This is a genomic window from Bradyrhizobium sp. SZCCHNS1050 (genome assembly GCF_032484785.1).
GTDB lineage: Bacteria > Pseudomonadota > Alphaproteobacteria > Rhizobiales > Xanthobacteraceae > Bradyrhizobium.
Window position 1 is genome coordinate 2,758,381 of record NZ_JAUETR010000001.1, and the last position, 57,196, is coordinate 2,815,576.

Genomic DNA, 57,196 nt, shown 5'->3' on the forward strand with positions numbered 1-57,196 from the left:
TGTCGGCCGAGCCTTTGGCCAGGGTCTCGAACAGCAGCGTGGCATCGAGGCCAGCGCGCTTGGCAGTCTCCAGCGCTTCGCCGAGCGCCACCACGGTCTGCATCAGCACCATGTTGTTGAGGATCTTCACGACCTGGCCGGCGCCCACGCCGCCGCAATGGGTGATGTCGGTCGCGAACATCGCGAACAGCGGCCGCAGTCTCTCGAACGTCGCCGCGTCGGCCCCCACCATCACGCTCAGCGTGCCGTCCTCGGCCGCCTGCCGGGTGCGGGCGATCGGCGCATCCGCGTAGGCGGCGCCCTTGGCCGCGAAACGCTCGGCGAGCTCCCGGCTGGCCTGCACCGGCGAGGTGCCGAGGTCCACGATGGTGTGACGCGCCTCCACGTGGCGGAGCAGGCCGTCATCGCCGTCGCACACCGCTTGGACATGCTTGCCGCTCGGCAACGCCATGAAGATCACGTCGGTCTGGCGCGCCAGCTCCGCGAGCGACACGGCACGCTTGACGCCGACGGCGGCGAGGCGCTGCAGCGGCGCGTCCGCACGATCGAAGCCGAGCACCGGGACGCCTGACTTGAGGGCTAGGTTGCGGCACATCGGCTCGCCCATGACGCCTAACCCGATAAATCCGATCGCCCCCATTGCAAGTTCCTCTTCATTCGGACCTGCCTGTTCAATCGACCATGGCGCCGCGCTGCAGGTTGGCCCAGTCCCGTTCCGGATAGTCGTCTGAATAGTCGCAGGTGTCGATCGAGCAGACGATCCTACCGCTCATGCCGGTGACACGGATCTCGTCGCCGAGCCTGGCGATCTGACCGTCAGGGGAGCGCATCTGGTTCGTCCTTGCGCTCGGGACCGGGTGGGTTGCGAAAAGGATACACGGTGATGCCGATAGCCGCGCCGAGCGTTGCGATCCGCAGCAGCAGGTCGGCGGGGATGGTGGTGTCGAGCGCGGGGAAGTCGCGGCCGCCTTCGAAGCCATAGGAGAACGTGCGCGACGTGCAGCTGTCCCACAGCTCCCTCGGGGTCTGGGGCAGCGATTCGATCAGCGTAAGGAATTGCTCGGTGGATGTGGTCGGATGCGGGGATCCTGTATCGTTGATCTCCAGCACCAGCAGAAACTCCTGCTCATGCTCCTCATGATGCAGGACATGCGCGTTCTGATGCAGATGCGCGATCAGCGGCGAGAAGTCGGACTTCGACTTCAGGACGAGATCGAGATTCAGGAAATGCGAGAGTGCGGCCATGCTCGCTCGCGCGGGTTGCTGCGGACGACGGGTGTCGAAGCTCCGCGAGCGCTAGCGGCAAGTCGGGACCGAACGCATCGGGATGCGGCCAAGGTTCGCCGGCCGAAGCCGGCGAACCTTCAGACCGCTATCCCTTATACCCCATCAGCAGCCGCGGCAGCCACAGCGAGAACGCCGGCACGTAGGTCACGAACATCAGGGCTGCGATCAGGGCGGCGTAGAACGGCAGGATGGTGCGCATGACGGCGCCGACCGAGATGCCGCCGATGGCGCAGCCGACGAACTGCGTGGTGCCGACCGGCGGGGTGTTGAGGCCCAGCGCGCAGTTGATCAGCATCAGCATGCCGAACTGCACCGGATCCATGCCCGCCTTCATCGCGATCGGCAGGAAGATCGGGGTGCAGATCAGGATGGTCGCCGCCATGTCCATGAACGTGCCGAGCAGGAACAGGATGACGTTGATCAGCAGGAAGATCATCCAGGGCTGCGTCGACACCTTGCTCATCAGGTCGCCGGCGAAATCGGCGACCTCGTACAATCCCATCAGGTACTGGAACATGGTGGAGACGCCGATCAAGAGCAGCACCACGCCGGTCGTCTTGACCGCCTTGGCGGCGGCCCGCAGGAAGTTCTGCAAGGTCATCGTGCGGTAGATGAAGAACGTCAGCAGGATCGTGTAGGTGACGGCGACGGCCGCGGACTCGGTGGCCGTGAACACGCCGGACAGGATGCCCGCCAGGATGATGCCGACGATCAAGAGGCCGGGCAGCGCCGCGGCGAACGAGCGGAACACCTCCGCCCAGCCGGGAAACTTGCCCGCGGGATAGCCGCGCTTCACGGCGACCGCGTAGGCGGCGACCAGCATGCAGACCATCAGCACGAGTGCAGGAAGAAGACCCGCGGCGATCAGCGCGCCGATCGACACCTTGCCGCCGGCGGCGAGCGCATAGATGATCATGTTGTGGCTGGTCGGCATCAACGCGCCGACCAGCGAGGCGTGGGTGGTGACGTTGACGGCGTAGTCGGTGTCGAACCCTTCCTTCTTCATCATCGGGATCATCACCGCGCCCATCGCCGACACGTCGGCCACGGGAGAGCCGGAGACGCCGCCGAACAAGGTGCAGGCGACGACGTTCGACATGCCGAGCCCGCCGCGGATGTGACCGACGAGATTCTTGGCGAGCTGCACGATCTTGTCCGCGACGCCGCCATGCAGCATCAGCTCGCCGCTGAAGACGAAGAACGGGATGGCGAGGAACGAGAAGATGTTCATCCCCGACATCATCTGCTGGAAGATGACGGCAACCGGCAGGCCTTCATAGAGGATGGTGCAGATCGCCGAGAGGCCGATCGCAAACGCAACGGGAACGCCGAGGACCAGGAAGCCGAAGAAGGTGACGCCGAGAATAATCAGTTCCATGAGGGGACGACCTCTTCGCCGCGCAAGAGAGCAATGATGTGCTCGATGGAAAACATGACGATCAGGATTCCCGAAGCGATCAGCGGCACGTAGCGGACGACTTCGGGCAGGCCGAGATTGGCGATCTTCACGGTGCCCACGGAGGCGCCGAGGATCCAGCCGTTGTAGGCCATCGCGACGCCGAACATCGCGACCAGCACGTGGATGACGAGCTCGATCTTTTCCCGCATATGATCCGGCAGCATCACGAGTAGGCTGTCCATGCCGATATGGCCGGCGTCGCGAACGCCGACGGCGGCGCCGATCAGCGTGACATAGAGGATCAGGACCAGCGCCAGGTTCTCGGTCCAGGTCGGGCTGGAGTTGAGAACGTAGCGTCCGAACACCTGGTAGAACACGATGGTGACGATGACGAGCAGGCCGGCGACGGACAGATACATGCCCAAGCGCGCGATGATGGCGTTGATCCGCGAGAGCAGGCCGGTCGACGGACGTCCCTCCTGCTGCTCGTGGTCTCCGACATGTGGATCTGTCATTCCCGTCCCTCCCCTGGCTTTCCTGCGGCGCCGCCTGATGGCGACGCCGGACCGTATGATTGTTGTTCTTGGTAGATGTCTTTGAAGTCGCGATTTTTGCGTCGCTACTCTTATTTGGTGTCCTGGATGCGCTTGACGAGGCTCGAGAGCTTCTCGTCGCCAGCGAACTTCTGGTACACCGGCTTCATCGCGTCGACGAATTCCTGCTTGTTGGCGATCGTCACGACCTGGACGCCAGCGGCCTCGACGGTCTTGCGGGAGGTCTGCTCGCGCTCGTCCCAGAGCTTGCGCATGACCGGCACGGATTCCTTTGCCGCCTTGCGGATCATCGCCTGATCCTCCTTGCTCAGCGTGTCCCAGACCTTCTTGGACATCACGAGGACTTCAGGCGCCAGCGAGTGCTCGGTGACGTTGTAGAACTTGGCGGCCTCGAAGTGGCGCGAGGATTCGTAGGACGGCCAGTTGTTCTCGGCGGCGTCGACGAGGCCGGTCTTGAGCGCGGTGTAGACCTCGCCATAGGGCATCGGGGTCGGGTTGGCGCCGAGGCTCTGGATCATGCCGACCCAGAGGTCGGACTGCTGGACGCGGATCTTCAGGCCCTTGAGGTCGGCGAGCGACTTCACCGGCGCCTTGACCGTGTAGATCGAGCGCGCGCCGCTGTCATAATAAGCCAGGCCGACCAGGCCGGCGGGCTCCATGGCCGCCAGGATCTCGTCGCCGATCGGCCCGTCCAGGACGTTGCGCATGTGCTGCGTGTCGCGGAACACGAAGGGCAGGCACAGCGCGACGGTCTCCGGCACGAAATTGTTGAGCGGCGAGGAGTTGATCCGCATCATGTCGAGCGCGCCGATCTTGAGCTGCTCGATCGTGTCCTTCTCGGAGCCGAGGGCGCCGTTCGGAAACACCTTGACGCCGAGCTTGCCGCCGCTCGCGGCAGCGAGCTGCTTCCCCATGAACTTGACGGCTTCAACGGTCGGATAATCGGCGGGGTGCACGTCGGCGGAGCGGAAATCGCGCGCGGTCGCCAGCGGCGACGAGACCGCCAGCACAGCGGCCGCAATGATACCTGTAAGTGCCTTCATCTTGGCTTCCTCCTCAATTGATTATGTCGTTGTTGGGCAGATGCTGCAGACCGCCTTGGGTCGCTGCGCTCCAGATGCGAAGTCCTGCGACAATATCACGCGTAGGGCCAGTGGCTATTTCTGTCCAAGCCAAAGGCGGCATCGATCAATGCAAGAGTTGCATCGATCGATCGGGTGCGATCTGGCGCGATGCAACCAGCGGGTCGACCGCCCTCAATGACGACGGCGCCGCCTCGAACGGCCGCGGAGACACTGCCGGCGCCGCCTCAGATGCGATCACTTGAGATGCGATCACTTGGCCCTGTCCGGCCCTTGCGCCCGGGCGGCGGGGCTGGCATTCCCACGGCTGATCTCCGGACCGGCCCGGCGCGTTTGCCGGTTGGTTACCAGCGCCGGGCTACAGCCGGTTCCCGAGCGCTTCCCGCGGCGTTGCTCCGGCTCGTCGCGTCCGATTTCGATTCGACGAGGTTTTGAGAGCCATGACCGTACGCCTGCACCGCGGCGACCTGCCTGATCTTTCCCGCTATACCTCGTCGGTCGCGATCGACACCGAGACGATGGGGCTCAATCCGCACCGCGACCGGCTGTGCGTGGTGCAGTTGTCGCCCGGCGACGGCTCGGCCGACGTGGTGCAGATTCCCAAGGGGCACACCGACGCGCCGAACCTGAAGGCGCTGCTCGGCAACCCGGACATCACCAAAATCTTCCACTTCGCGCGCTTCGATGTCGCGGCGCTGTTTCACGCGTTCGGGGTGATGCCGCAGCCGGTCTATTGCACCAAGATCGCCTCGCGGCTGGCGCGCACCTATACCGACCGCCATGGCCTGAAGGATCTCGTGCGCGAGCTGCTCAACGTCGATCTCTCCAAGCAGCAGCAGTCGAGCGACTGGGGCGCCGAGCAGCTCAGCGAGCCGCAGCTCGCGTATGCCGCCTCCGACGTGCTGCATCTGCATGCGCTGCGCGAAAAGCTCGACGGGATGCTGGCGCGCGAAGGGCGGTTGGCGCTGGCGCAGGCCTGTTTCGCGTTCCTGCCCCACCGCGCGACGCTCGATCTGGGCGGATTCGAGGCCGAGGACATCTTCGCGCATTCCTGAAGCCGGCGAATCGCGGGCGCGTTCACGATCATTAATGTCTCGTAATGATCGCAAGCCGCCCCGCGTCGCGATTTCGCGCCAGTTCCAGGCTGCAATGGTGAAGGCGTCCATGGTAGGATGGGCGCTGTTTCGCGCGCCTCCCCGTGTCCGTCGGAGCCCTGGTGAACTCGGTCCACAACCCCGCCTATGACCCCACCCTGCAGGCGCGCTTCGCTGTCGCGGCGCGCCACAGCCGCTTCGTGCGCGTGCTGCGGGTCGCGGTGCCGGCGGCGGTGGGACTGGCGATGGCGGTCGTGATCGGCATCGCGCTGTTCAATCCGTTCCACATGGAGATCAACACCCCGAATCTCACCGGCAACCTCGTCATCTCCGGCCGCAAGATCACGATGGAGACGCCGCATCTCACCGGCTTCACGCCGGACCAGCGGCCGTATGATCTCGTCGCCCGGAGCGCGGTGCAGGACCTCACCGATCCCGATCACGTCGAGCTCAACATCCTCCGCGCCAAGGTGCTGATGGAGGATCAGTCGACGGTGACCTTGAAGGCGAATACCGGCGTGTTCGACACCAAGCAGCAGCAGCTCGAGCTGACGAAGGATATCCTGCTGACGACGTCGACGGGCTACGAGGCGCGGCTGAGCCGGGCCTCGGTCGACATGGCCAAGGGCACCGTGAGCTCGGACGAGCGCGTCGACGTCAAGCTCACCAACGGTACGCTCTCCGCCGACCGCCTGCGCATCACCGACAATGGCGAGGTCATCCGCTTCGAGGGCAATGTGATGATGAACCTCGACAACATGAATGCCGCTCCGGCCACGACGGCGAGCGCCGATCCCGGCCGTCCGGCCCGCAACGTGAAGTGACCTCATGACCACGTGCCGTTTCATTCCCGTAGCGATTCGCGGCGCCGGCTTCGCCGCGCTGGCGTTGCTCGCGCTTGCCGACTCATCGCAGGCGCAGAGCGCGACCACCGGCGTGCCCAACGCGCTGCAGGGGTTCTCGCAGAATCGCGACCAGCCGATCCAGATCGAGGCCGCCGCGCTCGAGATGCGCGACAAGAAGAAGGAGGCGACCTTCACCGGCAACGTCAAGGTCGTGCAGGGCGACACCACCATGACCTCGAAGTCGCTGGTGGTGTTCTACGACGGCGGCGCCCAGCCGGGCGGCGCCAAGGCGACCAAGGCCACGCCGGCGGCGACGCCTGGGCCGGACGGCAGCTCGGCGATCCGCCGTCTCGAGGCGCGCGGCGACGTCAAGGTGACCCAGAAGGACCAGGTCGTGACCGGCGAGACCGCGGTCTACGACACCAAGACCAACATGATCTCGATGCAGGGCGGCGTGGTGCTGACCCAGTGCAAGAACGTGATGCGCGGCGACCGGCTGACGGTGGACATGACCACCGGCGTGTCGCGCGTCGAATCCGACAGCGGGCGCGGCGTCCAGGTGCTGCTGCCGCAGGCGGGCGCGGGCGCCGGCGCCGGCGGCGGCTGCGGTTCGTCGACGGCCTCGGCTCCGGGCAGCGCCGCGCCGCTGCAGCTCGGTCCAGGCAAATCGAAGTGACTTCAATTATTTAGCAAAACGCCGGCGGCCCAGTTGAACCGCGCCGTTGCTGCCTCTATCTAGCGAGCGGGCGGTTCTGTCGCAGGGCCGATGCAACGGGAGGCCGTGGAACCCGTTGCGTGGCTGCGAAAGAGTGATGCCGGACACGATTGCGATCTTGCGATCGGTCGCCTGCGTGGCGACCGCGACTTCGCCGTCAGACGACAAACTCCGAAGCGCGGCCTGCCGCGCTTTGGCCGGCCTCGCGCTCCCTGTGATCCGCGAGAGGTGAGATGCGTTCGCTCGCGGTGAGCGGGCGAGCCAGCGCTGCGGTCGATGACGGGCAGCCTCGAAGGGCGTAAGCGAAGCGGGGATGGTGGATCTACTCGGCATGTTTCGTGGGCGTCCCGCCAAGCGCGGCCAGCGAGGCTCCTCGCGCCGGCGCGACGACATCACGGCCATGGACGATCCGTTCGGCAATTCCTACAGCGATGATCCGCTCGCCGCGCTCGCCGACTCCGTGCGCGATGAAACGGTGCCGCGCATCAATCCGCGCTCGCCGCAGAACACCGAGCAGATCCAGCGCAAGCGGCCGGCCTCGCAGCCGACGCCAGCCAGGCCGCGCAACAATGGCGCGGGGGGCGGTCCGCAACTGCTGCGCCGGCCGGGCTTCCTCGCCGTGCATTCGATCGAGAAGAGCTTTGGCAGCCGCCAGGTCGTGCGGGGCGTGTCGATCTATGTCCGCCGCGGCGAGGCCGTCGGCCTGCTCGGGCCGAACGGCGCCGGCAAGACCACCGTGTTCTACATGATCACCGGCCTGATCAAGGCCGATCGCGGCGCCATCGAGCTCGATGGCCATGACGTCACGCGGCTGCCGATGTATCAGCGCGCGCGGCTCGGCATCGGCTACCTGCCGCAGGAGGCCTCGATCTTCCGCGGCCTCACCGTCGAGCAGAACATCCGCGCCGTGCTCGAAGTGGTCGAGCCGTCGCGCAAGAAGCGCGAGCGCGAGCTCGACGCGCTGCTGGAAGAATTCACCATCACGCGGCTGCGCAAGTCGCCGTCGATCGCACTGTCCGGCGGCGAGCGTCGCCGCGTCGAGATCGCCCGCGCGCTGGCGACGCGCCCGAACTACATGCTGCTCGACGAGCCGTTCGCCGGCATCGATCCGATCGCGGTCGGCGACATCCAGCAATTGGTGCGCCATCTCACCAACCGCGGCATCGGCGTGCTCATCACCGACCATAACGTCCGCGAGACGCTCGGCCTCACCGACCGCGCCTACATTGTGTACGCGGGGCAGATTCTCACCGAAGGCAGCCCGGAGGAGATCGTCGCCGATCCCGACGTGCGCCGGCTGTATCTCGGTGAGGAATTCCGGCTGTAGGATTGCCGACGCGGTATTCGCAGGCTTTTGTCGCGACCGCGACAAGCGACGCAACCACTACGATCAATGCTGTTTCCAGCGAGTCCTCGCGGGCCGGTAACTGCGTCTTCCGCGCGCGCCATACTCCGTTTTTCTTATTCGTCAAGCCGTGTACATCGCGCGCGGATTAGGATAAGCAAGAATTGGACCAGTAAGGGAATGTTCTTGCTCCCATGGCGTTGACGCAGAGATTAGAATTCCGCCAGTCGCAGTCGCTGGTGATGACGCCGCAGCTGATGCAGGCGATCAAGCTGCTGCAACTGTCCAATCTCGACCTCTCCACGTTCGTCGAAGAGGAGCTGGAGCGCAATCCGCTGCTGGAGCGGGCCAGCGACGGTCCGGAAGCGCCGGTCGCGGGCGAGCAGCAGATGTCCGAGCGCGCCGAGTTCTCGGAAGGTGGCGAGACCGGCGGCGACGATTTCGGCGAGGCCGGCGGCAGCGGCGGCGACAGCTTCGAGGGCGCCCAGGAAGACTGGATGAGCCGCGATCTCGGCACCCGTACGGAGATCGAACAGACGCTCGACACCGGACTCGACAACGTGTTCTCCGAGGAGCCGGCGGAGGCCGCGGCGCGCAATGCGCAGGACGCCGCGCCGACCACCTACACCGAATGGGGCGGTGGCGCCTCGGGCGACGAGGACTACAATCTCGAAGCCTTTGTCGCGGCCGAGACCACGCTGTCGGATCATCTCGCCGAGCAGGCGGCGGTGGCCTTCACCGCGCCGGCCGACCGCATGATCGGCCAGTACCTGATTGATCTCGTCGACGAGGCCGGCTATCTGCCCGCCGATCTCGGCCAGGCCGCCGACCGCCTCGGCGCCGAGCAGGCCGACGTCGATGCGGTGCTCGGCGTGCTGCAGACCTTCGATCCGCCCGGCATCTGCGCCCGCAATTTGAGCGAATGTCTCGCGATCCAGCTGCGCGAGCTCGACCGCTACGATCCGGCGATGCAGGCGCTGGTCGAGCACCTCGATCTCCTGGCCAAGCGCGACTTCGTCGCTCTTCGCAAGCTGTGCGGCGTCGACGACGAGGACCTCGTCGACATGATCGGCGAGATCCGCAGGCTCGACCCGAAGCCGGGGCTGAAGTTCGGCACCACGCGCACACAGACCATGGTGCCCGACGTCTACGTGCGCCCGGGTCCCGACGGCGGCTGGCTGGTCGAGCTCAACAGCGACACGCTGCCGCGCGTCCTGGTGAACCAGCACTATTACTCCGAGCTGTCGAAGACGATCCGCAAGGACGGCGACAAGTCCTACTTCACCGACTGCCTGCAGAATGCGACGTGGCTGGTGCGCGCGCTCGATCAGCGCGCCCGCACGATCCTGAAGGTGGCGACCGAAATCGTGCGCCAGCAGGACGGCTTCTTCACCCACGGCGTCGCGCATCTGCGGCCGCTCAACTTGAAGGCCGTTGCGGATGCGATCCAGATGCATGAATCGACCGTGTCGCGCGTCACCGCCAACAAATACATGGCGACGAATCGCGGCACGTTCGAGCTGAAATATTTCTTCACCGCCTCGATCGCATCGGCTGATGGCGGCGAGGCGCACTCGGCGGAAGCCGTGCGCCATCACATCAAGCAATTGATCGATGCGGAAGATCCCTCCGCAATTCTCTCCGACGACACCATCGTCGAGAAGCTGCGGGCCGCCGGCATCGACATCGCCCGCCGCACGGTCGCGAAATACCGGGAGGCGATGCGGATCCCGTCCTCGGTGCAGCGCCGCCGCGACAAGCAGAGCATGCTGGCGCATGCCCTGTCGGCTCCCGCCAGCGCCGACCGCACCCGGGATGCCGCGTCAGTTTGACCGTGCCCCGCGATTGCGCCTTAACCAAATAGGCTTAGTGTCATACTTGGTTCACATGAATCGAGGCGACACATGACCCTGCGGATTTCCGGAAAGAGCATCAGCGTCAGCGAAGCGCTGCGTGGGCGCGTCAGCGAGCGCACCGACGAAGTCTTGCGAAAATACTTCGACGGCAACTATTCCGGCCATGTCACGCTCTCCAAGGACGGTTTCGGGTTCAAGACCGATTGCGCGCTGCACCTCGATTCGGGCATCACCCTGGAGGCCGAATCGAACGCGCCGGACGCCTATGCCAGCGCCGACCAGGCGCTCCTGATGATCGAGAAGCGCCTGCGCCGCTACAAGAGCCGGCTGAAGGACCGCTCGGGGCGCAAATCCCACGCCGCCAATGCGGCGCTCGCCAATCTCGACGGCGCGGTGCTGGATGCGCCGAGCTACGTGATCGAGGCGCCGGCCGAGGGCGACGAGGAGATCACCGGCTACAGCCCGGTGATCATTGCCGAGAACACCACGGCGTTGAAGCGCCTGTCGGTGTCCGAAGCCGTGATGGAGCTCGATCTTTCGGGCGCGCCCTGCATGGTGTTTCAGCACGGTTCCAGCGGCCGGGTGAACATCATCTACCGCCGCGCCGACGGCAATATCGGCTGGGTCGATCCGCCGGCGGTGAAACCGTAGCCGCGCGGACGCCTTCCAGGGATCTCCCGGCGGCGTGAAAACCGGTTCCCGATCAGGTGGTTGGCGGACCGGTTGCGACGTCACGCCACGGCAATGAAGGGATGCGATCAAGCGGTTGGGGCGCTGGCGCCTTCAGGCCGCCACGCTCCGGCGATCTTTAAGGATAGGCTGCGGGAACGCGCTTGCGGGTGTTGGCACGGCCGTTGCGTTGGGGTAGAAGCCCACCCATCGGACACGGGTTAAGCCCGCCTGCCGCCTCAGCTTCTTGACGCCGGTCTGTCCCGACCTATTTCGCACCCTGACGGTTCAATCACCTCGGAACGCCCTATGCCGATTACCGATCTGGTCGCACCCGAGGCGATCGTGCCGGCTTTGAAGGTCATCAGTAAGAAGCAGGCGCTGCAGGAGCTCGCCGCGCGCGCGGCCGCGCTCACCGGGCAGAACGAGCGCAACGTGTTCGAAGTGCTGCTGCAGCGGGAGAAGCTCGGAACCACGGCCGTCGGGTATGGCGTCGCGATTCCCCACGGCAAGCTGCCGAAGCTGGAGAAGCTGTTCGGCCTGTTCGCCCGGCTGGAGCGGCCGATCGATTTTGAGGCCATGGACGGCCAGCCGGTCGATCTGGTGTTCCTGCTGCTGGCGCCGGAAGGCGCCGGCGCCGACCATCTGAAGGCCCTGGCGCGGATCGCCCGGCTGCTCCGCGACCAGGATGTCGCCAAGAAGCTCCGTGCCTCGCGCGACGCCCAGGCGATCTATTCGGTGCTGGCGCTGCCGCCCGCTTCCGCGGCCTGACGTCGTATCGCGGCGCCCCGCAAGGACCGACAAAGCCTGCTGGCGAGCCTCCGCGCGGCCCCGAACCCGTTCGTCCGCGCGGGCGTGTGCAACGGCGTCGGCTCGTAGCCGAACTCGACGACGAGCTCCTGGAATGCCTCGCTGCGGAGCAGGTCGAAATGATGCGGCATCATTCGCTCCTTGTAGATGCCGACCTTCCGGCCGCGTCCCGACGACGTCAGGCCGCGGCCGAGCACATCGAGCTCCGCGGCCGTCTTGCGCGGAAGTCCCAGGTAGTCGCAGATGCGATTGAGGACAGGAAACGACGACCGCGCCACATCGTCGATCGCGAGCTCTGAATAGAGCTCTTCGAACTTCACGGTCAGGCAGGCTGGCGAGTCCAGCCAGCTCATGAACTTCTTGATGCCCGATCGGGGCAAAGAGAGGAGGGTCGATGTGATTCGGGAGGCGTCATCGGGGTGAGCGGCCGATCCGGCCGACCGCAGATAGGCGTTCCACTTCCGCATCTTCGGATAGGCCGCCGAGTGGTAGACGAAGTCGACCCAGCTCACGACGATGTCGCGGGGGTCGCGGACGATGAACAGCATCTTGTGTTCCGGTCTGCCCAGGAGGTATTGCTCGAGATACGGACAATACTCGGTGTGCGAGGCGCAGGAGTAGCCGGAGCGCAGGGCCGACGCCCAGAGCGGGGCCGGAAGCGCGCGTCCGTAGTCGAGCGAACCGTCGGGATTCAGCTTGCTGATCGATGACGTGTAGGTGTGATAGCCGACATCGACATGACCGCCCAGCGCTCTGACGAGTTCGACCAGCAGGTACGTCCCCGCTTTCGGCACGCTGTTGCAGATGACGTAGTAAGGGCTGGGCCCAGGCGGAGGACTGTCAAGAAAGACGTGCCGGTTGGGTAGGGTCCCGAGCGCAAGCTCTCGAAAGACGCCTGCATCAAGCCGTGATCCATGCATCTGCCATCCCTACACATGCTCGTCACACATCGGACTAGCGCGTGCCGCAACAGGGACAACTTAAGGATTAGACACCTTCGCCTTAAACCGGGTCGGATTGTATCTGGTTGTCAAATTGACCGTTCCGGACATCGACGGAAACAAATTTCTCAAACGCACTTCAGCAGCCGCTTCGTCCTTGGCCGGCTATCGTAATGATCTCGCCATGTAGCGCACCGTCTTGGCGCCGCCATGGATGCCGGCCGTCGCCAGCGGCGCGAAGCCGAGCGCAGCATGAAACGCGTCCGACTGCGGATTGGGCGGATCCAGATTGACCTCGCAGACGATGCGGTCGTGGCCCGCCGCGGTCGCCTCCCGAATCAGCTCCTCATAGAGCTGCCGCGCCAGGCCCCGGCCGCGGGCGGCCGGCGCCACCACGATGCGGTCGACATAGACGAACCGATCGTAGCGCGCGCGAAACCAGCGGTGATTGGGATTATCGTAGACGGCGGCGTGGTCGAGCGCGATCATCAACGCATCGGCCCTGCCAATTCGCCAGGCCAGCCATGCCCGATCGAGCAGCTGCATGAGCGTTTCGGGCGTGAGCCACGACAGCTCGGAGGCATGCGCATTGTTGAGCGCGAGCAGTGCGTCCGCAAGCGCAGGATCTGCATGCAGTCCGGCCGGGCTCATGGGTGTCGTCATCAAGGTCATGCGCGGCCATCGCTACGAGCAGAAAAAAGGGCCGTCCCCGTTTCCGGGGACCGCCCTCGTGTCAGTCCTTGAGCTGCATGCTCCTCATGAGCATCGCGTCTCAACGAGCGTTGAATCTCACGAGAAGCGGTCGCTGTCAGCGCTGCGGCTCGGCCTTTGCGTCAGTGGACGCTCACGGCCTGGAGTTCGTGACTCCACGCATTCGCGATCGCGGCTTCGCGGCTGTCGGTGAGCATGATCGGCGTGCCGTCGGCGGCATGCAAGGCGAACAGCTTCAGTCCCGGCGCGATGTGCGGCGCCTGCGGAAACAGTCCCGGTACGTCCTCGGAGCGGATCTGCTTCACGTAAGCGATGTGGCCCTCGCCCAAGGTCGCCAGCGACTCCAGGGAGACGGGGGATTCCGACGCAACATTACCTTCAGTCATGGTCTCGACTCCTTCTGAGACTCAAGCGGTCGAGTCCGCTACTCGTTCCATCAAACCATTATTCGTGTTCATTGATCGCTATTGTCTTAACGATCCGCTCAGGCTCTGGCCTGGCCAGATCGACCGACAACAGCCCGTTCTTCAGATCCGCACCAAGCACATGCATTCCCTCCGCCAGCACGAAGGTGCGCTGGAAGTGGCGCGCGGCGATGCCGCGATGAATGTATTGCCTGGTCTTGTCGTCCTGCTGCCGGCCGCGGATGACGAGCTGGTTTTCCTCAATGGTGACATCGAGTTGGTCGCGGGTGAAACCCGCCACCGCCAGCGTGATCCGCAGACGCTCGGGCTGGCCATTGGTGCGTTCGAACCGCTCGATATTGTAGGGCGGATAGCCGTCGGCACCTTTGACGACGCGGTCGAGCACGCGCTCGATCTCGTCGAAGCCCAGCAGGAACGGGCTGGAGAGCGAAGGAACACGAGACATGGTTTACAAAGTCCTCTCGAAGCGACTTTGATGTATCAGGGCCCTGACGGCACCCCTTGAGCAGCAATATGGGCACGATCCGGGGCGCGTTCAAGCACCCCGAATGTGCCGGAACAGCCTGTCTGTGGAAGGGTTTAAACGGACAGCCGCCGACGGCCGTCGGCCGAGAACAGATGCAGCTTGGCCCGCGGCGCCACGGCGCGAATCCGTGCGCCGATCTCCGGCGCGGCGGTACCCGGCAGCCGCACGATGATGTCGTTGGCGGTCGCGGAGAGCCGGTCATCGCTGCCCGCGTCCTGGCGTGCGCCGTAGACATAGGTCTCGGCGCCGACATGCTCGATCGCCTCGACCCGGAGGTCGAGCCCGACCCCGCCCGCCGGAACGGTGTCGCCGAGCTGGAAATCCTCAGGCCGGATGCCGAGCTGGCCCGCTTCTTGGGGAACCGCGTCGGCGCCGAGCAGCTGGGCGCGCACGCCATCGGTCGGCATCAGGTTCATCGGCGGCGCGCCGATGAAGGATGCGACGAAGGTGGTGGCGGGACGCTGATAGATCTCGAGCGGATTGCCGATCTGCTCGACCTTCCCGCCGTTCATCACCACCAAGATGTCGGCGAGCGTCATCGCCTCGAGCTGGTCGTGGGTGACGTAGATCGCGGTGGTGTTGAGCCGGCGCTGCAGCTTGCGGATCTCGACCCGCATCGCGATGCGCAGCTTGGCGTCGAGGTTCGAGAGCGGCTCATCGAACAGGAACACCTTGGGCTGGCGCACGATGGCGCGGCCCATCGCCACGCGCTGGCGCTGGCCGCCGGAGAGCTGGCGCGGCTTCCGCTCGAGCATGGTGCCGAGCTCGAGGATGCGTGCGGCGTCCTCGACCCGCGTCCTGATCTCCTTTTCCGCCATGCCGCGATTGCGCAGGCCGTAGGCCATGTTGTTGTAGACGGTCATGTGCGGATAGAGCGCGTAGTTCTGGAACACCATCGCGATGTCGCGATCCGCCGGCTCGATCGCATTGACGATGCGGCCGCCGATGTCGATCTCGCCCGAGGTGATCGTCTCGAGCCCCGCGACCATCCGCAGCAGGGTGGATTTGCCGCAGCCCGACGGCCCGACCAGCACGCAGAACTGACCGTCGCCGACATCGACATCGACCCCTTTGATGGCTTCGAAGCCGCCCTGGTAGACCTTGCGGACGTTGCGGAGGGTGACGTTGGCCATGGGTTACCTAGCGAATAGCGAATGGGGAGTAGCAAATAGGGAAGGGGACGAAGCGAGTTGTTGGGCAAATATCCCTATTCGCCATTCCCTATTCGCCATTCGCCCCCTCGTCACTTTTCCGTCTCCACCAGCCCCTTGACGAACAGGCGCTGCATGACGACGACGACGAACACCGGCGGCAGCATCGCGAGCACGGCGGTCGCCATGACGACCGGCCACTCCGTCAGCGCGTCGGTCGTCGTGATCATCTTGCGGATGCCGATCTGGATGGTCTGCATGTCGTCGCGCGTCGTGATCAGCAGCGGCCAGAGATATTGATTCCAGCCGAGGATGAACAGGATCACGAACAGCGCCGCCATGTTGGTGCGCGACAGCGGCAGCAGGGTGTCCCAGAAGAAGCGGAACGGCCCGGCGCCGTCGATGCGGGACGCCTCCAGCAGCTCGTCCGGCACCGTCATGAAGAACTGGCGGAACAGCAGCGTGGCGGTGGCGGACGCGATCAGCGGCAGCGCGAGCCCGGCATAACTGTCGAGCATGTGGAGGTCGGCGACGATCTTGTAGGTCGGATAGATGCGCACCTCGACCGGCAGCATGAGGGTGATGAAGATGAGCCAGAAGATCGCCATGCGGAACGGGAAGCGGAAGTAGACGACCGCATAGGCCGAGATGATCGAGATCGCGATCTTGCCGACGGCGATCAGCAGCGCCATGACCAGCGAGTTCAAAAGCATGGTCGCAACCGGCTCGCGGGTCGAGCCGCTCGTGCCAACGAAGATCGTCTGATAGTAGGTCGACAGGAAGTGCCCGCCAGGCAGCAGCGACATCTGCCCGTTGGCGATCACCGCATTGTCCTGCGTCGAGGCGACGAATGCGAGATAGACCGGGAACGCGACGATCGCGATTCCGATCCACAGGATGGCGTGCGCGACGTAGCGTCGAATGCCTTCTTGCTCGACCATCAGTAGGTCACCTTGCGCTCGACGAAGCGGAACTGGATCGCCGTCAGCACGATGACGATGACCATCAGAACGACGGATTGTGCGGCCGACGAGCCGAGATTGCCGCCGAGCAGGCCATCGGTATAGACCTTGTAGACCAGCGTCTCGGTGGATTTGCCAGGACCGCCGCGGGTCATCGTGTCGATGATGCCGAAGGTCTCGAAGAAGGCGTAGACGATGTTGATGACCAGCAGGAAGAAGATGGTCGGCGACAGCAGCGGGAAGGTCACGGTCCAGAACCGCCGCATCGGCCGCGCGCCGTCGATCGCGGCGGCCTCGAGCACGCTCCGGGGGATGCTCTGCAGCCCGGCGAGGAAGAACAGGAAGTTGTAGGAGATCTGCTTCCAGGCGGCCGCGAGGATGATCTGCAGCGCCGCCTGGTCGCCGTCGAGCAGCGGATTCCAGTCGATGCCAACAGCGCGCAGATAGCGCGAGATCACGCCGAGCGACGGGTGGAGCATGAAGATCCAGAGCACGCCCACCACCGGCGGCGCCACGGCATAGGGCCAGATCAGCAGCGTGCGATACAGCGTGACGCCACGCAACGGCTTATCCGCCATGACCGCGAGCAGCAGTGCGACCGACAGCGACGAGAGCGCGATGGCGAAGGAGAAGCCGAAGGTGCGGAGAATGGCCTGGAAATAGTCCGGCTGGGTGAGCAGGTCGGCGTAGTTCTCGAACCAGACGAAGCTCGTGGACAGGCCGAACGCGTCCTGCAGCAGGAACGACTGGATGACGGCCTGGATCGCGGGCCAATAGAAGAAGATCAGCACGATCGCGAGCTGGGGAGCGACCAGCACGAACGGCAGCAGTTTTGACTGAAAGATGGCGTTCTTCTGCATGGTCGGTCGGCGAACCGGCAGGCCGCGGGGCGGCCTGCCGGCTCATGGCCTCACTTCACGGCCGTCTTTTCGAACTGGCGCAGCATCTGGTTGCCGCGCTCGACGGCGGCGTCCAGCGCCTGCTTGGCGGTCTTCTTGCCGGCCAGGGCCTGCTCGATTTCCTCCGACCAGACGTCACGCAGTTGCACCATGTTGCCCAGACGCAGGCCGCGGGAATTCTCCGTCGGTTCCTTGTTGGTCAGTTCGAGCAGCGGCGTCTCCAGATAGGGCTGATCCTTGTAGAAGCCCTCGGCCTTGGCCTTCGCATAGGCCGCCTTGGTGATCGGCAGATAGCCCGAGGCCTTGTGGATGTAGACCTGACGATCGGTGTCCGAGAGGAAGGTCAGGAACTTCGCCACGCCCTTGTATTCGTCCGCGCTCTTGCCGCCCATCACCCAGAGCGAGGCGCCGCCGATGATCGAGTTCTGCGGCGCGCCCTTGGCGTCCGGATAATACGGCATCGGCGCGGCGGTGAAGGCGAACTTGGCCTGGGCCTTGACGTTGCCGAAGAACGCCGACGAGGTCAGGTAGATCGGGCATTCGCCCGAGGTGAAGCGGCCCTCGCCGGTGTTGGTGCGGCCGGCATAGTCGTAGGTCTTGTCCTTCTGCAGCTCGACCAGGTTTTCGAGATGCTTGACCTGCAGCGGACCGTTGAACTCCAGCACGGTGTCGAAGCCGTCGAGACCGTTCGCCTTGCTGGCCAGCGGCACGTTGTGCCAGGCGGAGAGCTGCTCGAGATTGACCCAGGTGACCCACGAGCCCGAGAAGCCGCAGGTCGGATGGCCGGCCGCCTTCAGCTTCTTGGCGGTCTCGAACAGCTCGGGCCAGGTCTTCGGGATCTCGGCGTTGACCTTCTTCAGCTCGTCGAGATTGACCCACATCACCGTGGAGGACGAGTTGAAGGGGAACGACAGCATCTCACCCTTGGAGGTCGAGTAGTAGCCCGTGATCGCAGGCAGATAGCTCTTCGGGTCGAACGTCTCGCCGGCGTCCTGCATCAGCTTGTAGACCGGCTTCACGGCGCCGGTGGCGGCCATCATGGTGGCGGTGCCGACCTCGAACACCTGCATGATGTGGGGCGCATTGCCGGCGCGGAAGGCGGCGATGCCGGCATTCATCGTGTCGGCGTAGTTGCCCTTGTAGGTCGGGACGACCTTGTAGTCGGACTGCGAGGCGTTGAAATCGTTGGCGAGCTTGACGATGACGTCGTTGTTGGCGCCGGTCATCGCATGCCACCACTGGATTTCGGTCACGGCATGCGCAGGTGCTGCGGCGCTCAGGACCAGCGTGACTGCCGCAGTCGCGGCCGTCCAGAATTGGCGAAGTGACATTAAAGAATACCTCCCGTGAAACGTCATCGGCGTCGCGGCCGTAGCAGCGCGAGATGACAGTTTCGTGAATGTATAACCGGTTGGATCGTCAGCGGAAAGCGCGTTCATCGCGGCGGAACGCAGCGACTTGCGGGAGACGGCGCCGCGCCGGGGCGATGCCCCGGCCGGCGCTGACGGTGAGAAACGACAGGCTGATGGCGCCTCAGCGCTTGCGCTCGGCGCACACCGTGCCCTGGGACAGCAGCGCCTCGATCTCGCTCGGCGTGTAACCGAACTCGGTCAGCACCTCCTGCGCGTGCTGACTGAACTTCGGCGGGGTGGAGCGCAGGCTCGGCTTGGTGCGTTCGAGCCGGATCGGCGACGCGACGCCCTTGTACCAGTCCTTCTCGATGACATCGCCGCGGTAGATCGTGTGCGGATTGGTCAGCGCCTGGTCGATCTTCTGCACGGGTCCTGCCGGCAGACCGGCCGCGAGCAGCCGGTCGCACAGCGGCTCCGCCTCGAACTGGCTGAACACGGCGGCAAGCTCGGCGCGCAGCGCCTCGCGATTGGCGACGCGATCCTTGTTGCGGGCGAAGCGCGGATCGGTGCCGAGTTCGGGGCGGCCGATCTCCTTGGCGAGCTTGCGGAAGGTGCCGTCATTGCCGACGCCGATGAAGATATCGTCGGTCTTGGTCGCGAAGATCGCATACGGAACGAGGTTCGGGTGCTCGTTGCCGGTCAGCGACGGCGGCTTGCCATGCATGAAGTAGTTTGCGGTATGCGGATGCATGATCGCGAGACCGGTCTCATACAGCGTGACCTCGAGGAACTGACCGATGCCCGAGCGCTGCCGCTCCGACAGCGCCATCAGGATGCCGATCGCGGCATAGAGTCCGGTGGTGATGTCGACCAGCGGCACGCCGATCCGCATCGGTCCGCTCTGCGGCGAACCGGTCGCCGCGATCATGCCGGTCATCGCCTGGATGATCGCGTCGTAGCCGGGATTGCCGCCGCGCGGGCCATCCGCGCCGAAGCCGCAGATGCGGCAGTGCACCAGCTTGGGGAATGTCTCGCGCAGCGTGTCGCTGCCGATGCCCCATTTCTCCAAGGTGCCAGGCTTGAAGTTCTCGATCAGCACGTCGGCCGTCTCGAGCATCCGCATCAGCACGGCGCGGCCGCCCTCTGAGGCGAGATCGAGGCCGATCGAGCGCTTGTTGCGGTTGATCCCGACGAAATAGGCGGCGTCCTCATCGTGGAAGGGCGGACCCCAGTCACGCACCTCGTCGCCGGCCGGCGGCTCGACCTTGATCACGTCGGCGCCGTGATCGGCCAGGATCTGCGTGCAATAGGGGCCGCCGAGCACGCGCGTCAGATCGATCACGCGCAGGCCGGCCATGGCGCCGGGAGCAAATTGGGGTGTCATCGGATGTCGCGAGGTTGGTTTCAGCTCGCGATCATTAAGCATTGCTGCGGCGGCGGCGCAAACGGGGGCTGCCATGCGGCAGGACAACGGAGGCCGTCCTGCCGCATGACGGAATTGAAGCTCAGACGACGCTCAGCTTGACGTCGACATTGCCGCGCGTGGCGTTGGAATAGGGGCACACCTCGTGCGCCTTGGCGACCAGCGCTTCGGCGTCGGCCTTGGCGAGTCCGGGCAGCGACACTGCGAGCTCGACGGTGATGCCGAAGCCGCCTTCGGAGCGCGGGCCGATGCCGACCGTCGAGGTCACCGACGTGTCGGCGGGAACCTTGGGGCCGCCCTGCGAGCCGACGAACTTCATCGCGCCGATGAAGCAGGCTGCGTAGCCGGCCGCAAACAACTGCTCCGGATTGTTGCCGGCACCGCCGCCGCCGCCGAGCTCCTTCGGGGTGGAAAGCTTGACCTTGAGCGAGCCGTCGAGGGTAGCGGCTTCGCCGTCGCGGCCGCCGGTGGCCTTGGCGCTGGTCTTGTAGAGCACGTTCACGGACATGGGTGTCTCCTGGTTGGATGGACGAATTCAGTGGGGCCATATTGCACACAATTAGATTGCGCACAATATAATTGTTCGGTAGAAAATTCGTGATCGGTGCGCCGGGCCCGTTGTCGATCCGAGGCGTGCGGGCTCAAGATGCCGATAGGATCGACCTGTGGTGACCTCGATGCGAAAGAAGTCCGCGGCAGACCTGCCGCTCCAGCTCGGCAATCAGCTCTGCTTCGCAGTCTATTCGACCGCGCACGCCTTCAACCGCGTCTACAAGCCCCTGCTCGACCGCCTTGGCCTGACCTATCCGCAATATCTGGTCATGCTGGTGCTGTGGGAGCAGGACGGCCTGACGGTGAAGGACATCGGCGCGCGGCTGTTCCTCGACTCTGGCACGCTGACGCCGCTGCTGAAGCGGATGGAGGCTACGCACCTGATCAAGCGGACCCGGTCGGCCGAGGACGAGCGTCAGGTGATCGTCACCCTCACCGCCCAGGGCGCGGGCCTGCGCGACAAGGCAAGGTCGATCGTGCCGCCCGCGATCCTGGATGCGACGGGCTGCTCGATCGCCGAGCTGGCCGATCTGCACGGCAAGCTGGTGCGCCTGCGGGAGCGGCTCGATGCGGTTGTGGAGGGGTGAGGAGGCTCTAAAGGCGCTTCTTCGCGAAAGCCCGGCCTGAACCCGACTTGAGATATTTCTCGAAGGCAAATGCCTGCTTCACATCGCTGAAGGCAACGTAGGTCTTGAGCCGCCAAGGCCGAAACTTCGATGTGTGCGGGACTTCACCGGCATTGTGCTTCGTGACGCGGGCCGGAACGTCGTCGGTGATGCCTGCGTAGAAATGCTCGCCGTTGAGACTTTCCAGGATGTAAACGAACTTCATCGCAGGCCGCCCTCGACCCTTCACGGGCGCGAATGTGGCAGGTCGTGCTGCGTGGCGTCCAGAGCTTGGATGGGCTGAACTGCTCAGTCGACTGATGAAGGGGCATCATGGCCCGGAGCCTAGCCCGCCTTCGCCTTCCCGCCTCCGCCCAAGGGGGCTTCGGCGTCCAGACTACGGCGCGACAGCCTTCGCTCACTTCGCGCAACCGGCAGCTTGGGGTGGCTTGCCGAGCCGAAGCTCGCGAAGCGATGGGGAGAGAGCATTATCGCCCGGAGCCCAAGTCCGCCTTCGTCTTCCCGCCTCCGCCCAAGGGGGCTTCGGCGTCCAGACTACGGCGCGACAGCCTTCGCTCACTTCGCGCAACTGGCAGATCGGGGTGGCTTGCCGAGCCGAAGCTCGCGAAGCGAGCGAAGGCTGGTGGAGCCAGGCGGGATCGAACCGCCGACCTCTTGCATGCCATGCAAGCGCTCTCCCAGCTGAGCTATGGCCCCTGAACCGAGCCGGCGGTCTGGGTGACCGCCGGGGAGCACCGTGAACCACAGTTCGCGGCTGATCTCAAGTGTCTTCGACGATTATTCTTCGTCGCCGCCGACATCACCGATGATGTCGGTCACGTCCTCGTCGCCTTCTTCCTCGTCGGCGATGAAGGTCGAGTCGTCATCCTCGTCGTCGTCGAGCGTCTCGTCGATCTCGATGTCGTCCTCCGATTCGGGAACGACGGCCTTGACCTTGCCGGAGTTCTCCTCGGCGTCGGCCTCCTCGAGCGGCACCAGCTCCTCGGCCTCCGCGGGCTCGACCACGTCGGCCGCCGCAGCAGCGCGCGCAGCCTCGCCGCGCATGGCGCGGGTGGGCGCGATCGGCGCAATCGGCACGACCTCGCCGGTGTAGGGCGAAATCACCGGGTTCTTGTTGAGGTCGTAGAACTTTTTGCCCGTCGTCGGGCAAATGCGTTTGGTTCCGAGCTCGGATTTGGCCACGTGCAGGCGTCCTGGCAATGTCTGAAAAGCGGTGTCTCACTTGGCTAGTTGCCGCGCCGCTGTCAATAGCGCTGTCAACGGGAAAATCACCGCTCGTGACGGAGGGCGGGGGCTGTGATACCTGCCCCGTCCGAAACACGAGGATCCCGCCGTGAGCACGTCAATCGCCCCGACTCCCCTGGAATCACGCGCCTCAGGGCCCCTCTCGGGCACGATTCGCGTGCCTGGCGACAAGTCGATCTCGCACCGGGCACTGATCCTGGGGGCGCTGTCGGTCGGCGAGACCCGGATTTCCGGCCTGCTGGAGGGCGAGGACGTCCTCAACACCGCCAAATCGATGCGATCCCTGGGTGCCAAGGTCGAGCGCACCGGCGATTTCGCGTGGACCGTCCGTGGCGTCGGGGTGGGCGGCTTCGCCCAGCCGAGCGCGCCGCTCGATTTCGGCAACTCCGGCACCGGCTGCAGGCTGGTGATGGGCGCCGTGGCCGGTTGCCCGATCACGGCCGTTTTCGACGGTGATGCCTCGCTGCGCAGCCGTCCGATGCGGCGCATCCTCGACCCGCTGGTGCTGATGGGCGCCAAGGTGACCGCCAGCGCCGAGGGCGGCAAGCTTCCGTTAACCCTGCAGGGCGCCGGCAACCCGGTGCCGATCGAGTACCGCACGCCGGTGGCTTCGGCCCAGATCAAGTCGGCGGTGCTGCTCGCGGGCCTCGCCGCGCCCGGTGTGACCACCGTGATCGAGCAGGAGGCCAGCCGCGACCACACCGAGCTGATGCTGAAGCATTTCGGCGCGGAGATCGTGACCACGCCGGAAGGGTCTCATGGCCGCCGCATCGCACTGACCGGCCAGCCGGAGCTGCGTGGTGCGCCAGTGATCGTTCCCGCCGACCCGTCCTCGGCCGCGTTCCCGCTGGTCGCCGCGCTGATCGTCGACGGCTCGGACCTCGTGCTGTCGGACGTGATGACCAACCCGCTGCGCACCGGCCTGTTCACGACCTTGCGCGAGATGGGCGCCTCGATCGAGGAGGACGATGTCCGCGGCGATGCCGGCGAGCCGATGGCCCGCCTGCGCGTGCGCGCCTCGAAGCTGCGCGGCGTGGTGGTGCCGCCCGAGCGGGCGCCGTCGATGATCGACGAATATCTCGTCTTGGCCGTCGCCGCCGCCTATGCCGAGGGCACGACCATCATGCGCGGCCTGCATGAGCTGCGCGTCAAGGAATCCGACCGGCTCGAGGCCACCGCGGCCATGCTGCGTGTCAACGGCGTCAAGGTCGAGATCACCGGCGACGATCTGATCGTCGAGGGCCGCGGTCACGTGCCGGGCGGCGGCATCGTCGCGACCCACATGGACCACCGCATCGCGATGTCCGCCCTGGTGATGGGTCTCGCCTCCGACAAGCCGGTCAGGGTCGACGACACCGCCTTCATCGCCACCAGCTTCCCCGATTTCATCCCGCTGATGTGCAAGGCGGGCGCGGATTTCGCATGATCATCGCGATCGACGGCCCGGCGGCCTCGGGCAAGGGCACCCTGGCCAAGCGTCTCGCGGCGCATTACGGCCTCAGGCACCTGGATACGGGCGTGATCTACCGGGCGGTCGCGCATGCGCTACTGACCGCCGGCATCGACCTCAAGGACGAGGCGCGGGCAGCGGACGTCGCCATGAGCCTGGATCCCTCGAGCTTCGACAATCCGGCGCTGAGGTCGCACCAGGTCGGGTCCGCGGCCTCGGTGGTATCGGCGTTGCCGAAAGTGCGCGAAGCGCTGGTGGCGTTCCAGCGTCAGTTCGCAAGCCGGCCCCCCGGTGCCGTGCTCGACGGCCGCGACATCGGAACCGTGATCTGCCCGGACGCCGAGGTGAAGATCTACGTCGTCGCCGATCCCCGCATCCGGGCGCATCGTCGCACCCTCGAGGCGCTTTCACGTGGGGAACCGGCCGATGAGGCGGCCATTCTGGCCGACATCCTGGCGCGCGACGAGCGTGACCAGAACCGGGCCGTCGCGCCTTTAAAACAAGCCCCGGATGCTTACTTGCTTGACAACTCCCATTTGGATATAGAAGGCGGCGTCCGGGCCGCCATCGATATCGTCGAGGCCGTTCGAGCGGGCCGCCAGCGGGTTTGATTTCCGCCGGCGTCATTGGAGGAATGCCCGCTCCCGCCCTTGATCGTCGATAGCTCGATTGCGGTTCAATCGAGTCCGATCATCCGGACGCACTTCATACGTATCGCATGTGCAGGCACTGCCGGCCCGCGTCGTTTGCGCTTATAGCGCGGCGCGCGGACGTCTGGGGATTTGTGGACCTCCAGGCACTGTCCATTCGATGCGCCGATCAACCCAAGCTGGCGAGAATGTCCGCATCTGGAGAACAAATGGCTTCGAGTACCTCTGCTTCTTCCTACAATCCCAGCCGCGATGATTTCGCCGCGATGCTGGACGAGTCCTTCACGAAGGGCAACCTGCAGGAAAGCTCTGTCGTCAAGGGCAAGGTTGTTGCGATCGAGAAGGACATGGCCGTCATCGACGTCGGCCTGAAGACCGAAGGCCGCGTGGCGCTGCGCGAATTCGCCGGGCCCGGCCGTGACAGTGAATTGAAAGTCGGCGACGAGGTCGAAGTGTTCCTCGATCGCATCGAGAACGCGCTCGGCGAAGCGGTGCTGTCGCGCGACAAGGCGCGCCGCGAAGAGAGCTGGGGCAAGCTCGAGAAGGCGTTCCAGAACAACGAAAAGGTCAACGGCGTCATCTTCAACCAGGTCAAGGGCGGCTTCACCGTCGACCTCGACGGCGCCGTGGCCTTCCTGCCGCGCTCGCAGGTCGACATCCGTCCGATCCGCGACGTCGCGCCGCTGATGAACAACTCGCAGCCGTTCCAGATCCTCAAGATGGACCGTCGCCGCGGCAACATCGTGGTGTCGCGCCGCACTGTGCTGGAAGAGACCCGCGCCGAGCAGCGCCAGGAGCTGGTGCAGAACCTCGAAGAGGGTCAGGTCATCGACGGCGTCGTCAAGAACATCACCGATTACGGTGCGTTCGTCGACCTCGGCGGCATCGACGGCCTGCTGCACGTCACCGACATCGCGTGGCGCCGTGTCAACCATCCGACCGAGGTGCTCAGCATCGGTCAGACGGTCAAGGTCAAGATCATCAAGATCAACCACGAGACGCACCGCATCTCGCTGGGCATGAAGCAGCTCTTGGACGATCCGTGGCAGGGCATCGAGGCCAAGTACCCGCTGCAGGCCCGCTTCCACGGTCGCGTCACCAACATCACCGACTACGGCGCGTTCGTCGAGCTCGAGCCGGGCATCGAAGGCCTGATCCACGTCTCCGAGATGTCGTGGACCAAGAAGAACATGCACCCCGGCAAGATCGTGTCGACCTCGCAGGAGGTCGAAGTGCAGGTGCTCGAGGTCGACAGCGTCAAGCGCCGCATCTCGCTCGGCCTCAAGCAGACCATGCGCAATCCGTGGGAGGTCTTCGTCGAGAAGCATCCGACGGGTTCGGTGGTCGAGGGCGAGGTCAAGAACAAGACCGAGTTCGGCTTGTTCCTGGGTCTCGAAGGCGACGTCGACGGCATGGTCCATCTGTCGGATCTCGACTGGAAGCTGCCGGGCGAGCAGGTCATCGACAACTACAAGAAGGGCGACATGGTCAAGGCCGTGGTGCTCGACGTCGACGTGGAGAAGGAGCGCATCTCGCTCGGCATCAAGCAGCTCGAAGGCGATCCCTTCGCCGAGCCGGGCGATGTCAAGAAGGGCGCGGTCGTCACTTGCGAGGTGCTCGACGTCAAGGACGGCGGCATCGACGTCAAGATCACCGGCACCGACTTCACCACCTTCATCAAGCGCTCCGAGCTGGCGCGCGATCGCAACGACCAGCGCACCGAGCGGTTCGCCGTCGGTGAGAAGGTCGATGCCCGCGTGATCCAGTTCGACAAGAAGGCCCGCAAGGTGCAGGTGTCGATCAAGGCGCTGGAAGTCGCAGAAGAGAAGGAAGCCATCGCGCAGTACGGCTCGTCCGATTCGGGCGCCACGCTGGGCGACATTCTCGGCACCGCGCTCAAGAACCGCGACTCGAAGTAAGCCTTCGCGTCCTGCGATCAGATCAAAGCCCCGGCGCAAGCCGGGGCTTTTTTGTTCCAGCGAGGCAAGGATGCGCGTGCCGGCCGCGCGGATCCGGCCTCGCCGCGGGCCTTCCTTTCTTCATATTGCGCCGCGATTGATGTAATCGGATAACGAGATATTCAGGCTGCGGATGCAAAACGCGCCGAGACTTCCAGGAGCTGTCCATGTCGCTTGATTCGGATGTGATCGTCGATCGCCGCAGGCTGCGCCGCAAGCTGACGTTCTGGCGCGTCGTCGCGGTGCTGATTGCGATTGCGGCTCTGTCCGCCATCGGTCTCGCCATGTCGCCGCGCGGCCGCACCGTGCTCTCGACCTCCGGCTCGATCGCCCGCGTCAATATCGAGGGCCTGATCCGCAGCGACCATGAGCGCGTCGAGGCGCTGGAGCGGCTCGAAAACTCCTCGGCCGAAGCCGTCATCGTTCACATCAATTCGCCGGGCGGCACCACCGCCGGCTCCGAGCAGCTCTACGATTCGCTGGTCCGGCTGAAGGCGAAGAAGCCGCTGGTCGTCGTCGTGGAAGGCCTCGCGGCGTCCGGCGGCTACATCGGCGCGATCGCTGCCGACCACATCGTCGCGCAGCAGAGTTCGCTGGTCGGCTCGATCGGCGTGCTGTTTCAATATCCCAATGTCGGCGAGCTGTTGAAGACGGTCGGCGTGAAGATCGAGGAGGTCAAATCCTCGCCGCTGAAGGCCGCCCCCAACGGCTACGAGCCGACCAGCCCGGAAGCGCGTGCGGCGCTCGACGCCCTGGTCAAGGATTCCTATGCCTGGTTCCGCGGACTGGTGAAGGACCGCCGCGCCATGAACGATGAGCAGTTGGAGAAGGTGGCCGATGGCCGCGTCTTCACCGGCAGGCAGGCGATCGAGCTGAAGCTGATCGACGAGCTCGGCGACGAGAAGACCGCGGTCGCTTGGCTCGTCGCCAACAAGAACGTCAAGAAGGACCTTCCGGTGCGCGACTACAAGCTCACGCCGCGGTTCGGCGATCTCACCTTCCTGCGAACGGCCACCTCGATCGCGCTCGACGCCGTCGGCCTCTCCGGAATCGCCCGCCAGATCGAGCGCACCGGCGTGGTCCAGGCGGTGGACCGGATCGGTCTCGACGGCATGCTCGCGCTCTGGACGCCCGCGCCGGGCAATTGAACCCGCAAAGACCATTCCCAGGGCAATCTTCCCGCTTCGCGTGTGCCGTGGCGAGACCCCGTACCGGGCCTCGCACCCCGATTCACGGCCGCGATGAATGATTTAGCGTCTTGACAGTCCAGCATATTTTCACGGAAATGGGACCTGTCTCCCCGGGTACATTTTCTCGATGATCAAATCCGAGCTTGTTCAGCGTATCGCCGAGCACAACCCGCATCTCTACCAGCGGGATGTCGAGAACATCGTCAATGCGATCCTCGATGAGATCGTCGCGGCGCTCGCCCGCGGTGACCGCGTCGAGTTGCGCGGCTTCGGCGCCTTCTCGGTCAAGCATCGGCCGGCCCGCGCCGGGCGCAACCCACGGACCGGAGCTCATGTCCCGGTGGACCAGAAAAGTGTCCCGTTCTTCAAAACGGGCAAGGAAATGCGCGAGCGGCTGAACCGGGACAATCCCGCCGGCGCCGCGGCTGACGACGCCGACGATTGAAGCATCTCGCGCCGGCCGTGCTAATCGTCTGCGGCTGATCTCGAGGCGAATCCGGCCTGACTGACACGAGCGAGCGCATGCGAAAATTCTTCACTGTCGTGGTCGTCCTTCCGCTGCTGGTGCTGTTCGTCATCTTCGCGGTCGCCAATCGGCATTTCGTTACCGTATCGTTTGATCCCTTCAACGCGACTGATCCGGCGCTCTCGGCGTCGGTCCCGCTGTTCGCCTTGATCATCGCCGTCGCGATCCTGGGCGTGATCGCGGGTGGCTGTGCCACCTGGATCGGCCAGCGCCGCTGGCGGCGGGCCGCGCGCCGCCATCAGGCCGATGCCGAAGCGGCCCGCGCGCAGGTGGCGCAGTTGAGCGCCGCGGCGCGTGCAAAACAGGGCTCTGCGCAATCTCTGGTTCCAGCTGCGCCGGCGCGGCTTTTCGCCCCTTATGGGCGAGACAAGCAGGGCGTCGCGTTGTAGAAGGCGCGAAAGCTCGGCGGCCCTGGAAGCCGCCGGCTTCTGGTGATCCTTTCCGCCCGGACGTGCGTTGTTCATTGATGTCCCTGCTCGTCAAAATCTGCGGCCTGACCACGCCCGACACCCTCGCTGCGGCGCTCGACGCGGGCGCCGACATGGTGGGCTTCGTGTTCTTTCCGCCGTCCCCACGCCATGTCGGCCTGACGGCCGCGCGTGAGCTGGGTCGTGACGTCAGGGGGCGCGCGCTCAAGGTGGCGCTGACCGTCGATGCCGACGACGCGATGATCGAAAACATCGTCGAGACGCTGCGGCCTGATCTCCTGCAGTTGCATGGCCGCGAAAGCATCGCGCGCGTCCGCGACCTCAAGCAGCGCTTCGGCCTACCCATCATGAAGGCCATTCCGGTCGCGACCGACGCCGATCTCGCGCCGTTGGCGGGCTATGCCGACGTGTGCGACCGCATCCTGTTCGATGCGCGGGCGCCCAAGGAGGCGACCCGTCCCGGCGGCCTCGGTGCCACCTTCGATTGGCGTCTGCTACAGGGCGTGAAGCTCGATCGCCCGTTCATGGTCTCCGGCGGTCTGAGCGCCGACAACGTCGCGGAGGCCGTGCGGATCACCCGCGCGGGCGGCGTCGACGTGTCATCTGGCGTCGAGCGGGCGCCGGGTGTGAAGGATTGCGACATGATCCGGGATTTCATTCGCGCGGCGCGGGCCGCTGAAGAGTTGAGCGTTCAATGACGACAGCCATTCCCAATTCCTACCGCAGCGGTCCGGATGACCGCGGTCACTTCGGCATCTTCGGCGGCCGCTTCGTCGCCGAAACCCTGATGCCGCTGATCCTCGATCTGGAAAAGGCCTATGCGGAGGCCAAGGCGGATCCGGCATTCCATGCCGAGATGAACGGCTACCTGAAGAACTATGTCGGCCGGCCCTCGCCGCTGTATTACGCTGAGCGCCTGACCGAGCATCTCGGCGGCGCCAAGATCTACTTCAAGCGCGAGGAGCTGAACCACACCGGCTCGCACAAGGTCAACAACGTGCTTGGCCAGATCATGGTCGCGCGCCGCATGGGCAAGAAGCGCATCATCGCCGAGACCGGTGCCGGCCAGCACGGCGTTGCGACCGCCACGCTGTGCGCGCGTTTCGGGCTCGATTGCGTCGTCTACATGGGCGCGGTCGACGTCGAGCGGCAGCAGCCGAACGTGATCCGCATGGAGATGCTCGGCGCCAAGGTGGTGCCCGTGCAGTCCGGCGCCAAGACCCTGAAGGATGCGATGAACGAGGCGTTGCGTGACTGGGTCACCAACGTCCACAACACGTTCTACTGCATCGGCACGGTCGCCGGTCCGCACCCCTATCCGATGATGGTGCGCGACTTCCAGTCGGTGATCGGCAACGAGACCCGCACGCAGATGCAAGAGGCTGAGGGCCGGCTCCCGGACTCGCTGATCGCGTGCATCGGCGGCGGCTCCAATGCGATGGGCCTGTTCCATCCGTTCCTCGATGATCCCTCGGTCGAGATCTATGGCGTGGAAGCGGCGGGCCATGGCCTGACGCATCTGCACGCCGCCTCGATCGCCGGCGGCCGCCCCGGCGTGCTGCACGGCAACCGCACCTATCTGCTCATGGACGAGGACGGGCAGATCGAGGAGGCGCATTCGATCTCGGCCGGTCTCGATTATCCCGGCATCGGGCCGGAGCATTCCTGGCTGCACGAGGTCGGTCGCGTGAACTATTTGTCGGCGACCGATGAGGAGGCGCTGGCGGCGTTCCAGCTGCTGTCGCGGCTCGAGGGCATCATTCCGGCGCTGGAGCCCGCGCACGCGATCGCCAAGGTGATGGAGCTCGCGCCGAAGAAGTCGAAGGACCATCTGATGGTGGTCAACATGTCCGGCCGCGGCGACAAGGACGTGCCGCAGGTGGGCGACATCTTGCGAGGAAGGGCGAAGGCATCGTGACCAGCCGGATGGATGCGCGCTTCGCGCAATTGAAGCAAGAAGGCCGCTCGGCGTTCGTCACCTTCGTGATGTCAGGCGACCCTGATCCTGAAACCTCGCTCGCGATCGTCAAGTCGCTGCCGCAGGCTGGCGCTGACATCATCGAGATCGGCATGCCGTTCACCGATCCGATGGCCGATGGCCCGTCGATCCAGGCGGCGGGTCTGCGCGCGCTCAAGGCCGGCATGACCTTGAGGAAGACGCTGCAGCTCGTGCGCAGCTTCCGCGAGGGCGACGCGGCGACGCCGATCGTGCTGATGGGCTACTACAACCCGATCTACATCTACGGCGTCGACAAGTTCCTCGATGATGCGAAGAGCGCCGGCGTCGACGGCCTGATCATCGTCGACCTGCCACCGGAGGAAGACAGCGAGCTGTGCATTCCCGCGCTGAAGGCGGGGCTGAATTTCATCCGGCTGGCGACGCCGACGACCGATGACAAGCGGCTGCCGGCGGTGCTCGCGAACACCTCGGGCTTCGTCTACTACGTCTCGATCACCGGCATCACCGGCGCGGCGGCGGCGGATTCGTCCGCCGTCGGTGCCGCCGTGGCCCGGATCAAGCGGCATACGGCGCTGCCTGTCTGCGTCGGCTTCGGCATCCGGACACCGGAGACCGCCCGCGCCATCGCCGCCAATGCCGACGGTGCCGTGGTCGGCACCGCCCTGGTCGACGCGCTCCGCGCCAGCCTCGATGCCGAGGGACGCGCGACGGCCAAGACCGTGAGCGCCGTTGCCGACCTGGCCGCTGCGCTGGCAAGGGGCGTGCACGGGGCGCAACAGGCCGCGGAATAGGCCGTCAGCCACTATTCGATCGGACGTCGCGGCCGTCTTGCCGTGACCCCGCCGTCCCGCCATATATCCGGGCGACCGCAACACGGAGCGACACATGAACTGGCTTACCAATGTGGTCCGGCCGAAGATCCGCAACATCCTGCGCCGTGAGACGCCGGAGAACCTCTGGATCAAGTGTCCGGATTCCGGACAGCTCGTGTTCTACAAGGACGTCGAGGCCAACCAGTTCGTCATTCCGGGCTCCAATTACCACATGCGCATGGGCGCCGTGGCGCGACTGAAGTCGATGTTCGACAACGAGACCTGGTTCGACGTCGCGCTGCCCGAGGTCACGCCCGACCCGCTGAAATTCCGTGACGAGCGCCGCTATGCCGACCGCATCAAGGATGCGCGGGCGCGGACCGGCATGAACGATGCGGTGAAGGTCGGCTTCGGCAAGCTGGAAGGCATGGGCGTCGTCATCGCCGTGCAGGATTTCGATTTCATGGGCGGTTCGCTCGGCATGGCCGCGGGTGAAGCCATCGTCCGCGGGCTCGAACTCGCGGTCGAGAAGAAGTCGCCGTTCATCGTATTCGCGGCCTCCGGTGGCGCGCGCATGCAGGAAGGCATCCTGTCCCTGATGCAGATGCCGCGCACGACCGTGGCCGTGCAGATGCTGCGCGAGGCCAAGCTGCCCTACATCGTCGTGCAGACCAATCCGACCACCGGCGGCGTCACCGCGTCCTACGCGATGCTGGGCGACGTCCACATCGCCGAGCCCGGCGCGCTGATCGGGTTCGCCGGCGCCCGGGTGATCGAGCAGACCATTCGCGAGAAGCTGCCCGAAGGTTTCCAGCGCGCTGAATACCTGCTCGACCACGGCATGGTCGACATGGTCGTGCACCGTCATGACCTGCGCCCGACGCTGGCGCGGCTGTGCCGATTGCTGACCAAGGCGCCGGCCGTTGAACACGCCAAGCCCGCGCCGCAGCTGCCGCCGCCTGCCAAGCCCGCCGAAACCGCGGAAGCGCCGGCGGTCGCAACGAGCGCGTGAACGATTCTGCCGCCCAGCCAAGACCGTCGCTCGACGAGCTGATCACGCGGCTTTCTGTGTTGCATTCGAGCCGGATCTCGCTCGGGCTGGAGCGCATGCACCGGCTGCTGGCGCAGCTCGGTCATCCCGAGCGCAAGCTGCCGCCCGTCATCCATGTCGCGGGCACCAACGGCAAGGGCTCCACGGTCGCATATTTGCGCGCGATGCTCGAGGCCGCGGGGCTGCGCGTCCACGTCTTCACCTCGCCCTGGCTGGTGCGCATCAACGAGAGCTATCGGCTCGGCCAGGTCGGCGGTGGTGTCCTGGTCGAGGACGATGAGCTGATCTCCGCGCTCTTGGAGTGCGAGCGGGTCAACGCCGGCGCGCCGATCACCTTCTTCGAGGTCAAGACCGTCGCGGCCTTCGTGCTGTTCGCAAGGCATCCAGCCGATGTCGTGCTGCTCGAAGTCGGTCTCGGTGGCCGGCTCGATTCCACCAATGTTGTCGAGCAGGTCGCGGCCTCCGTGCTGACGCCGATCAGCATGGACCACATGGAGTTCCTCGGCGACACCCGCGCGCTGATCGCGGCCGAGAAGGCCGCCATCATCAAGCGCGGCTGCCCGGTGATCTCGGCGGCGCAGGAGCCCGATGCCATGGCCGTGATCGAGCGCGAGGCCAGGCGCCAGCGCGCGCCGCTGTTTGCGGCCGGTGAGAGCTGGCACGTCAATGTCGAGCGCAACCGGCTGGTCTATCAGGACGATCGCGGTCTCCTCGATCTTCCGGCACCCAAACTGTTCGGCCGGCATCAGTTCGACAATGCGGGCCTGGCGATCGCGACCTTGCGGGCGGTCGATCATTTCAAGCTCACCACCAAGGCGTTCGAGGACGGCATCGTCGGCGCCGAATGGCCGGCGCGCATGCAGCGGCTGTCGAACGGCGCGCTCACCGCGATCGCGCCGCAAGGCGCGGAGATCTGGCTCGACGGCGGCCACAACGCCGAAGGCGGCCGCGTCGTCGCGGCCGCGATCGGCGACCTCGAGGAGCGCGTGTCGCGGCAGCTCGTCGTCATCGTCGGCATGATGGGCAACAAGGATGCCGCTGCTTTCCTGGCCAACTTCGCCGGCCTGACGCGCCACATCATCGTCGTGCCGATTCCGAACGAGAGCAAGGCGATGGCACCGGCTGATCTGGCCGCCGCCGCGCGCACGCTCGGCATGCGCGTCGAGATCGCCGATGGCGTCGCGTCGGCGCTCGCCGGCATCGCGCGGCTTGCCTATGAGGTCCCGCCGCGTATCCTGATCACGGGATCGCTCTATCTCGCGGGCCACGTGCTCGACCTCAACGGCACGCCGCCGACCTGAGGGGAATAGCGCATGCGCTTTGCCGCGATCGCAGACGTCCACGGCAACCACCTCGCGCTCGAAGCCGTGCTGGCCGACATCCGCGCGCAAGGCGTCGATGACATTGTCAATCTTGGCGATATGGCGAGCGGCCCGCTCGATGCGCGCAAGACGATGGACTTGCTGATGCCGCTCGATGCCGTCCATGTGCGCGGCAATCACGACCGCTGGCTGATCGATCGGCCGCCGGAGAGGATGGGCGCCTGGGAGCGGCCGGCCTACGCGCAGCTCGTAGCCAAGCATCTCGACTGGCTCGGCACGATCCCGCCGACGTCCATCTATCGCGACGAGGTCTTCCTTTGTCACGCCACGCCTGAGGACGATAACGTCTACTGGCTCGAGAGCGTCGCGCCGGATGGCGCGGTCACATGCGCTCCGCTCGATGCAATCGAGACAACGGCCGAGGGCATCCCGCAGTCACTGATCCTCTGTGGCCATACCCACACCGCGCGCGCCGTGCGGCTTCGCGACGGGCGGCTGATCGTCAATCCCGGTAGCGTGGGCAGCCCTGGCTATTCCTACAACGTACCGCATCCGCATGTGATGGAAGCCGGCACGCCCGACGCCCGCTATGCGATCCTTGAACTTAAGCCCGCAGGCTGGAGCGTGACGTTCCGCCACGTGCCCTATGATCATCAGGCGATGGCCGCGCTGGCCCGCGCCAATGGTGATGTCGAATTCGCCTCGGTTCTCGCGACCGGCTGGATCCGCTGACCTCACGCGAGCAGCTTCAAGGGATCGGCGACCTTCTGCTCGAGCTGCTCGAAGGTGCATTGCTTCGGCGATTTGTCCGGGCGCCAGCGCAGGATCGAGGTGCCGTGGCGAAAGCGCTCGCCGGAGAAATGGTCGTAGCAGACCTCGATCACCAGCTTCGGCTTCAGCGGACACCATTCCGCCGAGCGCTCGGTCGACCAGCGGCTCGGGCCGCCCGGCGCATTGCCGGTGAAGCCGGGCGGCGAGATCAGCGGCTCGAGCCTGTCGGTCAGTGCGGGCTTCTCGTCCTTCTTGAGCGCGGAGGTGAAGCCGACGTGATGCAGCAGACCGTCATCGTCGTAGAGCCCGAGTAGCAGCGAGCCGACCAGCTTGCGTCCGTTCGCGCCGCTGTTGGTGGCGTAGCGGAAGCCGCCGATGACGCAATCGGCTGAGCGATAGCGCTTGATCTTCTGCATGCCGTCGCGGTTGCCGGCCTGGTAGGGCAGGTCGGTCCGCTTGGCGATCACCCCGTCCGAGCCGCCGCCGGAATGCGCCAGCCAGTCTTGCGCGGTCGCGAAGCGCGTCGTCGCCGGCGACAGCCGGAACGTCGGATGATCCGTGAAGTTCGCTTTCGCGAATGCTTCCAGCGCCGGCCGCCGCTCGTGCAGCATGTGCGTCACTAGCTCCTTCTTGCCACTCGCCAGCAGGTCGAAGGCCAGGAACAGCGCCGGCGTCTCCACCGATAGCCTCTTCACCCGGCTGGCGGCGGGATGAATCCGCTGCAGCAATGCATCGAACGAGAACGACTTCGCCTGCGGCACCACCAGCTCGCCGTCGAGGATGAAGCTCGTCGCCTCGAGCTCGCGCGCCGCGGCGACGACCTCGGGGAAGTAGCGCGCGAGGTCCTCGCCGGCCTTCGACTGCATCGTCACCGTTGCGCCGTCGCGCGTCAGCAGACAACGGAAGCCGTCCCATTTTGGTTCGTATTGCCAGTCCTCGCCGCGCGGGATCGCATCCACCGAGCGCGCCTCCATGGCCAGCAGGCCGGATTTGCGGGAGGGCGAGCGATGGGCGCGGGCGGGCATGGCGACATCCGAAAACGCTGAATCACACCCCTCAACGCAAACGGCCGGCGATTCCGCCGGCCGTTCGACAAAAATCATTGTTCCGCAAGCGTCACACCGCCGACGAGATCCACTGCTGCAGCTTCGCCTTCGGCGCGGCGCCGACCTGGCGCGAGGCCATCTCGCCGCCCTTGAACACCATCAGGGTGGGGATCGACATCACGCCGTACTTCGAGGCCGTCTTCGGGCTCTCGTCGACGTTCAGCTTGACGATCTTGACCTTGTCGCCCATCGCACTCGAGATCTCGTCGAGGGCCGGCGCAATCATGCGGCACGGGCCGCACCACTCGGCCCAGAAGTCGACCACGACCGGGCCGTCGGCCTTGAGCACTTCGCTTTCGAAATCGGCGTCGGAAACCTTGCCAACGGCCATGGAATTACCTCGTTCGGTTGGAGGGAGCGGCGCGGACGCGCCGCTTCTGCGTGGGCGTCAAAGTAGGAATGGCGTGATGCCGGGTCAAGCGGGCTCGCTCAGACGTGCTGGGATGGCAGCATGGCGTCCAGCGCGGAGGCCGGAAGCTCCATGAATTCAGCGGCTTCGGTCCAGAGCAGCGCGGCGCGGACGTTTCGTCCGGGGTACAATTGGCCAAGCACGGCGCGGTACAGCGCGAGCTGCCGGACATAGGCCGGGGGCACGTCGGCGAGTCCCGAGGGCGGCTGCTGGTTGGTCTTGAAGTCGACGATCAGCACCTCGGTCCCGGTGACCACCAGGCGGTCGATCTGGCCGGAGACCAGTGCCGGAGGCTGGCCGGCCAGTGCGAGGCGGCCCACGATCGAGACTTCCGCCCGGCTCCCGGCCGCGAACACCGCGGCAAAGCGCGGGTCTTCGACCACGGCGAGCACCCGTTCCGCAAGCCCCACGCGCTCGTCCTCCGGCCAGTCGGCGGCGTTGCGAATCAAATATCGCAGCGCGGCATCACGCCGCCGCTCCGGCGCCACGTCGGGCAGCGACTGCAGCAGGCGATGCACCAGCGTGCCGCGCTGCATCGCGAGGCTGCGCGCCGCCAGCGATTCGCCCGTGCGCACCGGCCGCTCGTCGGCGGATGGATCGGACGGCCGGAGCACAGCGACCTCGCCGGGCGCCTCCACCGCCGCCGTGCGCAGCCACGCCGGCAGTTCGACGGCCGTCTCGACCATGGGCCGCGTTTTGTCAGCAGCGGTTTCCGCGATGTCCTCGGCCCGCGCATAGCGCTTGACCGGCCCGTCCTCGGTTTCGATCACCTCGACCTGCAGGCCGGCGGCGTCCAATCCGCGCGCCATCAGATCGTACCAGCTGCCGCCGCGGACGTTGTTCATGTTGCCCGGCATGCAGCCGCCGATGATCAGCCGATCCGCGGCGCGGGTCATCGCGACATAGAGCAGCCGGCGATACTCGTCGTCGGTCTCCTTGAGCATCGCCACGCGTGCCGCCGCGACGGGCTGCGGATCGTCGGCCTTGCGCCCGGCCCAGACCACGATCTCTTGCTCGCCATGCGGCACGTGGATCAGCCGCAGCCGCTGCGAATCCGCCGGCGACGAGGTGGTGTCGACCAGGAAGACGACGGACGCCTCGAGGCCCTTGGCGCCATGCACGGTCATCACCCTGATCTCGTCGCGCGAGATCTCCATGTCGCGCTTCACCTCGGTGTCGGCGGCGCGCAGCCAGGCGACGAAGCCCTGCAGCGAGGCCGGCGCCTTGCGCTCGTAGGACAGCGCGAGCTCGAGGAACTCGTCGAGCGCATCATTGGCCTCGTGGCCGAGCCGCGCCAGGATGCGGCGCCGGCCGCCATCGCCGCCGAGCAGCCAGGCATAGAAGGCGAATGGCGTGTCCTCCGCGGCGCGGCGCTCGCATTGTTGCAAGCGCCGTACGACCGCCTGCAGCCGCGCGTCGTCAGCGGCGTGCGCCGTCAGTGCGTCGCGTAGCGAGCCGCGACGCTGCCACGCCAGCTTGAACAGATCGTCGTCGTCGAGCCCGAACAGCGGGCTCTTCAGCGCGGTCGCCAGCGCCAGATCGTCCTGCGGCAGCAGCAGCGCGTCGGCGAGGTTCATCAGGTCGATGATCGCGATGTGCTCGGTCAGCTTCAGCCGGTCGGCGCCGGCGACGGGGATGCCGGCGTGCTTCAGCGCCTGGATCACGGCATCGAAGGCGTTGCCGCGCCGGCGCACCAGGATCAGCATGTCGCCATAGCTCAGCCGCCGCCGCGCGCCGTCATGGCCGGTCATCGTGCCCGTCTGGATCAGCCGCTTGATCTCTGCCTGGATGCGCCTGGAAAGCTTCACCTCGGGGCTGGTGACGGAGACGCCGTCGAACGGCGCGCGCCAGCCCTCGATCTCCTTGCGGTCGTCGCGTTCGCACAGGCTCCAGAGCTCGACCATGCTCGGTCCGGCATCGGTCAGCGCGTTGTGGATGGGATGGCCGATGTCAGGCGAGTGGATGCTGCTGTAGACGTCGCGCTCGCGGAACACGTGGTCGACCGCGTGCAGCACCGTCGGCCCGGAGCGGAACGAATAGGTGAACAACACCGGATCGAACAGCAGCCCGGCATCGGTGAAGCGCTTCTGCAACTGACGCCTGCGCGCATCGAACTCGTGCGGGTCGGCGCCCTGGAACGAGAAGATTGACTGCTTCTCGTCGCCCACCGCGAAGATCGTGCGCGTGAGTCCGTCGCGCGCCCCGGCGCCGGCGGTGAACTCCTCGATGATGTGGGCGACGATGTCCCATTGCCGTGGGCTCGTGTCCTGCGCCTCGTCGATCAGCACGTGATCGACGCCGCGGTCGAGCTTGTAGTGCACCCAGCCGGCGGAGACGCGGTTCAGCATCGCCAGCGTCTTGTCGATCAGGTCGTCGTAGTCGAGCAGGCCGCGCTCTTCTTTTTCGCGGCGATAGTTCGCGGCGGCGGCGGTCGCGATCTGCAACAGCGCCTCGGTGCGGTCGCGCACGACCGCCGCGCGGCGCTTTTCGATCAGGCGATCGAGCCGGCGCGCCTCCGATTCAAATAGACCGGCGATGCCGGGATTGGCGTCGGCGAACTTCTTGGTGAGCAGGGACTTCCGCGGCTCCTTGTCCTCGGTCAGGAATACGCGGAGATATTCATCGACCTGATCGGCGCCCGAGAACGCCAGCGCCGCGCGCAACTGCTCGGCCTGCTTCTGGTCGGTCTTGGCGCCGCCGTCGAGCCGCGCGGCGATATCGGCCCAATCCCTCAGTGGCAGATTGGGGCCGTCGACGATGTCGCGCTCGATGGCTTCCAGCGTCTCGCCGGCGCTGATGCCGAGCACCTCGCCGAGATGTTGCGCGGCAACCTCGACGCGGCCGGCGCCATCGGTCCAGGCCATGAAGTGATCGCGGCTCAGACAGGCCTCGCGGACGACGTCCTTGAAGGTCGAATCCGCCGCATTGGCCATCGCCACCTGCAGCGCGCGGCCGACCGCGCTGTCGGGCGCGCGGGCGGCGTCGAGCAGCACCTTGAGATTGGCGCGCTCCATCATCTCGGTCTGGTCGCGCTCGTCGAGCACCGAGAACCGCGCCGGCACGTTGGCTTCGAACGGGAACTGCTGCAGCAGCCGCGTGCACAGCGCGTGAATGGTCTGCACCTTCAATCCGCCCGGCGTCTCCAGCGCGCTGGCGAACAGTTTTCGCGCCGAGGCCCGCAGCTTCTTGTCGGGATTGGGAATGCCGGTGGACTGGATCGCGCCGTCGAGCGCGTCGTCGTCGAGCGTCACCCAATGGCCGAGCGTCGAGAACACGCGCTCGGCCATATTGGCGGCCGCAGCCTTGGTGAAGGTGATGCAGAGGATCTTCTCCGGCGGCACGCCGTCGAGCAGCAGCCGGATCACGCGCTGGACCAGCACATGCGTCTTGCCCGAGCCGGCATTGGCCGACACGAACGCGGAGGCAGCCGGGTTCGATGCGCGCGTCTGCGCCTCGCGCACGGCCTGCGGAATGGGGCGGGGCGCCTTCACCATTCCTCCACCCCCAGGCCGCCGGCCGCCGACCATTCCTTGATACGGGCGAGATCGTCATAGCTACCGTAGCGGTTCGCCCACATCGACAGGTTCAGCGAGGTGTAGCCTTGATTGACGTCCTCGAAGCTGCGGATCAATGCCTCGAGCTTTTCGCGCGCCTCCTGCGCGGCCTGGTCCGGATGTTGCGGCGGGTCGCTCTTGTTGATCTTCAATTCGAGAATGCGCTCTTCGCCCGGCGGGTTGTTGCCGGACAAGCGGACATAGACGAGCTGGCTGATCAGGCTGCCGGCGGGGATGCCGTCGAAGCCGCCTTCGCGCAGGATCGCGGCCTCGAGCGTAAGCTGCGGCGACAGCCCCATGCGCACCTGCTTGGCCGTCGGCGGCTGGCCAGTCTTGTAGTCGAGAATGGCGTAGGTGCCCTCGGCACGCTGTTCGATGCGGTCGGCGCGCGCCGACAGCATGAAGGTGCGGCCCTGATCCAAGGGAATGCCGATCTCGCCGCGGATCTCCGCGGTGATGGCGCCGATCTGCTCGCGTCGCGCGGTCTCCCACGCCGCGAACCAGCCGGCGATGCGCTGGAAACGCGGCCACCACAGCGCCCGCGCCTCGGGCCGCTCCATCAGCGGCGCAAAGTGCTTCTCGCCGATCACGCGCAGCGCATGCGCCGGATGCAGCGGCAGGGCATCGGCATAGGTCTGCGTGAATTCGCCGATCGCTTCGTGAATCGCCGAGCCTCGATCGGCGGCCGACAGCGGCATGTCGACGGGATCGAGCGGATCGAGCCGCAGGATGTAGCGCGCGAAGATGGTGTAGGGATCGCGCAGCCAGTCCTCGATGGCGGTCACCGACATGCGCAGCGGCCGTGCTGCCAGCGGCGGCTTCGGCGCCGGCTGTTCGACCGGCTTCACCGCGGCGGGCTGGTCGAGCACCTCGGCATAGCGGACGTAAGTCTCGCCGCGCGCGGTCGCCGCCTTCCAGCGCTCGGCGCCAGCGACGGCTTCGAGACGGTGCAGGAAGCGCGAGGCCACGGCCGGCGCGCCGCCCGATTTTGCGGCGTGCGTCAGGATCACCTCGGGCGCGCCGAGCAGTTGTGCGAAATCGTGTGCTGATAGTCCGATGCGGCGCTCGGGCAGGTCGAGGCCGAGCTGATGCCGCATCGGGCGGCTGAGCCAGGGATCGATGCGCGGCGCCGGCGGCCATATGCCCTCGATCAGGCCGCCGACGATCATGCGGTCGGCCTGCATCAGTCGCGCTTCGAGCGGACCGTAGATCTGCAGCTGCGCGCCGTGGCGCTCGGGCCGGCGCACCGCGCGATCGGAGAAGGCGGTATGGAACAGATCCGGATAGTCCGACAGCGGCGCCATCAGGCCGCAGCGCTCGCCGGACGCGAGCAGGTCGTCGAAGCAGCGCGCCAGCGCCGCGCCGTCGCGATCGGTGAACGCGGTGCTGAGACCGACATCGTCTGTCGAGAGTGCGATCAACACCTCACGATGCCGCGCGGCGAGCTCGGCGAAATCCTGCGGGCGCGGCGAGGCAAGGTTTTCCAGCGGCGCCAGGGCCGTCTGCAATTGCGCGATCAGCGCGCCGACGCGGTCGAGCTGCTCGGGACTGAGACGCGCGCGCGGCTCGGCCTTGTGCAGCGATGATGCTTCGCCCTGGTTCAGCTTGGTGTGCTCGTCGCGGAAGCGCGCGAAGTCGCGCGCGAGCCCGCTGCTTCCGGCTTGTGGCCGCGTGCCGCGCAGCACCGCGAGCTCCAGCGTCTCGATGGCACTCTTCCAGCCATTCGCGGCGCGGCCGAGCCGGCACAGCGGATGCTTGAGCAGCGCCAGCAAAGTCGGCGGCTCCAGTCCGCGCGCGGCGGCTTCGGCGGCGAGGCGCGCGAAGATGCCGGCCGGCGTCTCCAACAGCGCGTCACCGCCGGAATCGTCAAACGTCAGGTGCCAGCGCGTCAGCGCCGCCATCACGCGGCGCGCCAGCGCGCGGTCCGGCGTCACCAGCGCAGCGGACTTGCCGAGATGGCGCGCCTCGCGCATCGCGATGGCGATCGCCAGCGCCTCCATTTCGGGGTTGGGCGCGGCGACGACGGCGAGATTGTCCATCGCTTCGGCAATGTTGGCGGCGATGTCGAACTGACGCAGGCGCTCGTGCCAGACGGCGGTGGCTTCCGACGGCCGCATCGCTTCTGAGATCAGCACCTCGCGGCCGCCACGGCCGGGTGGTGCGAGGCGGATCACGTCGCGCCGCTCCAGGCCGAAGCGCTTGAGCAGCAGGTGCATGGCATATTGCGGATGATTGACCGCGGGCGGCGTCAACACGCGGCCGGCGCGGTCCTTGGCACCGCCGATCGAATTCCACGCGGCTTCGTCGAGATCGGTGTCGAGCCCAGGCAGCACCACCGCGCCATGCGGCAGCTTGGCGACGGCGAGCAGGAATTTTGCCGTCGCCGGCATCGAGCCGGTGGAGCCTGCGGCAATGACGGGACCATCGGGATGCGCCGACAGCCGCGCCGCTTCGGCCGCGATCAGCAGATCGCGCCGCGCCGCCGGCTCGATGCGCTCGATCTCCTGCAGATAGGCGGGCCACGCGGTCCGCGCGATGCGCAGGAACTCGAGCGAATACTGCCAGTATTTGTCGAGCTGATCCGGCACCAGCGCATCGAGCGCATCCCAGGACACGCCGCGCGTCACCATGTCGTCGATCAGCCGCGCGAGGTCGCCGGCCAGCGCAAGCGTCGAGGCGGGCCCGCCGATCACGAGCGGCGCCGACACCGGCGTCTTGGCCCAGGCCGCGACCAGCCGCGCCAGCGTGAGCCGGCGCTGCAGGTCGTCGAGCCGTTCCGGAATCTCCAGCGGCGCCGGCCCGAGGAACGCGTCGCGGTCCTCCGCGAAGGCGAGCTCGTCCTCGTCGATATCGCCGAGCGCGACCAGGCGCGGCAGCACCGCGGCATCGGTCTTCAGCTCGTCGAGGAACATCTCGCGCGCCACCCGCAGGGAGCGCCGCGTCGGCAGATACAGCGTCGCGGTCGCGAGCCGGGCGGGATCGCTGCGTGCCTCGAAGCCGTCGACCAGCCGGCCGTCGACCAGCGCGGCGATCACGCTGCGCAGGAACGGCGCCGAGATGGGAACGGTGAAGACGCGCATGGCCTGCGATTCGGGTTGCTGTGCTGTCTATATAGGGACCGATCGGGCGGAGGTCATATCCGGGGTGTGGACGGGTGTTGATAGGTGCGTGACCATTGTCGCGGGCTCAGAGCGCGCCGCGCGGATGAGCCCAGCTGGACCCATTCACCCCCGCCGTCATCGCCCGCTTTCGCGGGACGACTGAGTCTGGAAAGCCAAGCTGCCCACCCGCTCGCAATGACGGGGACGCCCAGCATCGTCCTCCATTGTGGGTACAGATCTCGCGCCGGAGACAAACCCCTGTGCCCTCGCGACGCCATCGCGCCCGAGTGATGCAAATCGTGCGCCCTCATCCGAAGCAAGGGCGCAGGGAAGGCCGGGCCTCGGCTGAGGCCCGTGGCCCCCGTGCGTGAAAGAGTGCACGGGGCAGGAACCACAGGTTCAGCCGGAACGACCCGGCCTTCCCTGCGCGACGGTGTTACGGCTTATACGTCCTCTCCTCGGTGTGCCGGCTTGTAGCCACCGTCGCCCGCGCGCGGCGTCAGCAGCGGCGCGAGCTTGGCATCAGCATCGGGATGCCGGGACCTTACGATTTCGCCGTCCTGCCCGAACCGTTCGTCCGCGCACCCGAAAGCACGCTGCAATCCTGACAGGCCATCGCATCCCGCGCTCAACGTCCGTGACGACCGCGATACGCCCCTCGCAACGAGGCGGGATGCGCATGAGAGAACATGAATTCTGTAAAAGCGAAAGAAGAATTTTGTGCGCGTCGGACGCGACGAGCGGGATCGGGTTGAATGTGCGGACGAAAATCGTTTCTCGACGCAGATGATTTGAGTGATCCCAGCGCAGGGTCGGCGCCGACGAGGCGGAGCAAATCGCGCAACGCGCCGACCTGATTCGCCCGTCGGGCAGTCCGCTACGCCGCACTCTCCATCAGAGCCTCTTCCGCTTCCGCCACCGCGGCCGGCGTGCCGACATGCATCCAGACGCCTTCGAGGCGGAGGCCGAACAGGCGGTCCTGCTCGTTCGCCTTGTCGAACATCTTCGTCAGCGAGAACTCGCCGTTCGGCGCGCCGTCGAAGATCGATGGCGAGATGATCGCGGCGCCCGCGTAGACGAACGGCACCACCTGATGCTCCCGCCGCTTGCGCAAGGTACCGTCGGCGAGCATCGCGTAGTCGCCTTGACCCGCGTAGCCGATCGAGGTCGCGGTCGGCGCCATCAGCAGCATGATGTCCATGCGTTCGGGATCGAACGCGTCGGCGAGCCGGGACAGGTTCTGGCGCACGCCCTCGATCCACATCGTGTCGGAGTTGACGTGGAAGAACGGCTCGTGGCCGAGCAGCGGCAGCGCCTTGACGACGCCGCCGCCGGTGCCGAGCACCTGGTCGCGCTCGTCGGAGATGATCACGCGGGGCGTGCTGCGCGCCGCCGTGTGCGCGATGATCTGGTCGGCGAGATAATGGACGTTGACGACGGCTTCGGTGACGCCGGCTTCGGCGAGGCGGTCGAGCACATGGTCGAGCAGCGGGCGGCCGGCGACGCGCACCAGTGGTTTGGGCATCGTCTCCGTCAGTGGGCGCATGCGCAATCCGAGACCGGCGGCGAGGACCATGGCTTTGTGCGGCTTGACGGGCATCTTCAGGGCATCTCGATCAACGGTGGCATGTGCGAATCATACCACGCAAAAACATCTATCGTCTCGGCCGGTTGCGATAGCCCGTGCCGATGACGAATATGCGACGGCTGCCCGGCCATCGTGATGCAAGATGCCGCAGTCGTGGCTCGGTCAGGCTTCGGCCGAGGCGCGCTTGTTGGTCTTCTTCTTGCCTTGCTTCAGGAAGGTGACGCCGATCTGGTCGCCATTGACCCAGGCCAGCTCGCAGCGCCGGTAGGCCAGGCCGGTCGACGACAACAGCAGGAAGAACTCCTTCAGGTGAAGGCCTTCGACCGAGCCCTCGACCGTCAGCTTCGCCCCGGTCTCCGAGACGTCCTCGATGGTGCAGTTGCGCCGCCAGGTGCCGTCGATGCCCATCATGAAAGCCGGGATGCCGCGCTCGAAGACGACGCGTTCGCCCTTCATCCGCTCTGCCATCGCAACCTCCATTCACGCGCGGCGCGCAACCGGCGCCACGGGCGCAAGGTAAAGGGGGATGGCTAAGAACCGGTAAAGCCACGGAGGTGCGCGGTTTTGGCGCGTTCTCTCTCCACGGCGGCGATCGGCTCCCCCCCCCCCCGCAAGGGGGAGGGGGAGCGCACCGGTGGTGCTGCGAGACGCTGCCTTAAGCCACCCCTGCCGGTGGCGGCACGTTGGCCGCGTACCAGTCGCGGACTGGGTCGAGCGCCGCGTGCGCCAGCGACCGGTGGAGATAGTCCCAGATGCGAGGCTGGTGCTTGAGGTACTGCGGCTTGCCGTCGCGGCGGTTGAGGCGGGCGAAGGTACCCAGCAGGCGGGTGTTGCGCTGGACGGACATGATCGCGTAGTGCGCGCCGAATTCGTCGGCGTCGAAGTCCGTCGACGCCGCTTGGCGCGCGGCGATGTAGCGCTCTCGGAGCGCCCGCTCGAGCTCTGCCGACACGTCGATCCGGGCGTCCTGCGCCAGCGAGACCACGTCGTAGGCCGGCGGTCCCATCACCGCGTCCTGGAAGTCGATCACGCCCACGCGGGCGATGCCTTCGCGCGCGGGCAGCCAGAGCAGGTTGGGCGAGTGGTAGTCGCGGATCACCCAGGTCGGCTTAGATGTCGGCTTGGCCGCGAGCGGCGCCTCCAGCAACTCGCGCCATATTTCCAGGAATTCGGCGCGCCGCACCTGCGACAGCTCCACGCCACGGTCGGGCAGGTACCATTCGAGCATCAGGCCGATCTCGATCAGCATGGCTTCGACGTCGAAGGTCGGGACCTCGTAGGTCACCTGCGGCGCCAGCGGCAGCACCGAGGGGACGTCCTGCGCGTGCAGCGCGGCCAACAGATCGGTCGCGGCCTCGTAGCGCTCCACGACCGGTCGTGGCGGGTCGCCCTCGATCACGCCCTCGCGTCCGAGATCCTCGGTGATGAGAAAGCCGTGGCCGAGATCGGCGTCGTTGATCTTCGGCGCCGAGATGCCGCGCCCGCGCAAGGCGGCGGCGATCGCGACGAATGGGCGGACGTCCTCGGCGAGATGCACGGCGCCGCTATAGGGCTTGCCGTTGTAGATCGCCGGGCCGTCGGGCCGCTTCGGCGAGTTCATCAGGATGGAGACGCGCTCGCCCTTGTGGAGCCGCGCATAGGAGCGGGTCGAGGCATCGCCGGCCATGCGCTCGCGGCGCGATTTGGCGTGCCCGGCCTCGGCGAGGAATTCGCGCAAGGCTTTCAGCCGTGCAACCACCGCGGCCGCCTTGCCGCTGCCGGTGATCTCGGCGCTGCGGGCGGTGTCGCCCTGCGATGGATCGTGGCGCAGCGCGATGTCGACGCGATCCAGCGGGAGAGTGCCGCCGGCGCGCTCCGGCCATTCGATCAGCACGACGGTCGCCTCCGGCAGCGGCGACAGGCCGATCTCCTCTAGCTCCGATGCATCGCTGATGCGATAGAGATCGGCATGCACCAGCGGGAAGCTCGGCAGGTCGTAGCTCTGCGCCAGAGTGAAGGTCGGACTCGGCACCTCCAGCTCGTCGTCGCCGGCGAGATAGCGGATCATCGCCCGCGCCGCCGCCGTCTTGCCGGCGCCGAGATCGCCCGTGAGCGTGATCAGTGCACCCGGGCCGATCAGCAGCGCGAGATCGGCCATCAGGGCGGCGGTGGCGGTCTCGTCCGCCAGCGTGGTGGTGAATGTCAGCTGGTCCGTCATTCCGCGGCGTTGCGTTGCGCGACGTGGTCGGTCGGGAAGTCACAGGTGACCGTGGTGCCCTTGCCGACCACCGAATCCATCCGCACCCTGCCGCCATGCAGCTCGACGAAGGAGCGCACCAGCGACAGTCCGAGGCCGGCGCCGCGATGGCGCGAGCCCTGCGAATGGCTCTCGAACCATTCGAACACCTTGTCCTTCACCTCGGGCGGAATGCCGGGGCCGGAATCGGTGACCGCGAAGATGACGCTGTGGTCGGTGCGGCGGGCGCTGACGACGACGCTCGAATCCGGCGGCGAGAAGCCGACGGCATTGGCGAGCAGATTGTAGAGCACCTGCACGACGCGGCGCTCGTCGCCGACGAAGGAGCCGACGTCGGGGTCCACCGCGATCGTCAATCGGATGCGATCCGTGGCAAGCCGGTCCTGCACGCCCTCGGCGGCGGCCTCGATCGCCTTGGCGGCGTCGACCGGCCCGAGCTCGAGCTTCATGGCGCCGGCATCGATGGTGGCGAGGTCGAGAATGTTGTTGGTCAGCGCCAGCAGCGCGTTGGTGGATTTGGTGACGTAGTCGAGATACTCGGCCTGCTTCGGCGTCAGCGGCCCGGTCGACGGATCGGACAGGAAATGCGCGAAGCCGATGATCGTCGTCAGCGGCGCGCGCAGCTCGTAGGACACGTGGTGGACGAAGTCGATCTTCATCTGGCCGGCGGCTTCGAGCGCCTCGTTGCTCTCGCGCAGGGCTCGCTCGACATTCTCGGTGTCGGTGATGTCCTGGAAGGTCAGCATGGTCGCGCCGTCGGGCAGCGGGCGGCTCATGCAGTCGAGCACGCTGCCGTCCTTGCGCTCGAGCTTCAGCGCAACGTCGAGCCGGTTCTCGATCGACGTGATCGCCTCGCGGATGGTGCGCCAGGCGACCGCGTCGTCGTAGAGCTGATGGCACCAGGATTCCACGGTGTCGATATGCGGATGCTCGCGCAACTGATCCGGCGACAGCCGCCACATCTTGGCGAAGGCCGGATTGAACAGCTCGACCCGGCCGTTCGAGCCGAACACCGCGACGCCCTCGGCAAGGCTGTCGAGGGTCTCGCGCTGGACCCGGATCAAGCCGTCGAAGCGGCGGGCAAGCGCGAAGCTCTCGGTGACGTCGTCGAACAGATAGGTGACGCCGCCTTCCGGGTTCGGCGTGGTGACGACCGATAGCGCGCGGCCGTCGGGCAGGAACCAGGTGTCCTTGGCGGCCTCGACGGCGCGATAGGCCTCGTGAAGCTTGGCCTTCCAGGCCCGGAAGTCGGCCTGCTCGGGCAACTTGCGCGCGGCGCGAAGACGGTCGAGCACCGACGAGTCATCCGGCTGGCTGTCCAGGAAGGCGGGATCGAGACGCCACAGCCGGCGATAGGAGTCGTTGTAGAAGGCGAGCCGGCGCTGGCCGTCGAACACGGCTACGCCCGAGGACAACTGATCGAGCGTGCGCCGGTGTGCTTCCCGCATCCGCACCACGGCCGCATCCAGGGCCGCCGCCTCGCTGGCGTCGATGGCGACGCCGGCGCTGCCGTTTCCCAGCATGAAGGCGCGCACGTCGTACATGCGGCGCTCGCCGCCGGTCACGATCGGCAGCCGGCCCTCGAAACGGCCGTTGGTGGCGAGCGCGCGCTGCAGGTCGATACGGTCGGCCGAGTCGAGCAGCTCGATGTTGCGGCCGATCGCGTCCGGCACGTCGCGGGCATCGGCGGCACGGGCATAGGCGGCGTTGACGTAAGCGAGAGCGCCATTGGCCTGCCGTGCCCAGATCGGCCACGGCAGCGCCGCTGCCAGCGCGCGCAGCGACTCCGTTTCCTCGCCGAGCGCCTTGAAGCGGAGCTGCGTCTCGGCGAGCTCGCGGCGCAGGCCGGACAATTCGCGAATGCGCACGATGGCCTGGCCGCCGATGGCGCGGCCCATCGCCTCGATCGCATGGCCGTGCGAGGTGGTGAGATTGAGCATGAAGCCTTCGCCCGCCTCGCGCAGCGCGTCGACGGCGCGGTCGAGCTGCAGCGCGGGCTCCGGCGGCAGCCAGGTTCCAAAGGCGAGAATGCGCTGCGGCTGATCCTGCGGCACCAGCATCGAGGTGTCGCCGGAGATCTGCGGACGGTGGCCGCCGGCTGGCCAGGCGATCAGGATCTGCGGCTCGGCGAACAGCAGCGCACGGTAGCGATCGGCCTGCAATTGCAGCCCGGCGACGTCGGCGCGCAGCCGCGCTTCCTTCCGGCCGGCCGCCAGACGCGTGCGCACCAGCGCGACCGCGGCGACGACGGAGAAGCCGAGCAGCGCCAGCATCGCCGTGACCTCGGCGATATCAGGACGGCTCAGCTCGAACAGCGTCGTGATCGCATCCGGCGGCACGCCATCGCCTGCGAAGCCCGGTGTCGCCGGCGCAAGCGCAGTCGCAGCGAGACCCATCAGGCCCTTGCGCGCAAGTGACGTGCATGACAGCAGCGTCTGACGCATCACCACGATCACGCCCGACATATTTGCCCCAAACCGCACGAAGTTCCGGGCGCCGATCGCGTCGACCGCGCCGTCTCACGAATCAATCAACCATAACCGCTTCGGGACTCCAGCGGTAAGAGTCCAGACCGTGAACGATGGTTGCGCCTGAGGAAAATGCGTCCGCCGATCGACTCTTTCGAGTCGGAACAGTGGCAAGCCCGTAGTTCAACGGCCCGTCGAGCCGAAGCCGCCGCTGCCGCGCGCGGTCGTCGTCAAGGTTGTCGCGAGGCTGAGCTCGGCGCGCGCGACGGCGGCGATCACCATCTGCGCGATGCGCTCGCCGCGGCGGATCGTAAACGGTTCCTTGCCGTGGTTGATCAGCAGCACGCAGATCTCGCCGCGGTAGTCCGCGTCCACTGTGCCCGGTGAGTTCAGCACTGTGACGCCGTGCCGCGCAGCGAGCCCCGAACGCGGCCGCACCTGGGCCTCGTAGCCGTCGGGCAGCGCGATCGACAGTCCCGTTGGCACCATCGCATGGCTGCCTGACGCAAGGACGAGCGGCGCATCGGGCGGAACCGCGGCGAGCAGATCGAGCCCCGCGGCATGTGCGGTCTGATAGGCCGGCAGCGGCAGGCCCTCGCCATGCGGCAGGATCTGCACGTCGATCGCGATCGTCTGTGTCACGCAACGGGTCCCATGGTTCTGGCGATCTCGGCGACGAGCGCAGTCGCGACCTCGTCCTTGGTCATGATCGGCCAGGACGCGACATGGACGCCATCGGCGTCCTTCGTCAAGAGATGTACGGTGTTGCGGTCGCCGCCCATCACACCGGTCGCGGGCGAGACGTCGTTGGCGATGATCCAGTCGCAGCCCTTGCGGGCGAACTTTGCCTTCGCGTTGTCGATCAGGTGCTCGGTCTCGGCGGCGAAGCCGATGACGAGACCAGGCCGCTTCTCCTTCAGCTTCGAGATCGTGGCGAGGATGTCGGGGTTCTCGACCAGCGTCAGCGGCGGGATCGCCTTGTCCGTCTTCTTCAGCTTCTGGCCGCCCTCATTGGCGACGCGCCAGTCGGCCACCGCCGCGGCGAAGATCGCGACGTCGGCGGGCAGCTCGGCCTCGACGGCGTCGAGCATCTGCCGCGCCGATTCGACGTGGGTGACGCTGACGCCCTTGGGGTCGGCGAGCTCCACCGGTCCTGCGATCAGCCTCACGTCGGCGCCGGCGGCCTGCGCGGCGGCGGCGATCGCAAAGCCCTGCTTGCCGGAGGAGCGGTTGGCGATGTAGCGCACCGGGTCGATCGGCTCGTGGGTCGGGCCCGCGGTGATCAGCACGCGGCGGCCGGCGAGGGGGCGCGGCACAGGCGGCTTGAGCATGGCGACGACGGCGTCTGCAATCTCGGTCGGCTCGGCCATGCGGCCGACACCGGCCTCGCCCTTCTCCGCCATCTCGCCGGCGTTCGGCCCGATCATCTGGACGCCGTCGCGCTGCAGGGTCGCGGCGTTGCGGCGCGTCGCCGGATTGCTCCACATCATCGGGTTCATCGCCGGCGCCAGCAGGATCGGCCGGCTCGCCGCGAGCAGGATGGCGCTGGCGAGGTCGTCGGCGGCGCCGTGCGCCATCTTCGACATCAGGTCGGCGGTCGCCGGTGCCACCACGATGAGATCGCAGTCGCGCGCGAGCCGGATGTGGCCGACGTCGAACTCGCTGCGCGGGTCGAACAGATCGGTGAAGACACGATCTCCCGACAGCGCCGACGCGGCGAGCTCGGTCACGAATTGCGTCGCCGCCTTGGTCAGCACGCAGCGGACGTGGATGTGGCGCTCCTTCAGCCGCCGGATCAGGTCGAGCGATTTGTAGGCGGCGATGCCGCCGCCGATGATCAGGGTGACGCGAGCCTCGCGCGCCTGGCCGGGCTGGGGGACGAGCGGGGCGGAGAGGTTGGCTGGAGCAGGCGGCGCCATCGGCGGCTCGGATGGATCGGCAGGCTCGATCAGCGCGCGCAGGATGACCCGGACTTCCTCTTCGACGGAGCGCCCGTTCTGCGCCGAGCGCAGTCGCAGATAAGTCTTGAGAGAGTCGTCCAGCTTGCGGATGGTCAGGCTCGCCATGACCGCCTCCCCAGCATTGCCCTTGTGAAGGCAATGCTAGCAGAAAATGATAGCAGTGCAATCAGTAGACATAATGCCGATTGGTGAGCCTAGCTATTTGCCGCCGTCATTCCGGGCTCGCGCTTCGCGCGCCCCGGAATGACGAGTGGAGAGAGCGGGGCTCTCAGGTCACAGCCTGAGCACCGCGAACAGAATGCCGATGAAAGTCAGCGCGATGACCCACAGCGCGATGGCGCGCCAGCGGCTCTTCTTGCCTTCGGTGCGGCCCATGGCGGCGATGGTTTCCGGCGACAGGCGCAAGCCGTCGCGGGTCATGGTCTCCATGTGCTCCAGCACGGCGGCGGCGCGGGCGGCGAGCACGGGCAGGGTCGCGCTGAGCCGGACCAGGTCGCCGACGCCGGACACGGCGCCTTCGATGCGGCCGAGCGGGCCGAGATTGCGCTCGATCCATTCGCGCACCACGGGATCGGCGACCTTCCAGATGTCGAGCTTGGGATCGAAGCCGCGCGCGACGCCCTCGACCACCACCATGGTCTTCTGCAGCAGGATCAGCTCCGGCCGGGTGCGCATGTCGAACAGGCCGGTGACCTCGAGCAGCAGGGTCAGCAGCTTGGCCATCGAGATTTCTTCGGCCGTGCGGTTGTGGATCGGCTCGCCAATGGCGCGGATGGCCTGTGCGAAATTCTCCACCGAATGATGCGGCGGCACGTAGCCGGCCTCGAAATGCACTTCGGCGACGCGGCGATAGTCGCGGGTGATGAAGCCGAGCAGGATCTCGGCGAGGAAGCGCCGCTCCTTCATGCCGAGCCGGCCCATGATGCCGAAATCCACCGCGACCAGCCGTCCCTGCTGGTCCAGGAACAGGTTGCCCGGGTGCATGTCGGCGTGGAAGAAGCCGTCGCGCAGCGCGTGGCGGAGAAAGCTCTGGATCACCTTGCGGCCGACGTCGGGCAGATCGACATTGGCCTCCGCGAGCCGGGCGTGATCGTTCAGCGCGATGCCGTCGATCCACTCCATCGTCAGCACGGTGTTGGCGGTGCGATCCCAGTCGACCGTGGGTACGCGGAAGTCCGGATCGTCCTTGATGTTTTCCGCCATCTCGGAGAGCGCAGCGGCCTCCAGGCGAAGGTCCATCTCCATCGCGACCGAGCGCGACATCGTGTTGATGACCTCGACCAGCCGCAGCCGCCGCGCCTCCGACGAATGCGCCTCGGCCTTTTCGGCGACGAAGAAGAAATCGGAGAGGTCGCGGCGGAAGCGCGAGGCAACGTTCGGCCGAAGCACCTTCACCGCGACTGGACGACGAATGCCGTCGCGCTCGACCTCGCCGCGATGCACCTGCGCGATCGAGGCGGCGGCGACCGGAGGACCGAGATGCGTGAACAGCTGGCTGATCGGGCGCTCGAGCGCGGTGGCGATGACCGCCTCGGCCTCGGCCTGCGGGAATGGCGGCAGCCGGTCCTGCAGCGATTCGAGGTCGCGCGCCATGATGACGCCGACGACGTCGGGCCGCGTCGCCAGGAACTGGCCGAGCTTGAGATAGGCCGGGCCCATGCGCTCCAGCGCCCGCGACAATCTTGGCCCGGACTTGGCGCCGGGGCGCTCGACGAGGCGCGCCAGCTTCAGCGCGAGCTGGCCCGGCGGCGGCGCCAGGCTCGGATCGACGGCGCCGAACACGCCCTCGCGCGCGAACACGAAGGCGGCCCGGGCGAGCCGCGTAATGTGGGTGAGTGCGGAGATCACAAACGCCAGCCGGAATGAAGCGCGACGATGCCGCCGGAGAGAGTCTGCCAGGACACGCGGGAGAAGCCGGCCGCCGAGATCATCTCGGCGAAGGCGCTGGGGCGCGGAAACTGGCGGATCGATTCGACGAGGTAGCGGTAGGACTCGGCATCGCCGGTGACGGCGCGGCCGAGCTGCGGGATCACATTGAAGGAGAACAGGTCGTAGAGCTTGTCGAGCCCTGGCATCTCGACGGTGGAGAACTCCAGGCACAGGAAGCGGCCGCCATGCTTGAGCACGCGGAAGGCCTCGGCGAGCGCGAGCTCGATCTGCGGCACGTTGCGGATGCCGAAGGCGATCGTATAGGCGTCAAAGGAGCGGTCGGGAAAAGCGAGCTTTTCGGCATTGCCCTCGACGAACGAGACCTTGTCGTCGAGATATTGCTTCAGCGCCCGCTGGCGCCCGACCTCGAGCATGTCGCTGTTGATGTCGCACACGGTGGCATGGAAGCCGGCGCCGGCCTTCCTGGCGGCGCGGAAGGAGATGTCGCCGGTGCCGCCGGCCACGTCGAGCAGCGCAAACGGCGCATCGCTCTTCGGCGGGTTCAGCGTGTTGATCATGATGTCCTTCCAGACGCGGTGCAGTCCGCCCGACATCAGGTCGTTCATCAGGTCGTAGCGCTGTGCCACGCTGTGAAACACGTCGTTCACCAGCGTCTGCTTCTCGCCCAGAGGCACGTCCCTGAAGCCGAAATGAGTGGTTTGGTCCGGCTGATCCATCACCCTTACTCCGATACGGCACCATAGCGCTGATGCGGCCAAGGCGCTATCACGTCAGTCGGACAAGGTGAATGGTCGCGGATGCAAAAGGTGAAATGAGCCGGCATGCCTGAGCTGCCCGAAGTCGAGACCGTCCGGCGCGGGCTGCAGCCCGTCATGGAAGGCGCCGTCATCGTCAAGGCCGAGGCCCGGCGCGGCGATCTCAGGTTTCCGTTCCAGCCCGATTTTGCGAAGCGCCTGCAGGGCCAGACCGTCAGGGGTCTCGGCCGGCGTGCCAAATATCTGCTGGCCGACCTCGGCTCCGGCGACGTGCTGCTGATGCATCTGGGCATGTCCGGCTCGTTCCGGGTGATCAAGCCGGAGCACGAGGAGACGCCGGGCGAGTTTCACTATCCGCGCGGCAAGGACAGCGTGCACGACCATGTCGTGTTTCACATGTCGTCCGGCGCCGACATCGTGTTCAACGATCCGCGCCGCTTCGGCTTCATGAAGATCATCGGCCGCGGCGAGATCGAGACCGAGCCGCACCTGAAGGATCTCGGGCCCGAGCCGCTCGGCAACGAATTCGATGCCGCCATGCTGGCGCGCGCCTGTGCCGGCAAGAAGACCAGCCTCAAGGCGGCGCTGCTCGACCAGCGCGTCGTCGCCGGCCTCGGCAACATCTATGTCTGCGAGGCGCTGTTCCGCGCCCATCTGTCGCCGCGACGGCTGGCGGCAACGCTGGCAACGAAGAAGGGCGAGCCCACGGATCACGCCAGGCGTCTGGTGGAAGCGATCCACACCGTGCTCAACGAGGCCATCCGCGCCGGCGGCTCGTCGCTGCGCGATCACCGCCAGACATCAGGCGAGCTCGGCTATTTCCAGCATTCGTTCCAGGTCTATGACCGGGAGGGCGAGCCGTGCCGGACCGATGGCTGCGGCGGCGTGGTGAAGCGCTTCGTGCAGAACGGGCGCTCGACCTTCTGGTGCCCGAAGTGCCAGAAGTGATGCAGCGGCCGACCAGCCGGCATGGCCGGCTTGCCCCAGTCTGCTTGTGACGGACGGGGGCGGGGGTATACTGCCGCCATGGCTGTCAGCTCGCCCGATCTGAAAGCATTCCTGCTCGCGACGCCGTTCTTCGGCGGCCTGCCCGATGCGAGCCTCGATCTGCTGGTCTCGATGCTGGTCGCGCGTGAGTTCGAGAGCGGCGCCGTGGTCGTCGCCGAAGGCGAGGCGGGTCGTTCGATGTTCGTCGTGCACAGCGGCACGCTGGAGGTGAGCGAGCGCCTGGAGACGGGCGTTGCGATCCATATGTCGCGTCTCGAGCCCGGCGATTTCTTCGGCGAGATGACCCTGCTCGACATGCAGAACAGATCGGCCACCGTCGTCGCGGAAGCGCCGACCGTATTGTACGAGCTGACGGCGCAAAAGCTGTATGCCTTCTACAAGGCTGACATCCACGCCTATGTGATCGTGCTGCAGAACATCAATCGCGAGCTATGCCGCCGCCTGCGTCGCGCCGATGCGCGGATCAAGCAGCTGGAGATGCGCGAGGCTGGAGAGCGCTAGGCACGGTTGGATTCGGTGGACTCGATCTCGCGGTCGGTGATGTTTCCCTCGCTCCGCTTGCGGGGCGAGGGAGCGCACCGCATTTGCGGTAGCTCGTATCCGATGACGACCACAGCCCGCCTTTACAGCCCCGCCTTCCAGTTGATGCCATTGTCGGCCCAGGTCGGGTAGGCCCGCGTCACCGGCAGCTTCGCTTCCTCGGCGGGCGGCGTCAGCATGATCGGGAATTCGACCTCGGCGTGCTCGCTCGCGTCCTTCAGCTCGCCAGCGTCGTGCATGACGTGGTCGCCGGCGAGCTTGCCCGCTGTCCAGCGCCACAGGCTGCGAATCTCCTGCGCCGACTTGCCGGCCGCATCGAACTCGCTGACGCCGAGACCGGCGGCGAGCGCGTCCTGGTGGTCGTTGCGCATCATGATGAAGGGCTGCGCCAGCACCTCTGCGATGTCGCGCGGCGCGTCGGCGTCGAGTGCAGTCGTCGCATCGGTGACGCGATGGCCGCCGCGGATCGGGGCCTGGTTGAGCACGAAGGCAAACGGCTTGCGCCAGGCGCGCACGACGCTCAAGGTCGGTGCCGTCGCTTCGATGTCGGCGACGCTCGGACGCGCCGGAATGAGGCACAGATCGCAGTGGCGGATCGCGGCCGTCGTGGATGCCGTGATGCCGGCCCCGGTGTCGATCACGCAGAGGGTGACGCCGTCGCGGGCCAGCGCTTCGAGGCGAGGCTCGATCGTCTTGGCATCGTAGACGGCTTCGACGATCGGCTCGCCCGCGGCGCGGCGCGCCTGCCATTTGGTCAGCGTGCCCTGACGGTCGGTCTCGATCACGCGCACCTTGTGGCCGGCCTGCTGCGCGGCCACGGCCAGACCAATCGCCAGCGTGCTCTTGCCGCTGCCGCCCTTCTGCGTGGCCAAAACGATCGTGTACATCGGGAGACAGTCCTTCGGATGTTGACGGAACTTATGAGAACGCCAAAGCTGAGCGCATCGCGATCGCGGTGCAGAGCTATTCTCGCTCAGGACAGTCCCGGCCCGATCCAACTCATGAAGAGCGATCGCGGTGGTCCGAATCAGCACGCCGACAAAACTGTTCGAACTATTTCACGCTCGGCCTGTGCCTGCACAGACCGGTTGACTACGGCGGGAGCCGTTCCGAGTTGATAGCAAGGTGCTAGGAAGTTGAGTGGCAGCGAGCCGCGGGCGAGCGATCGGCGTCGCCGAGCATCATCCCATGCAGTCGCGATGCTGCACGTCCGACCCCCGCCGGCCGCCGTTGGGCCCTTAATTTTTTCTAAAACGACATGCTTAACATTGCGTAAACGCCGCCGCGCCGCGGGGCGCGGCGGCATGATCGCGATGCCGGACCGGTTTGGCGCAGGCGCTACTTCCGCACGCAGATCACGCGCACCGTCGCCGCCTTGGCGTCGAGCGAGGTTCCGTCGGGCTTGACGCCATGCGTGGCGAGAAAGGCGCGCGTCGCATCGGCGCTGACCATCACGACCTGCGTCGATGGGATCAGCGCCGTGCCGGCGAGGACGCCGGGCTTGAGCAAGGTGACGCCGGCGAACTTGCCGTCGCCGTCGAGCGCCGCCGCTCCGGAAAAGCCGAGCCCGGGCGCCGGCGCCAGCGAGGCGTCGCCGGCGCCATTGCCGGCGAGCTGCGCCTTGACGGTGCTGATCGCGGCACCGCCGCCCTGGCTCTGCGGATCGGCGATGCCGACGATGTCGACCGACGATTTCGCACTGCCGCCCGACAGCGCCAGCGGCTTCAGGCCGCGCGCGCCGTAGATGCGCAGCAGCGCCAGGCCGCGCTCCTTGTCCTCGGCCACGCGCTCGGCATGGCCGAAACCGGGAATGGTGATCGCCACGCAGGCATCGGTCACCTCGCGATCGGCGATGATGGCGCCGTCCTGGGTAGCGATGATGCCGGTGCCGTAATCGACGCGGCGCCGTGGCGCGGGCTGCGCGGCCAATGTCGACGGAAACGCGGTGAAAGCGCTCGACATCGCGATCACGACCGGCTCGACCGTGTTCTCG

54 protein-coding genes and 1 tRNA gene (2 of these 55 running past the window's edge) are annotated in these 57,196 nt (G+C 66.5%); 22 read left to right on the forward strand and 33 right to left on the reverse strand.

Features of this window, described 5'->3' with window-relative positions; translation table 11 throughout:
- The 6 genes from QX094_RS12550 to QX094_RS12575 form a co-directional block, all read right to left on the reverse strand.
- Positions 1-640, reverse strand: the 5' portion of a protein-coding gene (locus tag QX094_RS12550; RefSeq protein ID WP_316173499.1) for an NAD(P)-dependent oxidoreductase. 245 nt of this gene lie to the left of the window's left edge; the window shows 640 of its 885 coding nt (coding positions 1-640); its start codon is at positions 638-640; its stop codon lies beyond the left edge, outside the window.
- Between the two features lie 31 nt (positions 641-671).
- Positions 672-830, reverse strand: a complete 159-nt coding sequence (locus QX094_RS12555; RefSeq protein ID WP_315750477.1) for a hypothetical protein — start codon at positions 828-830, stop codon at positions 672-674.
- Positions 817-1,245 carry a hypothetical protein gene (locus tag QX094_RS12560; RefSeq protein WP_315750476.1) on the reverse strand — a complete coding sequence of 143 codons (429 nt, stop codon included), beginning with the start codon at positions 1,243-1,245 and terminating at the stop codon, positions 817-819. The genes QX094_RS12555 and QX094_RS12560 overlap by 14 nt, the downstream gene beginning before the upstream one ends.
- Positions 1,246-1,372: 127 nt before the next feature.
- Positions 1,373-2,665: a TRAP transporter large permease gene (locus tag QX094_RS12565; protein WP_315716864.1), complete on the reverse strand. Its 1,293-nt coding sequence runs from the start codon at positions 2,663-2,665 to the stop codon at positions 1,373-1,375.
- A complete protein-coding gene (locus QX094_RS12570; RefSeq protein ID WP_316173501.1) occupies positions 2,656-3,201 on the reverse strand; it encodes a TRAP transporter small permease in 546 nt (181 codons plus the stop codon). The genes QX094_RS12565 and QX094_RS12570 overlap by 10 nt, the downstream gene beginning before the upstream one ends.
- A gap of 110 nt (positions 3,202-3,311) precedes the next feature.
- Complete coding sequence (locus tag QX094_RS12575) at positions 3,312-4,283, reverse strand: TRAP transporter substrate-binding protein (protein WP_315716866.1); 972 nt, start codon at positions 4,281-4,283, stop codon at positions 3,312-3,314.
- 479 nt (positions 4,284-4,762) lie between these two features.
- Here QX094_RS12575 and QX094_RS12580 point away from each other — a divergent pair, with 479 nt between their 5' ends.
- The 7 genes from QX094_RS12580 to ptsN all read left to right on the forward strand — a co-directional run bounded on the left by QX094_RS12580 (position 4,763) and on the right by ptsN (position 11,617).
- Positions 4,763-5,377, forward strand: coding sequence for a ribonuclease D (locus QX094_RS12580; RefSeq protein WP_315716867.1), 615 nt, complete (start codon positions 4,763-4,765; stop codon positions 5,375-5,377).
- Positions 5,378-5,538: 161 nt separating this feature from the next.
- On the forward strand, positions 5,539-6,240 hold the full coding sequence (gene lptC / locus QX094_RS12585) for an LPS export ABC transporter periplasmic protein LptC (RefSeq protein WP_315716868.1): 702 nt from the start codon (positions 5,539-5,541) through the stop codon (positions 6,238-6,240).
- Between the two features lie 4 nt (positions 6,241-6,244).
- Positions 6,245-6,937 (forward strand): LptA/OstA family protein, encoded by a 693-nt coding sequence (locus QX094_RS12590; protein ID WP_315825671.1) that lies wholly within the window; start codon positions 6,245-6,247, stop codon positions 6,935-6,937.
- Positions 6,938-7,289: 352 nt separating this feature from the next.
- Positions 7,290-8,303, forward strand: a complete 1,014-nt coding sequence (lptB, locus tag QX094_RS12595) for an LPS export ABC transporter ATP-binding protein (protein ID WP_315825670.1) — start codon at positions 7,290-7,292, stop codon at positions 8,301-8,303.
- Positions 8,304-8,515: 212 nt separating this feature from the next.
- Entirely contained in the window at positions 8,516-10,153 is a 1,638-nt protein-coding gene (gene rpoN / locus QX094_RS12600) for an RNA polymerase factor sigma-54 (RefSeq protein ID WP_316173502.1), read from the forward strand.
- Between the two features lie 72 nt (positions 10,154-10,225).
- Positions 10,226-10,828 (forward strand): ribosome hibernation-promoting factor, HPF/YfiA family, encoded by a 603-nt coding sequence (gene hpf, locus QX094_RS12605; RefSeq protein ID WP_315741249.1) that lies wholly within the window; start codon positions 10,226-10,228, stop codon positions 10,826-10,828.
- A gap of 327 nt (positions 10,829-11,155) precedes the next feature.
- Entirely contained in the window at positions 11,156-11,617 is a 462-nt protein-coding gene (gene ptsN / locus QX094_RS12610; protein ID WP_315716874.1) for a PTS IIA-like nitrogen regulatory protein PtsN, read from the forward strand.
- On the opposite strand, the gene QX094_RS12615 is transcribed toward ptsN, so the two are convergent.
- The 10 genes from QX094_RS12615 to QX094_RS12660 form a co-directional block, all read right to left on the reverse strand.
- Positions 11,578-12,450: a hypothetical protein gene (locus tag QX094_RS12615; protein ID WP_316173503.1), complete on the reverse strand. Its 873-nt coding sequence runs from the start codon at positions 12,448-12,450 to the stop codon at positions 11,578-11,580. The two genes, ptsN and QX094_RS12615, sit on opposite strands and share 40 nt — an antisense overlap.
- Before the next feature lie 312 nt (positions 12,451-12,762).
- Positions 12,763-13,269, reverse strand: coding sequence for a GNAT family N-acetyltransferase (locus QX094_RS12620; RefSeq protein ID WP_316173504.1), 507 nt, complete (start codon positions 13,267-13,269; stop codon positions 12,763-12,765).
- 161 nt (positions 13,270-13,430) lie between these two features.
- Complete coding sequence (locus tag QX094_RS12625) at positions 13,431-13,694, reverse strand: DUF1150 family protein (RefSeq protein ID WP_009026315.1); 264 nt, start codon at positions 13,692-13,694, stop codon at positions 13,431-13,433.
- 58 nt (positions 13,695-13,752) lie between these two features.
- Entirely contained in the window at positions 13,753-14,178 is a 426-nt protein-coding gene (locus tag QX094_RS12630; protein WP_006613108.1) for an Hsp20 family protein, read from the reverse strand.
- Between the two features lie 134 nt (positions 14,179-14,312).
- Positions 14,313-15,392, reverse strand: coding sequence for a sn-glycerol-3-phosphate import ATP-binding protein UgpC (locus QX094_RS12635; protein ID WP_316173505.1), 1,080 nt, complete (start codon positions 15,390-15,392; stop codon positions 14,313-14,315).
- Between the two features lie 110 nt (positions 15,393-15,502).
- Positions 15,503-16,351, reverse strand: coding sequence for a sn-glycerol-3-phosphate ABC transporter permease UgpE (ugpE, locus tag QX094_RS12640; protein WP_315825666.1), 849 nt, complete (start codon positions 16,349-16,351; stop codon positions 15,503-15,505).
- A complete protein-coding gene (ugpA, locus tag QX094_RS12645) occupies positions 16,351-17,232 on the reverse strand; it encodes a sn-glycerol-3-phosphate ABC transporter permease UgpA (RefSeq protein WP_316173506.1) in 882 nt (293 codons plus the stop codon). The genes ugpE and ugpA overlap by 1 nt, the downstream gene beginning before the upstream one ends.
- 50 nt (positions 17,233-17,282) lie before the next feature.
- A complete protein-coding gene (gene ugpB, locus QX094_RS12650; RefSeq protein WP_316173508.1) occupies positions 17,283-18,602 on the reverse strand; it encodes a sn-glycerol-3-phosphate ABC transporter substrate-binding protein UgpB in 1,320 nt (439 codons plus the stop codon).
- A gap of 202 nt (positions 18,603-18,804) precedes the next feature.
- Complete coding sequence (locus tag QX094_RS12655; RefSeq protein WP_315825665.1) at positions 18,805-20,007, reverse strand: CaiB/BaiF CoA-transferase family protein; 1,203 nt, start codon at positions 20,005-20,007, stop codon at positions 18,805-18,807.
- 121 nt (positions 20,008-20,128) lie between these two features.
- Positions 20,129-20,554, reverse strand: coding sequence for an organic hydroperoxide resistance protein (locus QX094_RS12660; RefSeq protein ID WP_009026309.1), 426 nt, complete (start codon positions 20,552-20,554; stop codon positions 20,129-20,131).
- Positions 20,555-20,723: 169 nt separating this feature from the next.
- On the opposite strand from QX094_RS12660, the gene QX094_RS12665 reads away from it, so the two are divergent.
- Positions 20,724-21,185 carry a MarR family transcriptional regulator gene (locus tag QX094_RS12665; RefSeq protein ID WP_315750467.1) on the forward strand — a complete coding sequence of 154 codons (462 nt, stop codon included), beginning with the start codon at positions 20,724-20,726 and terminating at the stop codon, positions 21,183-21,185.
- A gap of 7 nt (positions 21,186-21,192) precedes the next feature.
- On the opposite strand, the gene QX094_RS12670 is transcribed toward QX094_RS12665, so the two are convergent.
- The 3 genes from QX094_RS12670 to QX094_RS12680 all read right to left on the reverse strand — a co-directional run bounded on the left by QX094_RS12670 (position 21,193) and on the right by QX094_RS12680 (position 22,406).
- Positions 21,193-21,429: a GIY-YIG nuclease family protein gene (locus QX094_RS12670; protein WP_316166375.1), complete on the reverse strand. Its 237-nt coding sequence runs from the start codon at positions 21,427-21,429 to the stop codon at positions 21,193-21,195.
- A gap of 415 nt (positions 21,430-21,844) precedes the next feature.
- Positions 21,845-21,920, reverse strand: a tRNA-Ala gene (locus QX094_RS12675).
- 81 nt (positions 21,921-22,001) lie between these two features.
- Entirely contained in the window at positions 22,002-22,406 is a 405-nt protein-coding gene (locus tag QX094_RS12680) for a TIGR02300 family protein (protein WP_315716883.1), read from the reverse strand.
- A gap of 151 nt (positions 22,407-22,557) precedes the next feature.
- Here QX094_RS12680 and aroA point away from each other — a divergent pair, with 151 nt between their 5' ends.
- From aroA to QX094_RS12740, 12 genes are all read left to right on the forward strand, one after another.
- Positions 22,558-23,895 (forward strand): 3-phosphoshikimate 1-carboxyvinyltransferase, encoded by a 1,338-nt coding sequence (gene aroA, locus QX094_RS12685; RefSeq protein WP_316173509.1) that lies wholly within the window; start codon positions 22,558-22,560, stop codon positions 23,893-23,895.
- The gene (gene cmk, locus QX094_RS12690; RefSeq protein WP_316166372.1) at positions 23,892-24,530 is read left to right on the forward strand and encodes a (d)CMP kinase; all 639 of its coding nucleotides are present in this window, start codon (positions 23,892-23,894) and stop codon (positions 24,528-24,530) included. Before aroA ends, cmk begins: the two co-directional genes overlap by 4 nt.
- Positions 24,531-24,778: 248 nt before the next feature.
- Complete coding sequence (rpsA, locus tag QX094_RS12695; RefSeq protein ID WP_315716886.1) at positions 24,779-26,488, forward strand: 30S ribosomal protein S1; 1,710 nt, start codon at positions 24,779-24,781, stop codon at positions 26,486-26,488.
- Positions 26,489-26,694: 206 nt separating this feature from the next.
- A complete protein-coding gene (sppA, locus tag QX094_RS12700) occupies positions 26,695-27,675 on the forward strand; it encodes a signal peptide peptidase SppA (RefSeq protein ID WP_315825664.1) in 981 nt (326 codons plus the stop codon).
- Positions 27,676-27,844: 169 nt separating this feature from the next.
- On the forward strand, positions 27,845-28,162 hold the full coding sequence (locus tag QX094_RS12705) for an integration host factor subunit beta (RefSeq protein WP_315716888.1): 318 nt from the start codon (positions 27,845-27,847) through the stop codon (positions 28,160-28,162).
- A 77-nt stretch (positions 28,163-28,239) separates the two neighbouring features.
- Positions 28,240-28,632, forward strand: a complete 393-nt coding sequence (locus QX094_RS12710) for a lipopolysaccharide assembly protein LapA domain-containing protein (RefSeq protein ID WP_315716889.1) — start codon at positions 28,240-28,242, stop codon at positions 28,630-28,632.
- Between the two features lie 77 nt (positions 28,633-28,709).
- A complete protein-coding gene (locus tag QX094_RS12715) occupies positions 28,710-29,369 on the forward strand; it encodes a phosphoribosylanthranilate isomerase (protein ID WP_315716890.1) in 660 nt (219 codons plus the stop codon).
- Complete coding sequence (trpB, locus tag QX094_RS12720) at positions 29,366-30,589, forward strand: tryptophan synthase subunit beta (RefSeq protein WP_315716891.1); 1,224 nt, start codon at positions 29,366-29,368, stop codon at positions 30,587-30,589. The genes QX094_RS12715 and trpB overlap by 4 nt, the downstream gene beginning before the upstream one ends.
- Entirely contained in the window at positions 30,586-31,422 is an 837-nt protein-coding gene (trpA, locus tag QX094_RS12725; RefSeq protein WP_315716892.1) for a tryptophan synthase subunit alpha, read from the forward strand. The genes trpB and trpA overlap by 4 nt, the downstream gene beginning before the upstream one ends.
- Before the next feature lie 94 nt (positions 31,423-31,516).
- Entirely contained in the window at positions 31,517-32,455 is a 939-nt protein-coding gene (gene accD / locus QX094_RS12730) for an acetyl-CoA carboxylase, carboxyltransferase subunit beta (RefSeq protein ID WP_315716893.1), read from the forward strand.
- Positions 32,452-33,795, forward strand: coding sequence for a folylpolyglutamate synthase/dihydrofolate synthase family protein (locus QX094_RS12735; RefSeq protein ID WP_315716894.1), 1,344 nt, complete (start codon positions 32,452-32,454; stop codon positions 33,793-33,795). Before accD ends, QX094_RS12735 begins: the two co-directional genes overlap by 4 nt.
- Before the next feature lie 12 nt (positions 33,796-33,807).
- Positions 33,808-34,548, forward strand: coding sequence for a metallophosphoesterase family protein (locus tag QX094_RS12740; RefSeq protein ID WP_315716895.1), 741 nt, complete (start codon positions 33,808-33,810; stop codon positions 34,546-34,548).
- 2 nt (positions 34,549-34,550) lie between these two features.
- On the opposite strand, the gene QX094_RS12745 is transcribed toward QX094_RS12740, so the two are convergent.
- From QX094_RS12745 to ubiE, 12 genes are all read right to left on the reverse strand, one after another.
- On the reverse strand, positions 34,551-35,561 hold the full coding sequence (locus QX094_RS12745; RefSeq protein ID WP_316188211.1) for an ATP-dependent DNA ligase: 1,011 nt from the start codon (positions 35,559-35,561) through the stop codon (positions 34,551-34,553).
- 142 nt (positions 35,562-35,703) lie between these two features.
- Positions 35,704-36,024, reverse strand: coding sequence for a thioredoxin (gene trxA / locus QX094_RS12750; RefSeq protein WP_015663255.1), 321 nt, complete (start codon positions 36,022-36,024; stop codon positions 35,704-35,706).
- 98 nt (positions 36,025-36,122) lie between these two features.
- Complete coding sequence (gene addA, locus QX094_RS12755) at positions 36,123-39,596, reverse strand: double-strand break repair helicase AddA (RefSeq protein ID WP_316187941.1); 3,474 nt, start codon at positions 39,594-39,596, stop codon at positions 36,123-36,125.
- Positions 39,590-42,736: a double-strand break repair protein AddB gene (addB, locus tag QX094_RS12760; protein WP_316187942.1), complete on the reverse strand. Its 3,147-nt coding sequence runs from the start codon at positions 42,734-42,736 to the stop codon at positions 39,590-39,592. The genes addA and addB overlap by 7 nt, the downstream gene beginning before the upstream one ends.
- Positions 42,737-43,634: 898 nt before the next feature.
- Positions 43,635-44,357 carry a nucleotidyltransferase family protein gene (locus QX094_RS12765; RefSeq protein ID WP_315716898.1) on the reverse strand — a complete coding sequence of 241 codons (723 nt, stop codon included), beginning with the start codon at positions 44,355-44,357 and terminating at the stop codon, positions 43,635-43,637.
- Positions 44,358-44,507: 150 nt separating this feature from the next.
- Entirely contained in the window at positions 44,508-44,813 is a 306-nt protein-coding gene (locus tag QX094_RS12770; protein ID WP_315751762.1) for a PilZ domain-containing protein, read from the reverse strand.
- A 187-nt stretch (positions 44,814-45,000) separates the two neighbouring features.
- A complete protein-coding gene (gene tsaE, locus QX094_RS12775) occupies positions 45,001-46,542 on the reverse strand; it encodes a tRNA (adenosine(37)-N6)-threonylcarbamoyltransferase complex ATPase subunit type 1 TsaE (protein ID WP_316173517.1) in 1,542 nt (513 codons plus the stop codon).
- Positions 46,539-49,046 (reverse strand): sensor histidine kinase, encoded by a 2,508-nt coding sequence (locus QX094_RS12780; protein WP_315751764.1) that lies wholly within the window; start codon positions 49,044-49,046, stop codon positions 46,539-46,541. The genes tsaE and QX094_RS12780 overlap by 4 nt, the downstream gene beginning before the upstream one ends.
- A 186-nt stretch (positions 49,047-49,232) precedes the next feature.
- Positions 49,233-49,691 carry a dUTP diphosphatase gene (gene dut, locus QX094_RS12785; protein WP_315751765.1) on the reverse strand — a complete coding sequence of 153 codons (459 nt, stop codon included), beginning with the start codon at positions 49,689-49,691 and terminating at the stop codon, positions 49,233-49,235.
- Positions 49,688-51,115 (reverse strand): bifunctional phosphopantothenoylcysteine decarboxylase/phosphopantothenate--cysteine ligase CoaBC, encoded by a 1,428-nt coding sequence (gene coaBC / locus QX094_RS12790; RefSeq protein ID WP_316173519.1) that lies wholly within the window; start codon positions 51,113-51,115, stop codon positions 49,688-49,690. Before coaBC ends, dut begins: the two co-directional genes overlap by 4 nt.
- A 168-nt stretch (positions 51,116-51,283) precedes the next feature.
- Positions 51,284-52,858, reverse strand: a complete 1,575-nt coding sequence (ubiB, locus tag QX094_RS12795; RefSeq protein WP_315716904.1) for a 2-polyprenylphenol 6-hydroxylase — start codon at positions 52,856-52,858, stop codon at positions 51,284-51,286.
- Complete coding sequence (ubiE, locus tag QX094_RS12800; protein WP_315716905.1) at positions 52,855-53,616, reverse strand: bifunctional demethylmenaquinone methyltransferase/2-methoxy-6-polyprenyl-1,4-benzoquinol methylase UbiE; 762 nt, start codon at positions 53,614-53,616, stop codon at positions 52,855-52,857. The genes ubiB and ubiE overlap by 4 nt, the downstream gene beginning before the upstream one ends.
- Before the next feature lie 105 nt (positions 53,617-53,721).
- On the opposite strand from ubiE, the gene mutM reads away from it, so the two are divergent.
- Positions 53,722-54,603: a bifunctional DNA-formamidopyrimidine glycosylase/DNA-(apurinic or apyrimidinic site) lyase gene (mutM, locus tag QX094_RS12805; RefSeq protein ID WP_315751767.1), complete on the forward strand. Its 882-nt coding sequence runs from the start codon at positions 53,722-53,724 to the stop codon at positions 54,601-54,603.
- Positions 54,604-54,681: 78 nt separating this feature from the next.
- On the forward strand, positions 54,682-55,164 hold the full coding sequence (locus QX094_RS12810) for a cyclic nucleotide-binding domain-containing protein (protein ID WP_315716907.1): 483 nt from the start codon (positions 54,682-54,684) through the stop codon (positions 55,162-55,164).
- Between the two features lie 122 nt (positions 55,165-55,286).
- Here the strand turns inward: QX094_RS12810 and QX094_RS12815 are convergent, their stop codons facing one another.
- The gene (locus tag QX094_RS12815) at positions 55,287-56,090 is read right to left on the reverse strand and encodes a ParA family protein (RefSeq protein WP_316173521.1); all 804 of its coding nucleotides are present in this window, start codon (positions 56,088-56,090) and stop codon (positions 55,287-55,289) included.
- Positions 56,091-56,541: 451 nt separating this feature from the next.
- On the reverse strand, positions 56,542-57,196 hold the 3' end of the coding sequence (locus QX094_RS12820) for a peptidoglycan-binding protein (RefSeq protein WP_316173522.1). The gene runs 704 nt beyond the window's last position; the window shows 655 of its 1,359 coding nt (coding positions 705-1,359); the start codon falls outside the window, past its right edge; it ends in the stop codon at positions 56,542-56,544.

Coding starts and splice junctions, on each gene's coding strand:
- QX094_RS12555 (WP_315750477.1), bottom strand. CDS start 830: ATGCGCTCCCCTGACGGTCAGATCGCCAGGCTCGGCGACGAGATCCGT.
- QX094_RS12560 (WP_315750476.1), bottom strand. CDS start 1,245: ATGGCCGCACTCTCGCATTTCCTGAATCTCGATCTCGTCCTGAAGTCG.
- QX094_RS12565 (WP_315716864.1), bottom strand. CDS start 2,665: ATGGAACTGATTATTCTCGGCGTCACCTTCTTCGGCTTCCTGGTCCTC.
- QX094_RS12570 (WP_316173501.1), bottom strand. CDS start 3,201: ATGACAGATCCACATGTCGGAGACCACGAGCAGCAGGAGGGACGTCCG.
- QX094_RS12575 (WP_315716866.1), bottom strand. CDS start 4,283: ATGAAGGCACTTACAGGTATCATTGCGGCCGCTGTGCTGGCGGTCTCG.
- QX094_RS12580 (WP_315716867.1), top strand. CDS start 4,763: ATGACCGTACGCCTGCACCGCGGCGACCTGCCTGATCTTTCCCGCTAT.
- QX094_RS12590 (WP_315825671.1), top strand. CDS start 6,245: ATGACCACGTGCCGTTTCATTCCCGTAGCGATTCGCGGCGCCGGCTTC.
- lptB (WP_315825670.1), top strand. CDS start 7,290: ATGGTGGATCTACTCGGCATGTTTCGTGGGCGTCCCGCCAAGCGCGGC.
- rpoN (WP_316173502.1), top strand. CDS start 8,516: ATGGCGTTGACGCAGAGATTAGAATTCCGCCAGTCGCAGTCGCTGGTG.
- hpf (WP_315741249.1), top strand. CDS start 10,226: ATGACCCTGCGGATTTCCGGAAAGAGCATCAGCGTCAGCGAAGCGCTG.
- ptsN (WP_315716874.1), top strand. CDS start 11,156: ATGCCGATTACCGATCTGGTCGCACCCGAGGCGATCGTGCCGGCTTTG.
- QX094_RS12620 (WP_316173504.1), bottom strand. CDS start 13,269: ATGACCTTGATGACGACACCCATGAGCCCGGCCGGACTGCATGCAGAT.
- QX094_RS12625 (WP_009026315.1), bottom strand. CDS start 13,694: ATGACTGAAGGTAATGTTGCGTCGGAATCCCCCGTCTCCCTGGAGTCG.
- QX094_RS12630 (WP_006613108.1), bottom strand. CDS start 14,178: ATGTCTCGTGTTCCTTCGCTCTCCAGCCCGTTCCTGCTGGGCTTCGAC.
- QX094_RS12635 (WP_316173505.1), bottom strand. CDS start 15,392: ATGGCCAACGTCACCCTCCGCAACGTCCGCAAGGTCTACCAGGGCGGC.
- ugpE (WP_315825666.1), bottom strand. CDS start 16,351: ATGGTCGAGCAAGAAGGCATTCGACGCTACGTCGCGCACGCCATCCTG.
- ugpA (WP_316173506.1), bottom strand. CDS start 17,232: ATGCAGAAGAACGCCATCTTTCAGTCAAAACTGCTGCCGTTCGTGCTG.
- ugpB (WP_316173508.1), bottom strand. CDS start 18,602: ATGTCACTTCGCCAATTCTGGACGGCCGCGACTGCGGCAGTCACGCTG.
- QX094_RS12655 (WP_315825665.1), bottom strand. CDS start 20,007: ATGACACCCCAATTTGCTCCCGGCGCCATGGCCGGCCTGCGCGTGATC.
- QX094_RS12660 (WP_009026309.1), bottom strand. CDS start 20,554: ATGTCCGTGAACGTGCTCTACAAGACCAGCGCCAAGGCCACCGGCGGC.
- QX094_RS12665 (WP_315750467.1), top strand. CDS start 20,724: ATGCGAAAGAAGTCCGCGGCAGACCTGCCGCTCCAGCTCGGCAATCAG.
- QX094_RS12670 (WP_316166375.1), bottom strand. CDS start 21,429: ATGAAGTTCGTTTACATCCTGGAAAGTCTCAACGGCGAGCATTTCTAC.
- cmk (WP_316166372.1), top strand. CDS start 23,892: ATGATCATCGCGATCGACGGCCCGGCGGCCTCGGGCAAGGGCACCCTG.
- rpsA (WP_315716886.1), top strand. CDS start 24,779: ATGGCTTCGAGTACCTCTGCTTCTTCCTACAATCCCAGCCGCGATGAT.
- sppA (WP_315825664.1), top strand. CDS start 26,695: ATGTCGCTTGATTCGGATGTGATCGTCGATCGCCGCAGGCTGCGCCGC.
- QX094_RS12705 (WP_315716888.1), top strand. CDS start 27,845: ATGATCAAATCCGAGCTTGTTCAGCGTATCGCCGAGCACAACCCGCAT.
- QX094_RS12710 (WP_315716889.1), top strand. CDS start 28,240: ATGCGAAAATTCTTCACTGTCGTGGTCGTCCTTCCGCTGCTGGTGCTG.
- QX094_RS12715 (WP_315716890.1), top strand. CDS start 28,710: ATGTCCCTGCTCGTCAAAATCTGCGGCCTGACCACGCCCGACACCCTC.
- trpB (WP_315716891.1), top strand. CDS start 29,366: ATGACGACAGCCATTCCCAATTCCTACCGCAGCGGTCCGGATGACCGC.
- accD (WP_315716893.1), top strand. CDS start 31,517: ATGAACTGGCTTACCAATGTGGTCCGGCCGAAGATCCGCAACATCCTG.
- QX094_RS12740 (WP_315716895.1), top strand. CDS start 33,808: ATGCGCTTTGCCGCGATCGCAGACGTCCACGGCAACCACCTCGCGCTC.
- QX094_RS12745 (WP_316188211.1), bottom strand. CDS start 35,561: ATGGAGGCGCGCTCGGTGGATGCGATCCCGCGCGGCGAGGACTGGCAA.
- trxA (WP_015663255.1), bottom strand. CDS start 36,024: ATGGCCGTTGGCAAGGTTTCCGACGCCGATTTCGAAAGCGAAGTGCTC.
- addA (WP_316187941.1), bottom strand. CDS start 39,596: ATGGTGAAGGCGCCCCGCCCCATTCCGCAGGCCGTGCGCGAGGCGCAG.
- addB (WP_316187942.1), bottom strand. CDS start 42,736: ATGCGCGTCTTCACCGTTCCCATCTCGGCGCCGTTCCTGCGCAGCGTG.
- QX094_RS12765 (WP_315716898.1), bottom strand. CDS start 44,357: ATGCCCGTCAAGCCGCACAAAGCCATGGTCCTCGCCGCCGGTCTCGGA.
- QX094_RS12770 (WP_315751762.1), bottom strand. CDS start 44,813: ATGGCAGAGCGGATGAAGGGCGAACGCGTCGTCTTCGAGCGCGGCATC.
- tsaE (WP_316173517.1), bottom strand. CDS start 46,542: ATGACGGACCAGCTGACATTCACCACCACGCTGGCGGACGAGACCGCC.
- QX094_RS12780 (WP_315751764.1), bottom strand. CDS start 49,046: ATGTCGGGCGTGATCGTGGTGATGCGTCAGACGCTGCTGTCATGCACG.
- coaBC (WP_316173519.1), bottom strand. CDS start 51,115: ATGGCGAGCCTGACCATCCGCAAGCTGGACGACTCTCTCAAGACTTAT.
- ubiE (WP_315716905.1), bottom strand. CDS start 53,616: ATGGATCAGCCGGACCAAACCACTCATTTCGGCTTCAGGGACGTGCCT.
- mutM (WP_315751767.1), top strand. CDS start 53,722: ATGCCTGAGCTGCCCGAAGTCGAGACCGTCCGGCGCGGGCTGCAGCCC.
- QX094_RS12810 (WP_315716907.1), top strand. CDS start 54,682: ATGGCTGTCAGCTCGCCCGATCTGAAAGCATTCCTGCTCGCGACGCCG.
- QX094_RS12815 (WP_316173521.1), bottom strand. CDS start 56,090: ATGTACACGATCGTTTTGGCCACGCAGAAGGGCGGCAGCGGCAAGAGC.